Annotated in this window: 52 protein-coding genes (1 of these 52 only partly in view); 31 read left to right on the top strand and 21 right to left on the bottom strand. The window is 59.0% G+C overall.

The genetic code is table 11. The features are described from left to right. Window positions 1–388, top strand: partial view of a tRNA uracil 4-sulfurtransferase ThiI gene (gene thiI / locus HBN79_RS01685; RefSeq protein WP_169916163.1) — the 3' end only. Its footprint begins 1,067 nt before the window's first position; the window shows 388 of its 1,455 coding nt (coding positions 1,068–1,455); its start codon lies off the left edge, out of view; it ends in the stop codon at window positions 386–388. A gap of 140 nt (window positions 389–528) precedes the next feature. Next, window positions 529–2,349 (top strand): translational GTPase TypA, encoded by a 1,821-nt coding sequence (gene typA / locus HBN79_RS01680; protein WP_016783126.1) that lies wholly within the window; start codon window positions 529–531, stop codon window positions 2,347–2,349. A 228-nt stretch (window positions 2,350–2,577) separates the two neighbouring features. Here the strand turns inward: typA and HBN79_RS01675 are convergent, their stop codons facing one another. After that, window positions 2,578–3,015: a YkgJ family cysteine cluster protein gene (locus tag HBN79_RS01675; RefSeq protein ID WP_095001087.1), complete on the bottom strand. Its 438-nt coding sequence runs from the start codon at window positions 3,013–3,015 to the stop codon at window positions 2,578–2,580. Window positions 3,016–3,280: 265 nt separating this feature from the next. Here HBN79_RS01675 and HBN79_RS01670 point away from each other — a divergent pair, with 265 nt between their 5' ends. From HBN79_RS01670 to HBN79_RS01655, 4 genes are all read left to right on the top strand, one after another. Continuing rightward, a complete protein-coding gene (locus tag HBN79_RS01670) occupies window positions 3,281–5,728 on the top strand; it encodes a glycogen/starch/alpha-glucan phosphorylase (protein ID WP_095000797.1) in 2,448 nt (815 codons plus the stop codon). A 223-nt stretch (window positions 5,729–5,951) separates the two neighbouring features. After that, on the top strand, window positions 5,952–6,962 hold the full coding sequence (locus HBN79_RS01665; protein ID WP_016783129.1) for a class 1 fructose-bisphosphatase: 1,011 nt from the start codon (window positions 5,952–5,954) through the stop codon (window positions 6,960–6,962). Window positions 6,963–7,166: 204 nt separating this feature from the next. Further along, window positions 7,167–7,421, top strand: coding sequence for an outer membrane protein assembly factor BamE (gene bamE / locus HBN79_RS01660; protein ID WP_016783130.1), 255 nt, complete (start codon window positions 7,167–7,169; stop codon window positions 7,419–7,421). 21 nt (window positions 7,422–7,442) lie between these two features. Next, window positions 7,443–8,012: a lipocalin family protein gene (locus HBN79_RS01655; protein WP_095000798.1), complete on the top strand. Its 570-nt coding sequence runs from the start codon at window positions 7,443–7,445 to the stop codon at window positions 8,010–8,012. Window positions 8,013–8,058: 46 nt separating this feature from the next. Here the strand turns inward: HBN79_RS01655 and HBN79_RS01650 are convergent, their stop codons facing one another. Beyond that, window positions 8,059–9,447, bottom strand: a complete 1,389-nt coding sequence (locus HBN79_RS01650) for a CYTH domain-containing protein (RefSeq protein WP_095000799.1) — start codon at window positions 9,445–9,447, stop codon at window positions 8,059–8,061. Window positions 9,448–9,605: 158 nt separating this feature from the next. Here HBN79_RS01650 and argE point away from each other — a divergent pair, with 158 nt between their 5' ends. Together argE and argA are read left to right on the top strand one after the other, a co-directional pair. After that, window positions 9,606–10,748 carry an acetylornithine deacetylase gene (gene argE, locus HBN79_RS01645; RefSeq protein ID WP_095000800.1) on the top strand — a complete coding sequence of 381 codons (1,143 nt, stop codon included), beginning with the start codon at window positions 9,606–9,608 and terminating at the stop codon, window positions 10,746–10,748. Window positions 10,749–10,881: 133 nt separating this feature from the next. Continuing rightward, window positions 10,882–12,180 carry an amino-acid N-acetyltransferase gene (argA, locus tag HBN79_RS01640; protein WP_095017751.1) on the top strand — a complete coding sequence of 433 codons (1,299 nt, stop codon included), beginning with the start codon at window positions 10,882–10,884 and terminating at the stop codon, window positions 12,178–12,180. Window positions 12,181–12,398: 218 nt separating this feature from the next. Here the strand turns inward: argA and HBN79_RS01635 are convergent, their stop codons facing one another. The 4 genes from HBN79_RS01635 to HBN79_RS01620 all read right to left on the bottom strand — a co-directional run bounded on the left by HBN79_RS01635 (window position 12,399) and on the right by HBN79_RS01620 (window position 17,508). Then, on the bottom strand, window positions 12,399–12,662 hold the full coding sequence (locus tag HBN79_RS01635; RefSeq protein WP_169916162.1) for a DUF3077 domain-containing protein: 264 nt from the start codon (window positions 12,660–12,662) through the stop codon (window positions 12,399–12,401). A 359-nt stretch (window positions 12,663–13,021) separates the two neighbouring features. Next, window positions 13,022–14,605 (bottom strand): glutamate--cysteine ligase, encoded by a 1,584-nt coding sequence (gene gshA, locus HBN79_RS01630; RefSeq protein ID WP_095000803.1) that lies wholly within the window; start codon window positions 14,603–14,605, stop codon window positions 13,022–13,024. Between the two features lie 198 nt (window positions 14,606–14,803). Further along, the gene (locus tag HBN79_RS01625; RefSeq protein WP_095023771.1) at window positions 14,804–15,187 is read right to left on the bottom strand and encodes a PaaI family thioesterase; all 384 of its coding nucleotides are present in this window, start codon (window positions 15,185–15,187) and stop codon (window positions 14,804–14,806) included. Then, entirely contained in the window at window positions 15,187–17,508 is a 2,322-nt protein-coding gene (locus HBN79_RS01620; RefSeq protein WP_169916161.1) for a Tex family protein, read from the bottom strand. Before HBN79_RS01620 ends, HBN79_RS01625 begins: the two co-directional genes overlap by 1 nt. Before the next feature lie 359 nt (window positions 17,509–17,867). Between HBN79_RS01620 and ompR the strand changes: the two genes are divergently transcribed. Together ompR and HBN79_RS01610 are read left to right on the top strand one after the other, a co-directional pair. Further along, window positions 17,868–18,608: a two-component system response regulator OmpR gene (ompR, locus tag HBN79_RS01615; RefSeq protein WP_095000806.1), complete on the top strand. Its 741-nt coding sequence runs from the start codon at window positions 17,868–17,870 to the stop codon at window positions 18,606–18,608. Between the two features lie 114 nt (window positions 18,609–18,722). Beyond that, window positions 18,723–20,036: an ATP-binding protein gene (locus HBN79_RS01610; protein ID WP_016783139.1), complete on the top strand. Its 1,314-nt coding sequence runs from the start codon at window positions 18,723–18,725 to the stop codon at window positions 20,034–20,036. Window positions 20,037–20,105: 69 nt separating this feature from the next. Here HBN79_RS01610 and rimK read toward each other — a convergent pair whose 3' ends face one another. Together rimK and HBN79_RS01600 are read right to left on the bottom strand one after the other, a co-directional pair. After that, entirely contained in the window at window positions 20,106–21,011 is a 906-nt protein-coding gene (gene rimK, locus HBN79_RS01605) for a 30S ribosomal protein S6--L-glutamate ligase (RefSeq protein WP_016783140.1), read from the bottom strand. Beyond that, complete coding sequence (locus HBN79_RS01600; protein WP_169916200.1) at window positions 21,008–21,457, bottom strand: ATP-dependent zinc protease; 450 nt, start codon at window positions 21,455–21,457, stop codon at window positions 21,008–21,010. The genes rimK and HBN79_RS01600 overlap by 4 nt, the downstream gene beginning before the upstream one ends. A 268-nt stretch (window positions 21,458–21,725) precedes the next feature. Here HBN79_RS01600 and HBN79_RS01595 point away from each other — a divergent pair, with 268 nt between their 5' ends. From HBN79_RS01595 to HBN79_RS01585, 3 genes are all read left to right on the top strand, one after another. After that, a complete protein-coding gene (locus HBN79_RS01595) occupies window positions 21,726–22,133 on the top strand; it encodes a S4 domain-containing protein (RefSeq protein ID WP_169916160.1) in 408 nt (135 codons plus the stop codon). A gap of 145 nt (window positions 22,134–22,278) precedes the next feature. Then, window positions 22,279–23,181 carry an Hsp33 family molecular chaperone HslO gene (gene hslO / locus HBN79_RS01590; protein ID WP_095000809.1) on the top strand — a complete coding sequence of 301 codons (903 nt, stop codon included), beginning with the start codon at window positions 22,279–22,281 and terminating at the stop codon, window positions 23,179–23,181. Between the two features lie 179 nt (window positions 23,182–23,360). Next, window positions 23,361–24,902, top strand: coding sequence for a phosphoenolpyruvate carboxykinase (locus tag HBN79_RS01585; RefSeq protein ID WP_095017745.1), 1,542 nt, complete (start codon window positions 23,361–23,363; stop codon window positions 24,900–24,902). A 176-nt stretch (window positions 24,903–25,078) separates the two neighbouring features. On the opposite strand, the gene HBN79_RS01580 is transcribed toward HBN79_RS01585, so the two are convergent. Further along, on the bottom strand, window positions 25,079–25,429 hold the full coding sequence (locus HBN79_RS01580; RefSeq protein ID WP_095000811.1) for a DUF1493 family protein: 351 nt from the start codon (window positions 25,427–25,429) through the stop codon (window positions 25,079–25,081). A gap of 153 nt (window positions 25,430–25,582) precedes the next feature. On the opposite strand from HBN79_RS01580, the gene HBN79_RS01575 reads away from it, so the two are divergent. The 3 genes from HBN79_RS01575 (at window position 25,583) to HBN79_RS01565 (ending at window position 28,222) form a co-directional block, all read left to right on the top strand. Next, entirely contained in the window at window positions 25,583–25,852 is a 270-nt protein-coding gene (locus HBN79_RS01575; RefSeq protein ID WP_169916159.1) for a type II toxin-antitoxin system Phd/YefM family antitoxin, read from the top strand. Beyond that, a complete protein-coding gene (locus HBN79_RS01570; RefSeq protein ID WP_095000812.1) occupies window positions 25,821–26,159 on the top strand; it encodes a type II toxin-antitoxin system RelE/ParE family toxin in 339 nt (112 codons plus the stop codon). Before HBN79_RS01575 ends, HBN79_RS01570 begins: the two co-directional genes overlap by 32 nt. A gap of 125 nt (window positions 26,160–26,284) precedes the next feature. Continuing rightward, window positions 26,285–28,222 (top strand): ATP-dependent DNA helicase RecQ, encoded by a 1,938-nt coding sequence (locus HBN79_RS01565; RefSeq protein ID WP_095026354.1) that lies wholly within the window; start codon window positions 26,285–26,287, stop codon window positions 28,220–28,222. Between the two features lie 119 nt (window positions 28,223–28,341). On the opposite strand, the gene HBN79_RS01560 is transcribed toward HBN79_RS01565, so the two are convergent. After that, a complete protein-coding gene (locus HBN79_RS01560) occupies window positions 28,342–29,706 on the bottom strand; it encodes a formimidoylglutamate deiminase (protein ID WP_169916158.1) in 1,365 nt (454 codons plus the stop codon). A 145-nt stretch (window positions 29,707–29,851) separates the two neighbouring features. Here HBN79_RS01560 and hutC point away from each other — a divergent pair, with 145 nt between their 5' ends. The 14 genes from hutC (at window position 29,852) to HBN79_RS01490 (ending at window position 47,380) form a co-directional block, all read left to right on the top strand. Continuing rightward, on the top strand, window positions 29,852–30,562 hold the full coding sequence (hutC, locus tag HBN79_RS01555) for a histidine utilization repressor (protein WP_153326946.1): 711 nt from the start codon (window positions 29,852–29,854) through the stop codon (window positions 30,560–30,562). Next, entirely contained in the window at window positions 30,559–31,137 is a 579-nt protein-coding gene (locus HBN79_RS01550) for a HutD family protein (RefSeq protein ID WP_095000816.1), read from the top strand. Before hutC ends, HBN79_RS01550 begins: the two co-directional genes overlap by 4 nt. Before the next feature lie 354 nt (window positions 31,138–31,491). Further along, window positions 31,492–33,189, top strand: coding sequence for a urocanate hydratase (gene hutU, locus HBN79_RS01545; protein WP_095000817.1), 1,698 nt, complete (start codon window positions 31,492–31,494; stop codon window positions 33,187–33,189). A 157-nt stretch (window positions 33,190–33,346) separates the two neighbouring features. Beyond that, the gene (hutH, locus tag HBN79_RS01540) at window positions 33,347–34,879 is read left to right on the top strand and encodes a histidine ammonia-lyase (RefSeq protein WP_095000818.1); all 1,533 of its coding nucleotides are present in this window, start codon (window positions 33,347–33,349) and stop codon (window positions 34,877–34,879) included. A 74-nt stretch (window positions 34,880–34,953) separates the two neighbouring features. After that, on the top strand, window positions 34,954–36,366 hold the full coding sequence (locus HBN79_RS01535) for an amino acid permease (protein ID WP_169916157.1): 1,413 nt from the start codon (window positions 34,954–34,956) through the stop codon (window positions 36,364–36,366). A gap of 27 nt (window positions 36,367–36,393) precedes the next feature. Beyond that, window positions 36,394–37,599 (top strand): imidazolonepropionase, encoded by a 1,206-nt coding sequence (gene hutI, locus HBN79_RS01530; protein ID WP_095017737.1) that lies wholly within the window; start codon window positions 36,394–36,396, stop codon window positions 37,597–37,599. Between the two features lie 10 nt (window positions 37,600–37,609). Beyond that, a complete protein-coding gene (hutG, locus tag HBN79_RS01525; RefSeq protein WP_095023777.1) occupies window positions 37,610–38,404 on the top strand; it encodes an N-formylglutamate deformylase in 795 nt (264 codons plus the stop codon). Window positions 38,405–38,624: 220 nt separating this feature from the next. Then, complete coding sequence (gene pip, locus HBN79_RS01520) at window positions 38,625–39,596, top strand: prolyl aminopeptidase (protein WP_169916156.1); 972 nt, start codon at window positions 38,625–38,627, stop codon at window positions 39,594–39,596. Continuing rightward, window positions 39,593–40,030, top strand: coding sequence for a D-aminoacyl-tRNA deacylase (gene dtd, locus HBN79_RS01515; RefSeq protein WP_095000823.1), 438 nt, complete (start codon window positions 39,593–39,595; stop codon window positions 40,028–40,030). The genes pip and dtd overlap by 4 nt, the downstream gene beginning before the upstream one ends. A 231-nt stretch (window positions 40,031–40,261) precedes the next feature. Continuing rightward, the gene (locus HBN79_RS01510) at window positions 40,262–41,992 is read left to right on the top strand and encodes a glucan biosynthesis protein G (protein ID WP_095001089.1); all 1,731 of its coding nucleotides are present in this window, start codon (window positions 40,262–40,264) and stop codon (window positions 41,990–41,992) included. Further along, window positions 41,985–44,537 (top strand): glucans biosynthesis glucosyltransferase MdoH, encoded by a 2,553-nt coding sequence (gene mdoH, locus HBN79_RS01505; protein ID WP_095017735.1) that lies wholly within the window; start codon window positions 41,985–41,987, stop codon window positions 44,535–44,537. Before HBN79_RS01510 ends, mdoH begins: the two co-directional genes overlap by 8 nt. Before the next feature lie 284 nt (window positions 44,538–44,821). Beyond that, complete coding sequence (locus tag HBN79_RS01500) at window positions 44,822–45,619, top strand: transporter substrate-binding domain-containing protein (protein WP_016783160.1); 798 nt, start codon at window positions 44,822–44,824, stop codon at window positions 45,617–45,619. Window positions 45,620–45,690: 71 nt separating this feature from the next. Beyond that, the gene (locus HBN79_RS01495) at window positions 45,691–46,653 is read left to right on the top strand and encodes an amino acid ABC transporter permease (protein ID WP_095000825.1); all 963 of its coding nucleotides are present in this window, start codon (window positions 45,691–45,693) and stop codon (window positions 46,651–46,653) included. After that, a complete protein-coding gene (locus tag HBN79_RS01490; RefSeq protein ID WP_095000826.1) occupies window positions 46,646–47,380 on the top strand; it encodes an amino acid ABC transporter ATP-binding protein in 735 nt (244 codons plus the stop codon). The genes HBN79_RS01495 and HBN79_RS01490 overlap by 8 nt, the downstream gene beginning before the upstream one ends. A 37-nt stretch (window positions 47,381–47,417) precedes the next feature. Here the strand turns inward: HBN79_RS01490 and HBN79_RS01485 are convergent, their stop codons facing one another. From HBN79_RS01485 to ubiE, 11 genes are all read right to left on the bottom strand, one after another. Beyond that, on the bottom strand, window positions 47,418–48,986 hold the full coding sequence (locus HBN79_RS01485; protein WP_095000827.1) for a methyl-accepting chemotaxis protein: 1,569 nt from the start codon (window positions 48,984–48,986) through the stop codon (window positions 47,418–47,420). 96 nt (window positions 48,987–49,082) lie between these two features. Then, on the bottom strand, window positions 49,083–50,999 hold the full coding sequence (locus tag HBN79_RS01480; RefSeq protein WP_095000828.1) for a methyl-accepting chemotaxis protein: 1,917 nt from the start codon (window positions 50,997–50,999) through the stop codon (window positions 49,083–49,085). 179 nt (window positions 51,000–51,178) lie between these two features. After that, complete coding sequence (locus HBN79_RS01475; RefSeq protein WP_095000829.1) at window positions 51,179–51,889, bottom strand: 16S rRNA (uracil(1498)-N(3))-methyltransferase; 711 nt, start codon at window positions 51,887–51,889, stop codon at window positions 51,179–51,181. Further along, complete coding sequence (gene tatC, locus HBN79_RS01470) at window positions 51,886–52,683, bottom strand: twin-arginine translocase subunit TatC (RefSeq protein WP_095000830.1); 798 nt, start codon at window positions 52,681–52,683, stop codon at window positions 51,886–51,888. The genes HBN79_RS01475 and tatC overlap by 4 nt, the downstream gene beginning before the upstream one ends. Before the next feature lie 4 nt (window positions 52,684–52,687). Beyond that, window positions 52,688–53,104, bottom strand: coding sequence for a Sec-independent protein translocase protein TatB (gene tatB / locus HBN79_RS01465; protein WP_095000831.1), 417 nt, complete (start codon window positions 53,102–53,104; stop codon window positions 52,688–52,690). A gap of 10 nt (window positions 53,105–53,114) precedes the next feature. Further along, the gene (locus HBN79_RS01460; protein ID WP_019825245.1) at window positions 53,115–53,393 is read right to left on the bottom strand and encodes a twin-arginine translocase TatA/TatE family subunit; all 279 of its coding nucleotides are present in this window, start codon (window positions 53,391–53,393) and stop codon (window positions 53,115–53,117) included. Window positions 53,394–53,417: 24 nt separating this feature from the next. Then, entirely contained in the window at window positions 53,418–53,750 is a 333-nt protein-coding gene (locus tag HBN79_RS01455; protein ID WP_095000832.1) for a phosphoribosyl-ATP diphosphatase, read from the bottom strand. After that, complete coding sequence (gene hisI / locus HBN79_RS01450) at window positions 53,743–54,144, bottom strand: phosphoribosyl-AMP cyclohydrolase (RefSeq protein ID WP_095000833.1); 402 nt, start codon at window positions 54,142–54,144, stop codon at window positions 53,743–53,745. Before hisI ends, HBN79_RS01455 begins: the two co-directional genes overlap by 8 nt. Before the next feature lie 79 nt (window positions 54,145–54,223). Then, window positions 54,224–55,828: a ubiquinone biosynthesis regulatory protein kinase UbiB gene (ubiB, locus tag HBN79_RS01445; RefSeq protein WP_095000834.1), complete on the bottom strand. Its 1,605-nt coding sequence runs from the start codon at window positions 55,826–55,828 to the stop codon at window positions 54,224–54,226. Beyond that, window positions 55,825–56,448, bottom strand: a complete 624-nt coding sequence (locus tag HBN79_RS01440; protein WP_095000835.1) for an SCP2 domain-containing protein — start codon at window positions 56,446–56,448, stop codon at window positions 55,825–55,827. Before HBN79_RS01440 ends, ubiB begins: the two co-directional genes overlap by 4 nt. Further along, window positions 56,448–57,218: a bifunctional demethylmenaquinone methyltransferase/2-methoxy-6-polyprenyl-1,4-benzoquinol methylase UbiE gene (gene ubiE, locus HBN79_RS01435; protein ID WP_095000836.1), complete on the bottom strand. Its 771-nt coding sequence runs from the start codon at window positions 57,216–57,218 to the stop codon at window positions 56,448–56,450. Before ubiE ends, HBN79_RS01440 begins: the two co-directional genes overlap by 1 nt. A 106-nt stretch (window positions 57,219–57,324) precedes the next feature. On the opposite strand from ubiE, the gene HBN79_RS01430 reads away from it, so the two are divergent. Then, the gene (locus tag HBN79_RS01430; protein WP_095000837.1) at window positions 57,325–57,600 is read left to right on the top strand and encodes a polyhydroxyalkanoic acid system family protein; all 276 of its coding nucleotides are present in this window, start codon (window positions 57,325–57,327) and stop codon (window positions 57,598–57,600) included. Window positions 57,601–57,671: the final 71 nt, after the last annotated feature.

Below are 57,671 nucleotides of genomic sequence, written 5' to 3'. Positions count from 1 at the left end.
CGCCAAGCGCAACCGCGTGGAGTATGAAGAACAACAGTTTGATATGGCCGTGCTTGAGCGTGCGCTCGCGCGGGCCAAACTGGTGCCGATTGATCGGGTAATCGATGAATTGGGCCAGGACTTGCAAGTCGAAGAAGTCAGCGAAGTGCTGGCGGGCCAGATCGTAATCGACATCCGTCACCCGGATGCTCAGGAAGATCAACCGCTGGAACTGGCTGGCATCGAAGTACAAGCGTTGCCGTTCTATGCTTTGAACAGCCGCTTCAAGGAACTGGATGACACCCGTCAGTACCTGTTGTATTGCGACAAAGGCGTGATGAGTCGCCTGCATGCTCACCATTTGCTCAGTGAGGGACATGCCAATGTGCGCGTTTATCGACCGAGCTAAGAGCCCGGGGCTGTATGCCTGTGGCCTGCGTCACCGGCCCCCCGACGCCGCCGTCAAGCTGTAACGGCTTGCACGGACTCTACTGTTAATCGCTGCCTGGACTCAGTCAGCACACCGAATCCTCTGATCGAGATACACAAGTGATCGAAAATCTACGTAACATCGCCATCATTGCTCACGTTGACCACGGTAAAACCACCCTGGTAGACAAACTCTTGCGTCAATCCGGCACCCTGGAGCGCAACGAGCTTAACGACGAACGCGTAATGGACTCCAACGACCAGGAGAAAGAGCGCGGTATTACCATTCTGGCGAAAAACACCGCCATCAACTGGAACGGCTACCACATCAACATCGTGGATACCCCGGGCCACGCCGACTTCGGCGGCGAAGTTGAACGCGTAATGTCGATGGTTGACTCCGTTCTGCTGCTGGTTGACGCTCAAGACGGCCCTATGCCGCAAACCCGTTTCGTGACCAAGAAGGCTTTCGAAGCCGGCCTGCGTCCAATCGTGGTCATCAACAAGGTTGACCGTCCGGGCGCACGTCCGGACTGGGTTCTGGACCAGATCTTCGATCTGTTCGACAACCTGGGTGCTACCGAAGAACAGCTGGACTTCAAAGTGGTTTACGCCTCTGCCCTGAACGGTATTGCTGGTCTTGACCACACCGACATGGCTGAAGACATGACCCCGCTGTACCAGTCGATTGTCGACAACGTACCAGCACCAGCCGTAGACCGTGACGGTCCGTTCCAGATGCAAATCTCGGCACTGGACTACAACAGCTTCCTGGGCATTATCGGTGTTGGCCGTATCGCTCGTGGTCGCGTCAAGCCGAACACCCCGGTTGTTGCCATCGACGCTGACGGCAAGCGCCGCAACGGTCGTATCCTGAAGCTGATGGGTCACCACGGTCTGCACCGTGTAGACGTTGAAGAAGCTTCGGCAGGCGACATCGTTTGCATCAGCGGTATGGATTCGCTGTTCATCTCCGACACCCTGTGTGATCCGATGAACGTTGAAGCGATGAAGCCGTTGACCGTTGACGAGCCAACCGTTTCCATGACCTTCCAGGTAAACGACTCGCCTTTCTGCGGTAAAGAAGGCAAGTTCGTGACTTCCCGTAACATCAAGGAACGTCTGGACAAAGAGCTGCTGTACAACGTTGCTCTGCGCGTTGAAGAAGGCGACTCGGCTGACAAATTCAAAGTATCGGGCCGTGGCGAGCTGCACTTGTCCGTACTGATCGAAACCATGCGTCGTGAAGGCTTCGAAATGGGCGTTGGTCGTCCAGAAGTGATCATCCGCCTGGTTGACGGCGTCAAGCACGAACCGTTCGAAAACGTCACCATCGACCTGCCTGAAGAATCTCAGGGCAAGGTGATGGAAGAGATGGGTCTGCGTAAGGGCGACCTGACCAACATGGTGCCGGATGGCAAAGGCCGTGTGCGTCTGGAATACAACATCCCTGCTCGTGGTCTGATCGGTTTCCGTAACCAGTTCCTGACCCTGACCAACGGTGCTGGCATCCTGACCTCGATCTTCGACCGTTACGACGTGATGAAGTCGGGCCACATGTCCGGCCGTCAGAACGGCGTTCTGGTATCGGTTGAAACTGGCAAGGCGCTGACCTACTCCCTGGAAACCCTGCAGGCGCGTGGCAAGCTGTTCGTTGAGCACGGTCAAGAGATCTACAACGGTCAGATCGTTGGTCTGAACAGCCGTGACACCGACATGGGCGTTAACCCTACCAAGGGCAAGAAGCTCGACAACATGCGTGCTTCGGGTAAAGACGAAACCATCGCTCTGGTTCCACCTGTTCGCTTCACTCTGGAACAGGCTCTGGAATTCATCCAGGACGACGAGCTGTGCGAAGTGACTCCTAAGTCCATCCGTCTTCGTAAGAAGATCCTGGACGAAGGCGAGCGTACCCGCGCTGCTAAAAAGGCCAAAAACTAAGTTACTTAGTTAGCGGTTACAAAAACGCCCCCGACCTTGCGGTCGGGGGCGTTTTTTTATGGTCGGGATTTGACTCGTTCATCGCTGCCCGTGCTGCGGCGAGCGCGGTCTGTCAGGTCATTTGCGTACAGGCCATCGCGGGCAAGCCCGGCTCCCACAGGGGGCTGTGGTAATTGTGGGAGCGGGCTTGCCCGCGAAACGATCTGTCAGTCGATTCTGCGCTGCAGGTTAAAAATCCATCAGCTTGACGCTGCTGTTCTTGCGCTCAACGGCCTTGGGCACATACGCGCAGTAACCTGGGCGCGGGCCAATCCGCGGATGGTTGCGGCAGGTATCCGGGCGAATCTCATAAATCGTGCACATGCGCGATTTGCGGTCCAGGTACAGGCAGTCGTTATTGCTCATGCGCTGCAGGGTGAAAATCCCGGACTTCTGGTTGAAGCGCTCAACGATCCCTTCCTTTTGCAGGCGCTTGGCGATGTTCTTCGGCGGGTCGCCCATCTCGAACTCGTCAACGATGCCGATGCGGATCAGGTCTTTGATTTTGACCTCGACCGGCAAGGTGCAGCAGCTGGAAATGCAGGAGCCGCACATGGGCGCGGAGTATTTGGCCCAGGTATCGAGACGGTCGATTTCCGCGGCGGCGATCAGGTTGGACTTCATCAGACTTGTATTCCAGCGTGCATCAGGGCGCGCGATCATACCGGGGTTGCTGAAGGAGTGAACAACCATTTGCCGGTTTTTCGATCAGAGCCATGTTTTAAAGCGTTCAACTGCGAATGTGCCTCGTTTTGGGGCGGCATTCACTTTGTCAGCTTTTTTTAAATAATCGCCGAAAAAAGCCCGAATCAAAGCACTTTGTTTCTGTTGAAGCGTCTAGGCTGACACCACTCGCTCTTCAAATCGCCCCATCTCGATTGAGGTTGTATCGATGCCCCAGGAACCGCTTGTTCGTGACGCACAGGTGGCGGCTTTCCGTGCCGCTGTAGTAGCCAAGCTGACTTACGCGGTGGGTAAGGACCCGGAACACGCGTTTGACCATGACTGGTTTGAGGCCATAGCCCTGGCCGCCCGCGACCATATGGTCGAGCACTGGATGGACAGCACCCGGCAGATTTATCGCAAGGACCAGAAACGGGTGTACTACCTGTCGCTGGAGTTTCTGATCGGTCGCCTGCTGTACGACAGCCTGAGCAACCTGGGGTTGCTGGAGGTGGCGCGTGAGGCACTGGGCGAGCTTGGCGTGGATCTGGAGCGCATCCGTGTCCTGGAGCCGGACGCGGCCCTTGGTAATGGTGGCCTGGGTCGGCTGGCGGCGTGCTTTATGGAAAGCATGTCGACCCTGGGCATTGCCGCCCACGGCTATGGCATCCGCTATGAGCACGGGCTGTTTCGCCAGAGCATTGTCGATGGCTGGCAGCAGGAACAAACCGAGAACTGGCTGGATTTCGGCAACCCGTGGGAGTTCGAGCGTGCTGAAGTGCTGTACTCGGTGGGTTTTGGCGGTTCGGTTGAAACCAAACAGGATGAACAAGGCCAGCTGCGGCAGATCTGGTGGCCGGGCGAGACGGTGCGGGCTATTGCCTATGACACGCCTGTTGTGGGCTGGCGCGGGGCCAGCGTCAACACCCTGCGTCTGTGGCGGGCGAGGGCCCTGCACGATCTGAACCTGGGCCGCTTCAACGCAGGCGATCATTTGGGGGCGGTGGCCGAAGTGGTACGGGCCGAGAGCATCTCCCGCGTGCTGTACCCGGCTGACAGCAACGAGGCTGGCCAGGAGCTGCGTCTGCGCCAGGAATTCTTCTTTGTCTCGGCCTCGTTGCAAGACCTGCTGCGCCGCCATCTGCACGTCCATGAGACGCTGCTGAACCTGGCCGAGCATGTGTCGATCCAGCTCAACGACACCCACCCCTCGATCGCCGTGGCCGAGCTGATGCGTATCCTGGTTGATGAGCACGGCATTGAATGGCATGCGGCGTGGCAGGTCACCGTCGACACCTTGTCCTATACCAACCACACGTTGCTTCCGGAAGCGCTGGAAACCTGGCCTGTGGGCTTGATGGAGCGGCTGTTGCCGCGCCATATGCAGATCATCTACCTGATTAACGCACACCATATCGATGCGCTGCGGGCCAAGGGCATTCATGATTTTGACGTGTTGCGTGCCGTTTCGCTGATCGAGGAAGACCACGGCCGCCGGGTACGCATGGGCAACCTGGCATTTCTCGGTTCCCACAGCGTCAATGGCGTTTCCGGGCTGCATACGCAATTGATGCGCAGCACCGTGTTCGCCGAGTTGCACAAGCTCTACCCGGAGCGCATCAACAACAAAACCAACGGCGTGACCTTCCGCCGCTGGCTGTTCCAGGCCAACCCGCCATTGACCGCCATGCTGGTGGATGTGCTGGGCCCGGATGTGCTTGATGAAACCGAACACAAACTGATCAGGCTGGAGCCTTTTGCCGAGCGCTCCGATTTTCGCAAACGCTTCGCCGAACAGCGCCTGCAAAGCAAATGCACCCTGGCGGCGCTGATTTATGAGCGCCTGGGGGTCGTGGTCAACCCTGAAGCCCTGTTCGATGTGCAGGTCAAACGGATTCACGAGTACAAGCGCCAACTGCTCAACCTGATGCACACCGTAGCGCTGTATCAGGCCATTCGGGCCGAGCCGGGCAACCAATGGGTGCCACGGGTGAAGATTTTTGCCGGCAAGTCGGCGGCCAGTTATGAACAGGCCAAACTCATCATCAAACTGGCCAATGACATCGCCCGTACCGTCAACAACGATCCCACCGTACGCGGTCTGCTCAAGGTGGTGTTTATCCCCAACTACAACGTCAGCCTGGCCGAAAGCATCATTCCGGCGGCTGACTTGTCCGAACAGATCTCCACGGCAGGCTACGAAGCGTCGGGCACCAGCAACATGAAGTTCGGCCTTAACGGCGCGCTGACCATTGGCACAATGGATGGCGCCAACGTCGAAATGTGCGAGCGGGTGGGTGCCGACAATATGTTTATCTTTGGTCTGAGCTCGCAGCAGGTCGAAGCGCGAAAACGCAATGGCGAGTTCCATGCAGCACCGGATGTCGCGGCCTCACACAGGCTCAATGACGTGTTGCAGGCGATTCGTGGCGGGGTGTTCTCCCACGACGACCCTGCGCGCTACACCGGCCTGGTGGATTCGCTGATCGAATATGACCGGTTCCTGGTGTGTGCCGACTTCGATGCCTACTGGGATGCCCAGATGCGCGTGGAGCACCTGTGGCACGACAGGGAAGAGTGGTGGCGCAAATCCGTGTTGAACACGGCACGCATGGGCTGGTTCTCATCGGACCGGACCATTCGCGAATACGCGACCGAGATCTGGAAAGCGTTGTAGGAAGTTTCACGCGCTGTGGGAGCGGGCTTGCTCGCGATGCAGGCGACGCGGTTGAGCTGAAAACCGCGTGGCCTGCATCGCGAGCAAGCCCGCTCCCACAGGGTCTCTGGTGGCTGTTTTGGAACCCGTTCGGCCAGTTCTGAGTCTGATTAGAAGATTTGCACGGCAACACGCGCTAAACTGCGCGGGTTTTTCGCCCCCTCCCCCTTGTTCGGAGCCTTACATGTCCCGCGTTACCCTGAGTCGCTATTTGATCGAGCAGACCCGCAGCAACAACACGCCTGCTGATTTGCGTTTCCTCATCGAAGTGGTGGCGCGTGCTTGCAAAGAGATCAGCCACGCCGTATCCAAAGGCGCCCTGGGTGGTGTTCTGGGCAGCATGGGCACCGAAAACGTGCAAGGTGAAGTGCAGAAGAAGCTCGATGTGATCTCCAACGAGATCCTGCTTGAAGCCAACGAATGGGGCGGTCACCTGGCCGGCATGGCGTCCGAAGAAATGGACAATGCCTACCAGATCCCGGGCAAATACCCGAAAGGCGCGTACCTGCTGGTATTCGACCCGCTGGACGGCTCGTCGAACATCGACATCAACGCACCAGTTGGCACTATCTTCTCGGTACTGCGTTGCCCGAACGAATACCTGACCCAGAACGAACCTTTGAATGAAAAGGCCTTCCTGCAGCCAGGCACTCAGCAAGTCGCTGCCGGTTACGCCATCTACGGCCCGCAGACCATGCTGGTTCTGACCCTGGGCGACGGCGTCAAAGGCTTTACCCTGGACCGCGAAATGGGCAGCTTCGTACTGACCCACGAAGACATCACCATTCCTGACGCTACCCAGGAATTTGCCATCAACATGTCCAACCAGCGTCACTGGGAAGCCCCGGTACAGCGCTACGTTGACGAACTGCTGGCAGGTGAAGAAGGTCCGTTGAAAAAGAATTTCAACATGCGCTGGATTGCCGCCATGGTTGCCGACGTGCACCGTATCCTGACCCGCGGTGGTCTGTTCATGTACCCGCGCGACAGCCGTGAGCCGTCTAAGCCGGGCAAATTGCGTTTGATGTACGAAGCCAACCCGATGTCGTTCCTGGTGGAACAGGCTGGCGGCGCATCGACTGATGGCCATCAGCGCATTCTCGACATCCAGCCAGAAGGCCTGCACCAGCGCGTAGCCGTGTACCTGGGTTCGAAAGAAGAAGTCGCACGCATCACCGCTTACCACAAAGCGTAAGCCCCTGTGGGAGCGGGCTTGCTCGCGATAGCATCGACCCGGTATGTCAGGCATACCGGGTTGCCTGTATCGCAAGCAAGCCCGTTCCCACTGTTGTTATCCCTCCTGAAATAAATCCCTGCGTCCTGCGGGAACCAGCCTGCGCTTTTCTCTTCTAAGCTTGGATCAAGCGGCACTGCCGACTTTCTTTCTCAGGAGCTTTCCATGAAGTTGCGTTCTCTGGCGTTGTTGTCGTTCTGTGTCTTGCTGGCCGCGTGCAGCAAAATCAATCAGCAAAACTACTCGAAACTGTCGACCGGCATGACCAAGGCCGAAGTCGAGCAGTTGCTGGGCACCCCGACCGATTGCTCCGGCGCGCTGGGCATGTCGAGCTGCACCTGGGGCGATCAGAAGAGCTTTATCAGCGTGCAGTACGCAGGCGACAAAGTGCTGATTTTCTCTGGCCAGGGTTTGAAGTAAGACCGATCAGGAGCGTTTACGATGAAACGTCTTTTAGTCAGTCTCGGGGCTGCGCTGTTATTGGGCGGGTGTGCAAGTTCCAGCAGCGATTCGCTGGCGCCCAACACCGTCTCCAGTGTCGACCTCAAGCGCTATCAGGGCACCTGGTATGAATTGGCGCGATTACCGATGTTCTTTCAGCGCAATTGCGCGCAGTCCGAAGCCCATTACAGCTTGAAGCCGGATGGCGACGTGGCGGTGTTGAACCGTTGCCGCACCGCAGAGGGCAAGTGGGAGGAGGCCAGGGGCACGGCAACGCCGCAAGTGGAGGGCAAGACCGACAAGCTGTGGGTCGAGTTCGATAATTGGGTATCGACCCTTTTGCCGGGTGTGACCAAGGGCGATTACTGGGTGTTGTACCTGGGCGACAACTACAGCACGGCGCTGGTAGGCAATCCCGACCGTAAATACTTGTGGTTGCTGTCGCGTAAACCGCAGGTTGATCAGCAAACCCGTGACGAGTTGCTCAGCAAGGCTCAGCAGCAAGGCTATGACACCACACGCTTGATCTGGCGCACGCCGGATGCGGACATGCCCAAGGGCACGAAGTAAGGCAGGAATGTCCCTCAGCAGGCGCTGAGGGACACAGGCCGGGCGCTTAAGCGCGCAGCAGGGTCTTCCAGGCGCGGTTCTGGTACACGGCGATGGCTTGCTGCTTGCGGGCGTTGAGCAGTTCGTCGTTGCTCTCGGCGTCTTCAGAAATCGGCAGGTTGGCCAGTTCCTGCAGCTTGTTCATCTCGCCGTACAGACGGTCCAGTTCCGGGATTTCCAGCACGTTACGCGCCAGACGCAGCCAGGCCTGAATACGCTCGATGCGCGGCAGTTGCTCGGCCAGGTCTTCGGGTTGCTGCTGGTAGCGGTTCAGACGCAAGGCAATCGCTTCGTCCGACAACAACCGTGGCAACCAGCTTTGCAGCTGCGCAGCGCCCTGGCGGTTGCCCCGGGTGGTGCCACGGTCCACAGTCCAGCTGCGCTCCATCAACCAGCGCGAAGTGTTCAGGGAGAACTGGCCCCAGCGCGGGTCTTCCAGTTCCTCGAGGAACTGCTCCGGTGCGGCTTTGCGCACATCTTCGTCGTCCTGACCGATCTGCACCAGCGGGCGCCAGTCTTCCAGCAGGGCGTCCAGCGCAGCGCGCAAGGCGCTGGTGGACTGACGTGGTGCGGCTTGACCCAGGCTGCTGACCAGTGCACGCAGGTCGATCAATTGCTGAACCCAGTCTTGCAGCAAACGCCAGTGGCCATTGAAGCGATACTGCTCGGCCAGGCGCTGGCTATTGCCCAGCAAGTGCCAGGCCAGGGCGGCGAAGGCATCGTCCAGGGGTGTTTCTGGCGTCAGCACCGGGGCTGGCAGGGTGACGGCGTAGCTGTTGGCGTCGAACAGGCGATAGCCGCGCTCGGCCTTGCTGATATCACACGGCATCAGGGCTAGCTTCTCGGCCAGTTCGGCGGCCAGTTCCAGCAGGGCAGACGGCTCGCCTTCGCGCAGTTCGAGCTCCAGCTCGCAGATTTCTTCCTTCTGCTTGCCGGCAATCACATGGCCCAGGTCCAGAGCGGCTTCGATGACCACTTTGGCTTTGCCACGGCCCCAGGAAATTTCAGCACGTTCGCGTACGAAATCCGTGGTGAAAATGGGCTTGAGAGTTTTTTTGTCCAGCTCGGCCAGCTCTTGTGGCCAGCATTCGCCGTCGAGCTTCTTGATGTCGAGCTTGGCTTTGGGCAGGTTCCAGTCGTACTCGTTGCGTACGGACAGGCCAGCAACGCTTTCGCCGCGGGTCTTGAGGGTCTGGATCACGTCTTCGCCATCACGGCGCAGGCGCAGGGCAACCTTGGCCTTGGCCAGGTCGCGCTCAGGTGTATCGAAGTACTGGTTCAACAACTCACGGCTTTCCCAGCCACTTTTGTTGCGCTTTTTCAGCAAAGGGTGCTCGCGCAAGGCGGCGAGGGTTTCGCGGCTGACGCGCAGTTTGATTTCGGTTTCTTTTTGCATGGCCGGAAAATCCAGGAACGGTTGCGCAGCCGGGAAAAAGTGTGGCTGCCAAGGCCGTGCAGTGTACAGGACTCGCCGCCCCGGCGGGCCGCGAGGGTTTATTCTGCGGCGCAGATAGCTCTATGATGGGCCTCGCCCCGCCTACAGGAAGTCAGCGCATGCCCTTACCTTCCATGAAAGAGCAGTTCGCTGCCTTGATCGCCGTACCGTCGGTCAGTTGCACCCAGCCGACACTGGATCAGTCCAACCGCGGGGTGATCGATTTGCTGGCCAGCTGGCTTGGCGATTTGGGTTTCAACTGCGATATCCAGCAGGTCAGCCCCGGCAAATTCAATTTGCTCGCCAGTTTTGGCAGTGGCCCCGGCGGGCTGGTGCTGGCCGGGCACAGCGACACCGTGCCCTACGATGAAGCGCTGTGGCAGACCGATCCGCTCAAGCTGACAGAGGTGGATAACCGCTGGGTTGGCCTTGGCAGTTGCGATATGAAGGGCTTTTTTGCGCTGGTGATCGAAGCAGTGCGGCCTTTGCTCGATCAGCCCTTCAAGCAGCCACTGCTGATTCTGGCCACCTGTGACGAAGAAACTTCGATGGCCGGGGCCAGGGCGCTGGTCGAAGCTGGTCGCCCGCTGGGCCGTGCTGCGGTGATTGGTGAACCGACCGGGCTCAAGCCGATCCGCATGCACAAGGGCGTGATGATGGAGCGCATCGAGATCCTCGGGCAGAGCGGTCACTCATCCGACCCAAGCCTGGGCCACAGCGCGCTGGAGGCCATGCACGACGCGATCAGCGAACTTAAGGGGTTGCGTCAGCAGTGGCTCAATGAGTACCGCAATCCGCAGTTCAGCGTGCCGCAACCGACCCTTAACTTTGGCTGTATCCATGGCGGCGACAACCCCAACCGGATTTGCGGGCAGTGTTCCCTGGAATTCGACCTGCGCCCGCTGCCGGGCATGGACCCGAATGCGCTGCGGGCCATTATCCGCAGCAAGCTGCAACCCCTGGCCGAGCGTCACCAGGTGAAGATCGATTTCGCGCCCATTGCCGCCGGAGTGCCGCCCTTCGAGCAGGATGCCGATGCCGAGTTGGTGCGCGTGGCTGAGCGCCTCACCGGGCATCGTGCGCAAGCAGTAGCGTTTGGCACCGAAGCGCCTTATCTTCAGCAGCTTGGTTGCGAAACGCTGGTATTGGGCCCGGGTGACATCGCCTGTGCGCATCAACCAGGGGAATACCTGGAAATGTCACGTTTGCAGCCGACAGTACGTCTACTGACTCAATTGATCGAACACTATTGTCTGAAATAGTGAAGATACCCATACGATTTATCCACAAGGAGAGCCGCGTGTTGCCAACAATGTTTCGACGATAGCCATCAGCCCGTTGTGCGTTTGCTGTTCTAGCCCTTTTTAGGCGATTTATTTTCTACAGGCTCTGGTTATGCACGATTACGTTAACTGGCTGCGTCACGCGTCTCCCTACATCAATGCCCACCGCGATTGCACCTTTGTTGTCATGCTCCCTGGCGACGGTGTGGCACACCCCAACTTTGGCAATATCGTCCACGACCTGGTGCTGTTGCACAGCCTGGGTGTGCGTCTGGTGCTGGTCCACGGTTCGCGCCCGCAGATCGACAGCCGCCTTGAGGCGCGAGGCCTGGTGCCGTATTACCACAAGGGCATGCGTGTCACCGATGCATCAACGCTCGAATGCGTGATCGATGCTGTCGGGCAACTGCGCATTGCGATTGAAGCGCGCTTGTCGATGGACATGGCGTCTTCGCCGATGCAGGGTTCGCGTCTGCGCGTAGCCAGCGGCAACCTGGTCACTGCGCGGCCGATCGGCGTGCTCGACGGTGTGGATTTTCACCATACCGGCGAAGTGCGCCGGGTGGACCGCAAGGGCATCAACCGCCTGCTCGATGAGCGTTCGATTGTGCTGCTGTCGCCCTTGGGTTACTCGCCCACCGGTGAGATTTTCAATTTGGCCTGTGAAGACGTCGCCACCCGTGCCGCCATCGACCTGGCGGCGGACAAACTGCTGCTGTTTGGTGCTGAATCGGGTTTGCTCGATGCCGAAGGGCGGTTGGTGCGTGAGTTGCGTCCCCAACAGGTGCCGGCGCATATGAAACGTCTGGGCAGTGACTACCAGGCCGAATTGCTGGAAGCCGCCGCCGAGGCCTGCAGTGGCGGCGTGGCTCGTAGCCATATCGTCAGTTATGCCGAAGACGGTGCGCTGTTGACCGAGCTGTTCACCCGTAACGGTGGCGGTACGCTGGTGGCGCAAGAACAATTTGAAGTTACGCGGGAGGCGGCGATTGAAGACGTCGGCGGCCTGCTTGAATTGATCAGCCCGCTGGAAGAGCAGGGCATTCTGGTGCGTCGTTCGCGTGAAGTGCTGGAGCGTGAGATCGAACAGTTCAGTGTGGTGGAGCGCGAAGGCATGATCATCGCCTGTGCGGCGCTGTACCAGATTGCCGATTCGGATGCGGGGGAGCTGGCGTGTCTGGCGGTGAACCCGGAGTACCGTCATGGCCGTCGTGGCGATGAGTTGCTCGAACGTATTGAAAACCGCGCCCGTGCCCAGGGGCTGAAAACCTTGTTCGTGTTAACCACGCGCACTGCTCACTGGTTCCGTGAGCGCGGGTTTGAGCCTAGCGGTGTAGAGCGCCTGCCGGCGGCGCGGGCGTCGCTGTACAACTACCAGCGTAACTCGAAGATCTTTGAGAAAGCGCTGTAAGGCGCCAGCTGTTCAGGCTCTGGGCTGGAGAAGATTCGTAGCAGCTGACGAGTGGAACGAGGCTGCGTTCGGCGGCGAAGCCGTCGTAAAGTCAAACACCGTGGTGTGCCAGTTAAACTTGGAACTCTGGTTTTACGGTCGCTGCGCAACCGAACGCAGCCTCGTTCCACTCGTCAGCTGCTACGGATAACTGCAACTGCGGTGCTCAACAAGCCCCGTCAAAACTCCCGCAAACACACATCATCTATTACCACCTTGCCCATGTCGCACAAGTAATGTGAAGCCCAGGCATGGCGCTCGCAGTTCTTGTCCAGCGCGGCATCCAGCGCCAGTTTTTTTGCGCAATAAAGCAACGCCGACACCTGCTCCAGCGCCTGGCGCAGCGGTATGTCGGGGTTGACGCGGAACAGCTCGTGGTTGTCTTGGCCGCAGGGGCCGAAGGTGACAGTGCCGAGAGTTTTGATTGGGGGATGATCAGCCATTTAGCGCGCTCCTAAAGTAATTAAGAGCTGTCACTTTCGTTTCCAGGCGAAGGTGGCAGCTGTACGCAGGCTGGAAACCGGGACAATAGGAACCCGGCAGGTCCGAAGACCTCCCGCGTACAGCCGCCATAGCACATAAAAACAGGGATTGATGGCATTAAGGCGAATATTGTTACCCGGGTTTCCAGGCCCGGTCACTGTTTTTTCAGTGACGGTGCACAGTACGCTTTGCTGTAAAACCCGTAAGCCGTCCCTTGCCTCAGTGGGCGTAGGAACTGACCGCCCGCGCTCGCACGAACACCACCGGTCTGTCCCCTCTCCCTCCGGGAGAGGGCTAGGGTGAGGGGCTTTTGATCTGCCTAGTTACTGATCGCCAAAATACTCGCCTGGTACGAAGCCACAAACAGGTCGAAGTCGCCTTCTTCCGTTTGTTCGGTCTCGGCCTGCTCGAGCAGTGACTTGCGCGCTTTCTCTTCAAACGCAGCCTGATCTTCAGCACTCAACGGTTCACTGCGGAAGAACTCGGCATGGGCCAGGCTCTGGCGCATCGAGAACTGAGCGAAGCTCTCCTTGTGCTCGGCCATGCTGGCCAGCACTTTGGCAGACGGCGTCAGCGACACGTCCTTGATCTTCGCCAGCTGTTCGTCGACTGCCTTGCTGTGGTTATCGCCACCCTGGCTCTGGTCGAGCAAGGCGGCCAGCGGCGCGATTTTTTCCAGCAGCTCGGTAGCCCATTCCTTCATGTCAACGGCTGCGCCATCACGCTGCAATTGCAGGCCCGGACGGCGACCTTCCTTGACTACGCTGAGGAAGTTGGAAGAGCAGCTGCCACAGCCTGCGCTGTCGAACTGCGGGCTGTCTTGCAGCGCGCAATACAGCAGGAAGGCGTCCAGAAAACGCGCTTCAGGCAAATCGATGCCCACCGGCAGAAACGGGTTGATATCCAGCAGGCGCACTTCAACGTACTGCACGCCACGGGACACCAGGGCCTGGATCGGCCGCTCGCCGGTGTAGGTCACGCGCTTGGGGCGAATGTTGGAGTAGTACTCGTTTTCGATCTGCAGGATGTTGGTGTTCAACTGCACCCACTCGCCATCCTTGTGCGTACCGATTTCTACATACGGCGGATAAGGTGTGGCCACTGCCTTGCGCAGGCTGTCGGTGTAGCTGTCGAGGTTGTTGTAGCACGGCGTCAGGCCTGCCTGGGCGTTGCTCTGATAGCCCAGGTCGCTCATGCGCAGGCTGGTGGCATAGGGCAGGTAGAGCGTGTCGGCATCCAGTTGCTCCAACTGGTGCGAACGACCGCGCAAAAAGCCCGCATCCAGCGCAGGCGAAGCACCGAAGAGGTACATCAGCAGCCAGCTGTAGCGACGGAAGTTACGAATCAGGGCGATATAGGCGTCGGACTGATAATCGCGCTCGGTGCCGACAAAACCCTCTGCCTGCATCAGCACTGGCCACAGGGCCTCTGGCAGGGAGAAGTTGTAGTGGATGCCGGCAATGCACTGCATGGTCTTGCCGTAGCGCAGGGCCAGGCCCTTGCGGTAAACGTACTTGAGCTGTCCGATATTGGACGTGCCGTAGTAGGCAATCGGGATGTCTTCTTCGGCCGGCAACGGGCACGGCATCGAAGGGCTCCACAGGAACTCGTTACCGAGCTTGCTGTAGGCAAAGCGGTGGATCTTGTCGAGGCTGGCCAGCGTCTGCGCCGGATCAGGCAGGGCCGGGGTGATGAACTCCAGCAGCGACTCGGAATAGTCGGTGGTGATTTGATCGTTGGTCAGGGCCGAGCCCAGTTCTTCCGGGTGCGGGGTTTGCGCCAGGCGAGCATCGGCCGTGACGCGCAGGCATTCGCGCTCGATGCCGTGCAGGCACTGCTCCAGAAGAGAGAGGTTGGCGCGCTCGCTGAGCAGAGCCAGGCGGCGGTTGAGAAGTTGGCTCAAGTTGGATTCCTTCACGCGTCAGTCGCCCCAATATGGGGGTGGTCAGGACGGTCTACAAGGGTGAAGTTGAAACTGGCGTGGTCGCCTGGTTTTGTTGGCATCGCTCAGTTCCGTCCCTGATTCGGCGCCGCGGCGCTCCAAGCGCATTTCGGCACTGCATTGGCAGTGCCGAAATTAACTCAAATCAGCCGTTGGCCGCTACAGGACAGCGAACGTGCCTTGTGCTTTTGCGACCAGCTTGTCGCCCTGCATAACATCCGCTTCGACGACCAGCGTGCGTCGCCCGGGGTGGATGACCTTGGCGATACATAGCACTTCGCCTTCAGCCACCGCGCGAATGTAGTTGATTTTGCACTCAATGGTCGCGCTCTGCTGATCGAAGCCATGGGTGCTGGAACAGGCCAGGCCCATGCTGATGTCCACCAGGCTGAACAACACACCACCGTGCAACTTGCCGGCGCGGTTGCGCAATTGCGGCTCCAGGCTCAGCGCAACATGCGCCACACCGTCTTCCAGCGATTGCACGCGGCAGCCGAGCAACTGGCTGAAGGCGCTTTGGGTCAGGCCGTCCGGGATGGCCATCAGCGTTTCTTCAACTGTTTGGCGTTGGCGAACAACGAGGCCATGGCGTTATTGGACGGTGCGGCGGCAACGTTCTCCTTGCGCGGTGCCGAGCTTTGCTGGCGCGGGGCCGAGCCCGGACGTGCGCCGCGAGCACCGTCGATTTTCTCGCCCGGGGTGTCGCTCATGCGCATCGACAGGCCTACGCGTTTGCGCGGGATGTCGACTTCCATGACCTTGACCTTGACCACATCACCGGCTTTAACGGCTTCGCGCGGGTCCTTGATGAATTTCTCGGACAAGGCCGAGATATGCACCAGACCGTCCTGGTGCACGCCGATATCGACGAAAGCCCCGAAGTTGGTCACGTTGGTCACCACGCCTTCCAGGATCATTCCCAGTTGCAGGTCTTTGAGGTCTTCGACACCTTCCTGAAACTCGGCGGTCTTGAACTCCGGGCGCGGGTCGCGGCCTGGTTTCTCCAGCTCCTGGAGAATATCGGTCACCGTCGGCAGGCCGAAGGTCTCGTCGGTGAATTTCTTCGGATCAAGACGCTTTAGGAACCCGGCGTCGCCGATCAGCGAGCGGATGTCCCGCTCGGTGTCCGTAGCGATGCGTTTGACCAGCGGGTAGGCTTCGGGGTGAACCGCTGAGCTGTCCAGCGGATTGTCGCCATTCATCACGCGCAAGAAACCTGCCGCCTGCTCGAAGGTTTTTTCGCCCAGACGGCTGACTTTTTTCAGCGCTGCACGGGTTTTGAATGCGCCGTTTTCGTCGCGGTGAGCCACGATATTTTGCGCCAGTGTGGCATTGAGGCCCGAAATTCGCGCGAGCAGTGCTACCGAAGCCGTGTTCACGTCCACGCCCACGGCGTTCACGCAGTCTTCAACCACAGCGTCCAGGCCGCGTGCCAGCTTGAGCTGGGACACGTCGTGCTGGTACTGGCCGACACCGATGGATTTAGGGTCGATTTTCACCAGTTCGGCCAGCGGGTCTTGCAGGCGGCGGGCGATCGATACGGCGCCACGGATCGAAACGTCCAGATCCGGGAATTCCTTGGCTGCCAGTTCCGATGCCGAGTACACCGAAGCACCGGCCTCGGACACCATCACTTTGGTGACTTTCAGGGCCGGGTATTTTTTCATCAGATCGATCACCAGCTTGTCGCTTTCGCGGCTGGCAGTGCCGTTGCCAATGGCAATCAGATCGACCGAATGCTTGGCACACAGGGCGGCCATGACCGAAATGGTCTGGTCCCACTTGTTGTGCGGCACGTGCGGGTACACGGTGGCGTACTCCAGCAGTTTGCCGGTGGCATCGACCACGGCAATCTTGCAACCGGTGCGCAGGCCCGGGTCCAGGCCCAGGGTGGCGCGCGGGCCAGCCGGCGCGGCCAGCAGCAGGTCGTGCAGGTTGTGGGCGAATACATTGATGGCTTCGGTTTCAGCGGCGTCGCGCAATTCACCCAGCAGGTCGGTTTCGAGGTGGGTGTAGAGCTTGACCTTCCAGGTCCAGCGCACCACTTCGCTCAACCATTTATCAGCCGGGCGGTTTTGATTTTCCAGACCGAAGCGCTGGGCAATCATCATTTCGCCGGGGTGCATCGTGCCGGGCAATTCTTCACCGACTTTGAGCGACGAGCTCAGAATGCCTTCGTTGCGACCGCGGAAAATCGCCAGTGCGCGGTGCGATGGCATGCTTTTGAGCGGTTCATCGTGCTCGAAGTAATCGCGGAACTTGGCGCCTTCCTCTTCCTTGCCGGCAATTACGCGGGCGCTGAGGATGGCTTCCTGTTTGAGGAAGCTGCGCAGCTTGTCCAGCAGGCTGGCGTCTTCGGCGAAGCGCTCCATGAGGATGTACTTGGCGCCATCAAGGGCTGCCTTGACGTCAGCCACACCTTTTTCAGTGTCGACAAAACGGGCAGCTTCGGCATCTGGCGTGAGTGTCGGGTCGTTGAACAGGCCGTCTGCCAGCTCGCCGAGGCCAGCTTCCAGGGCGATCTGGCCCTTGGTGCGGCGCTTTTGCTTGTACGGCAGGTACAAGTCTTCAAGGCGGGTCTTGGTGTCGGCGAGTTTGATGTCGCGGGCCAGTTCGGGGGTCAACTTGCCTTGTTCTTCGATGCTGGCGAGGATGCTGACGCGCCGCTCGTCGAGTTCGCGCAGGTAGCGCAGGCGCTCTTCGAGGTGACGCAACTGGGTGTCATCCAGGCTGCCGGTCACTTCCTTACGATACCGAGAGATGAAGGGTACGGTGGAGCCCTCATCCAGAAGAGCGACGGCCGCTTCGACCTGCTGCGGGCGCACGCCGAGTTCTTCGGCGATGCGGCTGTTGATGCTGTCCATAAAACCACCTGACAAAATGTGATGCAGGCTCGCAGGCCCGGGCTTGAAGGCTTGCGAGGCTGGTTGAGCAGCCCGGAAGGGGCCGCTGCCTGGGCCAAAAGGGCAGCCTGTTGACCCGTGAAGTCAGCTGATTACGCCAGATGTTGAAAAAATAAATACTGGCACAACCATTGAAAGTTCGAGATTGCCCGACACAAAAGGCCGCGCATTATAACCAGCGTTCCCGGATTCAGGGGATTGCGCGCGGTGGTCTCATTACCTGGTCTAATGTTTAAGGAAGAAAAATCTGCTAACAATGCACACAATGCGTATCGCAGCGGCTGAGCCATAATGCGCGCCGAGATCACAGGAGCATCCTAATGAGCAGCACTGCACAAACGTCTGAAGGCGAAAAAATCCTTATCGTTGATGATGATCCTGGGCTGAGCAACTTGCTGGTACGTTTCTTTTCCAGCAAGGGTTATCGCGCCACTTCCGTGACCAATGCAGCGGACATGGATCGACGGCTGGCCCGCGAAATGTACCACCTTGTGGTGCTGGATCTGATGCTGCCCGGCGAAGACGGCCTGTCAGCCTGTCGCCGTTTGCGTGCAGCGGGCAATCGCGTGCCGATCATCATGCTGACAGCCAAAGGTGATGAACTTAGCCGTATCAAGGGCCTGGAACTGGGTGCCGACGATTATCTGGCCAAGCCTTTCAACCCCGATGAGCTGATGGCCCGTGTGCGTGCGGTATTGCGTCGTCAGGCGCCGCCGGTGCCGGGTGCGCCGGGCAGCGAAGACGAAAGCGTGACATTCGGTGATTACGAGTTGTCCCTGGCAACCCGCGAACTCAAACGTGGCGACGAAGTTCACATGCTCACCACGGGTGAGTTTGCGGTACTTAAAGCCCTGGTCATGCATGCCCGCGAGCCGTTGACCCGCGACAAGCTGATGAACCTGGCCCGTGGTCGTGAGTGGGATGCGCTGGAGCGTTCAATCGATGTCCAGATTTCCCGTTTGCGCCGCATGATCGAGCCGGATCCGTCCAAGCCCCGCTATATCCAGACCGTCTGGGGCGTGGGTTATGTGTTCGTGCCGGATGGCAACGCAACCAAATGACAGATCATTTGTAGGAGCGAGTCGCACTGGTGCTCTCTGGTACCGTGTGGCTCGCGATTTATCTTTTTTTCGGGCCTCGGGGCTCGCTCCTGCAAAGTATAAAAGCGGCTGTCTATGAAAACCCCTGTCTGGTTCCCCCAAAGTTTCTTCTCGCGCACACTCTGGCTTGTCCTGATTGTTGTGCTGTTTTCCAAGGCCCTGACGCTGGTTTATCTGCTTATGAACGAGGACGTGCTGGTTGACCGCCAGTACAGCCACGGCGTGGCGCTGACCCTGCGTGCCTATTGGGCCGCCGATGAGGAAAACCGCAACAAGATCATCGATGCCGTTGATTTGGTTCGCGTCGTGGGCGGAGGTGTACCCGAGGGTGAACAGCACTGGCCTTACAGCGAGATTTATCAGCGTCAGATGCAGGCCGAGCTTGGCCCCGATACAGAGGTGCGCCTGCGTATGCACACATCCCCTGCGCTGTGGGTGCGTGCCCCGAGCCTGGGGGATGGCTGGTTGAAAGTACCTTTATATCCGCATCCTCTGCGTGGGCAAAAAATCTGGAATGTACTGGGCTGGTTTTTAGCCATCGGCTTGTTGTCCACTGCTTCGGCGTGGATTTTCGTCAGCCAGCTTAATCAGCCCCTCAAGCGTCTGGTGTATGCAGCTCGCCAGTTGGGGCAGGGGCGCAGCGTGCGCTTGCCTGTCGGCGACACGCCCAGCGAAATGACGGAGGTGTATAGCGCCTTCAATCAGATGGCTGAAGACGTCGAACAGGCGGGCCGCGAGCGAGAACTGATGCTTGCAGGCGTGTCCCATGACCTGCGCACCCCGCTGACCCGCTTGCGTCTGTCTCTGGAGCTGATGGGCAACCACAACGACCTGACCGACGACATGGTGCGTGATATTGAGGACATGGACGCGATTCTCGACCAGTTCCTGGCCTTTATCCGTGACGGCCGTGACGAGCCGGTTGAAGAGGTTGATCTGTGTGAATTGATCCGTGAAGTGGTGGCACCCTATAACCAGAACGGAGAGCAGGTGCGCCTGCGTCTGCAGCCGATTCAGCCGTTTGCGCTACGTCGGGTATCGATGAAGCGTTTGCTCAACAACCTGATCGGCAATGCCTTGCACCATGCTGGCGAAGACGTGGAGGTTGCGGCTTACGTATCGGGTGATGTCAGCGCGCCGTATGTGGTGCTGAGCGTGATGGACCGGGGGGCAGGGATTGATCCTGCGGAGCTGGAAGATATCTTCAACCCGTTTATCCGCGGTGACCGTGCCCGTGGCGGTAAAGGTACGGGGCTGGGGCTGGCGATCGTCAAGCGGATTGCCTCCATGCATGGTGGCAATGTCGAGCTGCGTAACCGCAGCGGCGGAGGGCTTGAAGCCCGTGTACGTTTGCCGCTGGGGCTTATGTTGCCAAGAGGGGCGGTATAGCTTTGACCCTGTGGGAGCGGGCTTGCCCGCTCCCACAACAAGTCTGCTCACCCAAGGGTTGATGCGCTGTCAGCCTTTGCCCTTGGTCCGGGTCATATGCGGGCTGCTGTTTTTTTCCAGGTGCTGGATGATAATCCCGGCCACATCCTTGCCGGTGGTGGTTTCAATGCCTTCCAGGCCTGGCGATGAGTTGACCTCCAGCACCAGCGGGCCGTGGTTGGAGCGCAGGATATCGACACCCGCCACACTCAGCCCCATGACCTTGGCCGCACGAATGGCGGTCATGCGCTCTTCGGGGGTGATCTTGATCAGGCTGGCGCTGCCGCCCCGGTGAAGGTTGGAGCGGAACTCTCCAGGTTTGGCCTGGCGTTTCATGGCCGCGATCACCTTGTCACCGACCACGAAGCAGCGAATATCGGCACCCCCGGCCTCCTTGATGTATTCCTGCACCATGATGTTTTGCTTGAGGCCCATAAAGGCCTCAATCACCGACTCGGCGGCGGTAGCGGTTTCACACAGCACCACGCCGATGCCCTGGGTGCCTTCCAGCACCTTGATGACCAGCGGGGCGCCGTTGACCATTTCGATGAGGTCGGGAATGTCATCCGGCGAGTGGGCAAAACCGGTTACCGGCAAACCCAGGCCACGCCGGGACAACAGCTGCAACGAACGTAATTTGTCCCGCGAGCGAGCAATTGCCACCGATTCGTTGAGCGGAAACACGCCCATCATTTCAAACTGGCGCAGCACTGCGCAGCCATAGAACGTGACTGACGCGCCAATGCGCGGGATCACCGCATCAAAGCCTTCCAGCGGCTTGCCGCGATAGTGAATCTGCGGCTTATGACTGGCTATGTTCATATAGGCGCGCAGGGTATCGATCACTACCATCTCATGGCCTCGTTCGGTACCGGCTTCAACCAGACGACGAGTGGAATACAGACGCGGGTTACGCGACAGCACAGCGATCTTCATGCAACACCTGTGGCAGAGGTAGTAGTGACCGGGAATTCCGGCTTGTCTTGTACATATTTTAGTGCAGGGTTGACGACCAATTGGCCGTCGATCAACGCTTTTGAGCCCAGCAACAAGCGATAACGCATCGATTTGCGGCAGGCGAGGGTGAACTCGACCGGCCAGACCCTATCACCCAGCGCCAGGCCGGTGCGGATCACATAGCGAACCTGGGTGTGGCCATTGGAGCTTTTAATGGTTTTAATTGCCACCAAAGGCGCTTCACAGTGACGGTGACGCAGTTGTACCAGGGTGCCCAGGTGGGCATTGAAACGTACCCACTCGACACCGTCGCGCACAAAAGGCTCGATTTCGGTAGCGTGCAGGCTGGAAGTACTGGCACCGGTGTCGATTTTCGCGCGCAGGCCGGCGACTCCCAAATCGGGAAGCGCCACCCACTCGCGCAGACCGACAACGGTCAAGTGATCAAAAGTCTTCAATATAAGTAACCAGCGATTAACGTATTCAGGCCGCAGGAGGAACCCTGCAGGTAAAGCAATCGGCGATGCCGATTTGGCAATGTACAAAGAGCATTCACGCAGAATATTCAGCAAATGGCGACAGTTATCTGCGTGTCCGCTACTCGGCAGGCAGGCATTCTATCGGGACGAATGCTTCAGTTGTTCATTGCAAGTAGTAGTACAGTTCTGACTATTCAAGTGAAGAGGAATTCCAGTGGCGCAAAAGCAGGAAGAGGACGACAAGGTTCGCCTGGATAAGTGGCTCTGGGCGGCGCGTTTTTACAAGACCCGGGCACTGGCCAAGGCCGCGATTGAAAGCGGCAAGGTGCATTGCCGGGGTGAGCGCTGCAAGCCGAGCAAAGAACCTCGCCTGGGCGATGAACTGCAAATTCGTGTTGGCCTTGAAGAGCGCACTGTCGAAGTCAAAGCGCTGTCTGTGGTCCGCCGTGGCGCCCCTGAAGCCCAATTGCTGTACGCCGAAACCGAACAAAGCATCGCCAAGCGCGAAAACGCGGCTGCCATGCGCAAATCCGGGGCCATGGGCATCGCGACTGATGGCAAACCGACCAAGAAGCAGCGGCGCCAACTGCATCAGTTTCATGACGCCAGTGGGGGCGAGTGAGCTGGCCAGGGCCCGCAAGCCGTACGTCGAGTCCGTGGCTGCATGGCTTGTAATCATTCAGGTATGGCGCCATATAGGGTCATCAGACCTGCACGATATTTAATGGCGCTTACACATTTTGTCACCAATTCAGAACTCTATTCTTATGTCCGACTTACACAAAACCGATGCCACACAACGCTTTATGTTCGATACCAGCGACGCCCGCGGCGAACTGGCCTCGTTGGAGCACAGCTACGCTGACGTGTTGGCCAAGCACGCTTATCCACAGCCGGTCCAGCAATTGCTGGGCGAGCTGATGGCTGCGGCTGCGTTGCTGGTGGGTAACCAGAAAATCGATGGCTTGCTGAGCCTGCAGGCCCGTTCCGAAGGCCCGGTGCCGCTGCTGATGATCGAATGCACCAGCGACCGGGAAATACGCGGCCTGGCCCGTTTTGACGCCGACCAGATTGCTGCCGATGCCACGCTGGCTGACCTGCTGCCCAACGGCGTACTGGCCATTACCATCGATCCGGTGGTCGGCAAGCGCTACCAGGGCATCGTGGACCTGAACGGCGAAACCCTGGCTGACTGCTTCACCAATTACTTCGTGATGTCCGAGCAAGTGCCGACCCGCTTCTGGCTGGTTGCTGATGGCCAGCGTGCGCGGGGCATGTTCCTGCAGCAGTTGCCTGCCGATGTGGTCAAGGATGAAGACGAGCGCGTCGACAGCTGGGACCGCCTGCTGATGCTGGGCGATACGCTCAAATCAGAAGAGCTGCTGGGGCTGGATAACGAGACCATCCTGCACCGTTTGTATCACGAAGAAACCGTGCGCCTGTTTGATAATCAGGCCATTGAATTCAAGTGCAGTTGCTCCCGTGAGCGTTCGGGCAATGCCCTGACCAGCCTGGGTCATGCCGATGCGCTCAATCTGGTGACCGAGCATGGCGGTCATATCGAAATCGATTGCCAGTTCTGCAACGAGCGTTACCTGTTTGATGCAGCAGATGTCGATCAATTGTTCGCTGGCGCAGGTGTTGAATCCCCTTCAGGCACTCATCACTAAAACGTTTCAGCTCAGGTAAAACACCTGTCAAAGCCCGTTCTTGCGCGGTTCTGACAGGTGGGGCCTACTCTTTTTGGGGTTTTCTGGCATAATCCGGCCCACTTTTTTCGCGGTAGTAGTGCAAACTTTTCTACTACAAAACGTTTGGCGCACTCGGCCAATGGCCGACGGGGAACCTCATGACGCAAGCTAATAACGCCGTGTACACCGATCTGAGCATCGACGATCTGGTCAAAGAAGCCCTGAACCGTGGTGAAGGCGTGCTTGCCGACAATGGCGCACTGGTTGTCGAAACTGGCCACCGTACAGGCCGTTCGCCGGCTGACCGCTTCATTGTTGAAGAACCGTCCACTCAGGCTGCCATTGCCTGGGGCCCGATCAACCGCAAGTTCCCGGCCGACAAGTTCGATGCCCTGTGGGACCGCGTCGAGGCGTTCAACAACGCGCAAGAGCATTTCGTTTCCCACGTGCATGTAGGTGCTTCCGAAGACCACTACCTGGCCGTGAAAATGACCACCCAGACTGCCTGGCAGAACCTGTTCGGTCGTTGCCTGTTCATCAACCCGGCCAAGTACAACCCTGCCGGTCGTGATGAGTGGCAAGTGCTTAACGTGGCCAACTTCGAGTGCGTGCCTGAGCGTGATGGCACCAACTCTGACGGTTGCGTGATCATCAACTTCGCCCAGAAAAAAGTGCTGATCGCCGGCATGCGTTACGCCGGTGAAATGAAAAAAGCCATGTTCTCGGTACAGAACTTCCTGCTGCCTGCTGCTGACGTGCTGCCTATGCACTGTGCTGCAAACATTGGCGAAGAAGGCGACGTGACCCTGTTCTTCGGTCTGTCCGGTACCGGTAAAACCACCCTGTCCGCCGATGAAAGCCGTTACCTGATCGGTGACGACGAACACGGTTGGGGCGAAGGCGTGGTGTTCAACATCGAAGGCGGTTGCTATGCCAAGTGCATCGACCTGTCGGAGAAGAACGAGCCGGTTATCTGGAAAGCCATCAAGCACGGCGCTGTTCTGGAAAACGTTGTGCTCGACGCTGCCGGTCACCCTGACTATGCCGATGTCAGCCTGACCCAGAACAGCCGCGCCGCTTACCCGCTGGAGCACGTTGCCAAGCGTTCCGAGAAGAACCTGGGCGGCGAACCAAACGCTGTGATCTTCCTGACGTGCGACCTGACTGGCGTACTGCCACCTGTGTCGATCCTCAGCGAAGAGCAAGCGGCCTACCACTTCCTGTCTGGCTACACCGCACTGGTGGGCTCGACTGAAATGGGTTCGGGCAGCGGCATCAAGTCGACTTTTTCCACCTGCTTTGGCGCACCGTTCTTCCCGCGTCCGGCCGGTGAATACGCAGAGCTGCTGATCAAGCGCATCCGTGGCTTCGGCTCCAAGGTGTACCTGGTGAACACCGGCTGGACCGGCGGTGGCTACGGCGTTGGCAAGCGCTTCAACATCCCGACCACCCGTGCGGTGATTGCTGCGATCCAGAGCGGTGCTCTGATCGGCGCTGAAACCGAGCATCTGGACATCATCAACCTGGACGTGCCTAAAGCCGTACCTGGCGTTGAGACTGTTCTGCTCAACCCGCGCAACACCTGGGCTGACAAAACTGCCTACGACGAAGCTGCCAAAGCATTGGCTGGCCTGTTCGTAGAGAACTTCAAGAAGTTCGACGTCAGCGACGCGATCAAGGCAGCCGGCCCGAAGGCGTAAGTATTCGGTCAGTGTGTTGATCCACAAAAAAGCCGCCTGAAAAGGCGGCTTTTTTGTGCCTGAATTTTTCTGTGGGTATACATCCTGTGGGAGCGGGCTTGCTCGCGATGGCATCGCGGCGGTGAATCAGACAAAACCGCAGCGTCTGCATCGCGAGCAAGCCTGCTCCCACATGCCTAGGCCTCCAGGCCTTGGGTATCCCACTGTCCGCTGCAGATCGCCGCGTAGAGCATACCGATGGTCAGCGGTACTTTGCTTTCCCGACCCTTGGCCTTGCGCTTGAGGTGCGGGTCATTACCGGCGGGCTGGAAATAGCGATAGGCATCGTAGTCCGCCAGTTCCAGGCCAAAACGTTCTTCCAGGGCTTCTATCAAATGCTGGGCATCCGCGCCATTGCAGCCCAAATCAGCATTGATCGCGGTCTTGAGGCTGATGGTCTTGTGCTCCGGCAAACCGATTTCTTCATGTAGCAACTGCATCAGCTCACGCAGGGTTGGGGTATCCGGGAGGTCTGGGGCGAGGTTCATTATTCATTGTCCCGATTTTCAGTGTGAGCGTTTGTTGGAGTGTCTTTTATGGCGCTGTTAAAAGTGCTATTTTTAGTGCTTGATTGTGTTGGCTCAGCAGCTTACAGATTTAGCAGATGAGTCTTTCCGTATACATAGGCATGAGGCCATATCATGACATTCGCCATGCTCGCTAAAGTCGCTGCGTCAGTAACAGATCTGAAAAAAGACCCCATGGGTACTTATCGTGAAAGCGGTGGTGACCCAATGGTCATTCTCAATCGTAACGAACCTGCGTTTTATATTCTTTCCCCTGAGCGCTACGAGCTGTTGCTGGAGATGATCGACGACGCTGAATTGGCCAGGTTGGTCAAAGAGCGGCGTGGCAATCCTACAATCAAGGTCGAAATTGATGAGCTCATCGCAACTGCCGAGAAAAACTGAGTCGCAGGCAGATGCAATCAAGACTTATACCCTTGAGTTCGAAATTGAAGCAAAAAAGGAGCTGGAAAAGCTGGATAAGGTGCTCCAGATCCAGCTACTAAAGAAGCTCAAGTGCCGTTTGTTGTCCCCAAAGGTTCCGGCCGCCGGGCTCAGGAATGTGCCGAACTGTTACAAAATCAAGCTGCGTGCCAGCGGGGTGAGGCTGGTGTATGAAGTGATTGATAACCGTCTGATAGTTCTGGTGCTTGGCGTCGGTCGTCGTGATGACCATGCTGTCTATATCGCCGCGAAGAAGCGTCTGCACTAGTGATATCGGGTAATTTCAAAACACACCTGTATCATCCTCTCTCAATTTGCCCCCGACCTTTTCTCGATCGTCTGCAAACTTGGCGTTAAAGTTTTGCGCGTGTGGCGGTCAATGGAGTGACAGTGATGTACAACACCCTGGAACAGGTTTTCGGTTATCCACAATTTCGTGCCGGGCAAGAGGCGGTGGTCAGTGCTGTTTTGGCCGGGCGTTCGGCGGCAGCGATTTTCCCCACGGGCTCGGGCAAGTCGTTGTGTTATCAACTGCCGGCGCTGCTGTTGCCCCACCTGACGCTGGTGGTTTCGCCGCTGTTGGCTCTTATGCAGGACCAACTGGCTTTTTTGCAGCGCCACGGCATTGCCGCCGCCAGTATTGATTCCGCGCAAAGTCGTGAGGACGCCAGTGCCGTGATGGCCCGGGCCAAAGCGGGCGAATTGAAGATCCTGATGATTTCGGTCGAGCGCCTGAAAAACGAGCGCTTCCGTAACTTTTTGCAGCAAGTACCGATTTCACTGCTGGTGGTGGATGAAGCCCACTGTATTTCTGAATGGGGGCATAACTTTCGCCCTGATTATCTGAAACTTCCAGACTACCAGCGCCAGTTCAATATCCCCCAAGCCTTGCTGCTTACAGCGACCGCCACGCCCAATGTGATCGCGGACATGCAGGCCAAGTTCGCGATTGCCGAGACGGATGTGATCACCACCGGCTTCTATCGCGCCAACCTCAACCTGTGGGTTGAGCCGGTCAGCGGCGCGGCAAAGCGCCAGCGCCTGGTGCAGTGGATGAACGGGCGCATCGGCCAGCCGAGCATCGTCTATGTCACATTGCAACGGACCGCCGAGCAGATTGCCGAGCACCTCAGCCAGCACGGTATCAGTGCCAATGCTTATCACGCCGGTTTGCCCCATGAGCAGCGCGAGGGCATTCAGCGCCAGTTCATGGGCGGGCAGCTGAACTGCATCGTCGCCACCATCGCCTTCGGGATGGGTATCGATAAAAGCGATATCCGCAATGTGGTGCATTTCGACCTGCCCAAATCGATTGAAAACTATAGCCAGGAAATCGGTCGCGCCGGGCGTGATGGCCAGCCCTCCGACTGTCTGGTGCTGGCCAACCGCGACAGCCTTAACGTGCTGGAAAACTTTGTGTATGGCGACACGCCCGAGCTTGCGGGTATTCGCTGTGTACTTGAGGAGTTGCGTGGGGCAATACCTGAAGGGCAGTGGGAATTTATGCTGCTGCCGTTGTCCGATCAGAGCAATATTCGTCAGCTACCACTTAAAACCTTGCTGGTGCAGCTGGAGTTGCGCGGCTTGATAGCACCGCGCTATGCCTACTTTGCCGAGTATCGTTTCAAATTCCTGATCGAGCCCGAGGTATTACTGGCCAAATTCGAAGGTGAACGTCAGCAATTTGTCTCGGCCATCATTCAGACCTCCACCCGCGCCAGAACCTGGGCCACGGTAAATTTCGACACCCTGTACGGGCAGCATCAGGCCGATCGCAATCGGGTGGTCAAGGCGCTGGATTATTTTCAGGAGAAGGGTTGGATCGAGCTTGAAAGCAAGCAGATGACCGAGGTCTACAGCCTGCTGGTGAGCGATTTTGATGCCGAGGCATTAAGCCAGGAACTGCATGCTTACTTCTGTGCCCACGAGAGCGGCGAGATCAAGCGGATTCACGCAATGCTGGCGCTGTTTGCCAGTGATACCTGTCTGAGCTACCGACTGGCCCGGTATTTTGGCGATGACCAGGCACCACGGCAGTGCGGGCATTGCTCGGTATGCGCAGGGCAGGTGGCGCGTTTACCGGAGCCGCCCGCGCTGGCGCCGCTTGTGGATAAAAACGTTGAAGCACTGTGTGGCGCTTTTATCCACAGGCATCAGGAATACGCAGGAAGTAATCCCCCGGCAGAACGCCTGACCCGGTTTTTATGCGGGATCAGTGTGCCGATGTTCACCAAGATGAAAGCGCGGGCCATTCCGGGGTTTGCAGCGTTGGAAAATTATCCCTATGCCGAGGTTCGCGATTGGGCTGCGAAGCATCTGAACGGTCTGTAATCCAACTACCTGTGGGTGTTGTGGGAGCGGGCTTGCTCGCGATTGGGTCGCCGTGGTTTGACAGATAGACCGCGTCGTAGCCATCGCGAGCAAGCCCGCTCCCACAAGGTGTTATGCACCTACCCCAACAACTCGCGTAGCACACGGGTGAAGTCGCGGCAGCTGGCCTCTTCATCGGCATGATGCCCGTCGCGAACTACCCATTGGCCGTTAACCATCACGTTGCGTATCTGGCGGTCGCCGCCGGCAAACAACCAGCGGTTTAAAATGGCGTCGTCCTGTGCGGTGGCCAGGTACGGGTCGTTGCCGTCAAGCACCAGCCAGTCGGCGCGTTGACCAACGGCCAAGCCAGCGACTGGTTGCCCCATCGCTTGTGCACCACCCGCCAGGGCGGCGTCGTACAGCGTACGCCCGACCATCGGCTGATCACTGCGATACATCCGGTTGCGGCGTTGGTCGCGCAAACGTTGGCCGTACTCCAGCCAGCGCAGTTCCTCGACCACGCTCAGTGACACATGGCTGTCCGAACCGATGCCCATGCGCCCGCCTTGAGCGAGGTAATCCACCGCCGGGAAAATACCGTCACCCAGATTGGCTTCAGTGGTCAGGCATAACCCGGCTACGGCCTTGCTCTGCGCCATCAGTTGAACTTCGTCTGCGTTGGCGTGGGTGGCATGCACCAGGCACCAGCGCGAATCGACTTCGACATTGTCATATAGCCACTGGATCGGTCGCTTGCCGCTCCAGCTCAGGCAGTCGTCGACTTCCTTTTGTTGCTCGGCAATATGGATATGCACCGGGCAGGTTGTGTCGCTGGCGCCCAGCACTGCGTTTATTTGCCCGGGAGTAACGGCGCGTAACGAGTGAAAACACAGCCCCAGGGTCTGCGCTGGCTGTTGCGCCAGTAGCGGCTTGAGCTGTTGCTGCAATTTGAGGTATTGCTCGGTGCTGTTGATAAAGCGCCGCTGACCGTCGTTGGGTGCCTGGCCGCCAAAACCCGAGTGGCTATAAAGTACCGGCAGCAACGTCAGGCCAATGCCGGTGGAGCGTGCAGCTTCGCTAATTCGCAGTGCCAGCTCAGCCGGGTTGGTATAGGGCTGCCCTGACAGATCGTGATGGACATAATGGAATTCCGCCACCGAGGTGTAACCGGCCTTGAGCATCTCGATGTACAACTGACGGGCAATGACGCCGAGTTGTTCAGGGCTGATTTTTCCGACGAGCCGATACATCAAGTCGCGCCACGTCCAGAAGCTGTCATTGGGGTTGCCCGCCACTTCGGCCAAACCGGCCATGGCCCGCTGGAACGCGTGAGAGTGCAGGTTCGGCATGCCCGGCAACAGCGGGCCGCTCAAACGTTCTGCCCCGTGCGCGTCGGCATTGGCTGTAATTTGTGTCAGGCAACCATCGGCACCCACCTCGATTCGGACATTGGCAGACCAGCCAGTCGGTAGCAGGGCGCGCTCGGCAAAGAAGACAGACATCGGTTCGGTACCCCAAAGCTTGTTATTTGTATATACATATACAGACGTTTGCCTGCCCGGTAAACTCCGGCAAGCTACGCCCTTTACTCATGAACAAGGATTGCCTGTGTCGACTCCGCCTGTCGTGTCCCCGCTGGCCGCCCACATGGGCGACAGCCCGGCCCCGCTTTACGCCCGCGTAAAGCAAATGATCACTCAACAGATCCAGAGTGGAAACTGGCCGCCGCATTACCGTGTGCCATCTGAAAGCGAACTGGTGACCCAGTTGGGTTTCAGCCGCATGACCATCAACCGTGCGCTGCGTGAAATGACCGCCGACGGCTTGCTGGTGCGCATGCAGGGTGTCGGTACTTTTGTGGCCGAGCCCAAGACACAGTCCGCGCTGTTTGAAGTCAACAACATCGCTGATGAAATTGCTGCCCGCGGGCACACTCACACCTGCAAGGTCATCAGCCTGGGTGAAGAAATGGCCGGCTCGGAACGCGCCGCCGTGCTCGATATGCGTGAAGGGCAAAAGGTCTTTCATTCCCTGATCGTGCATTACGAAAACGGGATTGCCGTGCAAATCGAGGACCGTTTCGTGAATGCACAGGTGGCGCCGGACTACCTCAAGCAGGATTTCACCCTGCAAACACCGTATGCCTATTTGTCTCAGGTCGCACCGCTGACCGAAGGCGAGCATGTGGTCGAAGCGATTCTGGCTGACCCCAAAGAGTGCAAGTTGCTGCAAATCGAGCCAGGCGAGCCGTGCCTGCTGATTCGCCGCCGCACCTGGTCGGGCCGTCAGCCTGTGACCGCCGCCCGGCTGATCCACCCCGGTTCCCGTCATCGTCTTGAAGGACGCTTCAATAAATGAGCCAGCCCGTTGTTTTACGTGCCGTCGATTATCCACGCATGCCGTGGAAAAACGGCGGCGGCAGCACTGAAGAAATCACCCGTGACGCAGGTGAAGGCCTCGTCGGTTTTGGCTGGCGCCTGTCGATTGCCGATATTGGCGAATCAGGCGGCTTTTCGCGTTTTGAGGGTTATCAGCGGATTATCAGCGTGCTGCAAGGCGCGGGCATGAACTTGCAAGTTGACGGGGCGAGCACGCGGGCACTGTTACCCTTTGATGCATTTGCGTTCAAGGGTGAAAGCACCGTCTCCTGCACCCTGATTGATGGGCCGATCCGTGACTTCAACCTGATCTACGCCCCGCAGCGCTACGCAGCACGTCTGCAATGGCTGGATGCAACCGTCCCGCAACGCCTGTTCAGTTCGGCGCAGACCGTATTGGTGTTCAGTGCGGGCGAGCAGGTGCATGTTGGCCTGGGTAACACCTGCCATGAACACCTGGGCCGCTACGACTGCCTGCAACTAAGCGGCAATCGCGAGTTGCTGGAAATCACGCTAACCGGGCTGTGTTGCGTGATTGAGTTGAGCGCGGTCTGACACAGTCCTGATCAGGTGGGAGCGGGCTTGCTCGCGATGCAGGTGACTCGGTTTATTGGCGGGTCGCAGTGATGCGATCGCGAGCAAGCCCGCTCCCACAGAACACATGCGTTACCAAACGCCCCAAATCAGCGCACAGATCTACTTCAGTAACACCCCTCGCTAATTTCTCCCTCTCCACCAAGAAACTTCTCTTGCGGTTGCGCACCTTTATTTCCGTGGCTTGCAGCTTTTTCATCAGGAAAATTTTCAGATTGGCCGCTAACTTGCATATGCTTGTATGTACAAGTACATAAGTGTGCGTCGATCCTCTTCTCACACCCGACGCATCTGCCCAACGCTGAGGAGTTACCCGTGACTTCAACTACCCCAAAATCGCCTGCCGAGTTCACCCGTCACCGTGATGGTGAGATCCGCGCCGCCCGCGGCACCCAGCTCACTGCCAAAAGCTGGATGACCGAAGCACCCCTGCGGATGCTGATGAACAACCTCGACCCGCAAGTGGCCGAGAACCCGACTGAACTGGTGGTGTATGGCGGTATTGGTCGGGCAGCGCGCAACTGGGAGTGCTACGACAAAATCGTCGAAAGCCTGACCAACCTCAACGATGACGAAACCCTGCTGGTGCAATCGGGCAAGCCGGTCGGCGTGTTCAAAACCCACAGCAACGCGCCACGGGTACTGATCGCCAACTCCAACCTGGTACCGCACTGGGCCACCTGGGAGCACTTCAACGAACTCGACGCCAAGGGCCTGGCCATGTACGGCCAGATGACCGCCGGCAGCTGGATCTACATCGGCAGCCAGGGCATCGTCCAGGGCACCTACGAAACCTTCGTCGAGGCCGGTCGCCAGCACTACAACGGCAGCCTGGTCGGCAAGTGGGTACTGACCGCAGGCCTGGGCGGCATGGGCGGCGCACAACCACTGGCAGCAACTCTGGCCGGTGCCTGCTCGCTGAACATCGAATGCCAGCAAAGCCGTATCGATTTCCGTCTGGCCACCCGTTATGTCGACGAGCAAGCCGCGGACCTGGATGACGCACTGGCGCGTATTGCCAAATACACCGCTGAAGGCAAAGCGATTTCCATTGCCCTGTGCGGCAACGCTGCTGAACTGCTGCCAGAAATGGTTCGCCGTGGTGTGCGCCCGGACATGGTCACCGACCAGACCAGCGCCCACGACCCGCTGAATGGCTACCTGCCAAAAGGCTGGACCTGGGAGCAGTACCGCGACCGCGCCGTGACCGATCCGGCTGCTGTGGTCAAAGCTGCCAAAGCGTCAATGGGTGAGCACGTTGAAGCGATGCTGGCATTCCAGAAAGCTGGCGTGCCGACCTTCGACTACGGCAACAACATCCGTCAGATGGCTAAAGAAGTTGGCGTAGAAAACGCCTTCGACTTCCCGGGTTTTGTCCCTGCTTATATCCGCCCACTGTTCTGCCGTGGTGTAGGGCCGTTCCGCTGGGTCGCGCTGTCGGGAGATGCCGAAGATATCTACAAGACCGATGCCAAGGTCAAGGAGCTGATCGCCGACGACGCTCACCTGCACAACTGGCTGGACATGGCGCGCGAGCGCATCAGCTTCCAGGGGCTGCCGGCACGTATCTGCTGGGTCGGCCTGGGCCAGCGTGCCAAGCTGGGCCTGGCGTTCAACGAAATGGTGCGCAGCGGCGAGCTGAAGGCCCCGATCGTGATTGGCCGCGACCACCTGGACTCCGGCTCGGTATCCAGCCCGAACCGCGAAACCGAAGCCATGCAGGACGGTTCGGATGCCGTGTCCGACTGGCCACTGCTCAATGCCTTGCTCAACACTGCCAGCGGCGCGACCTGGGTGTCGCTGCACCACGGCGGCGGCGTCGGCATGGGCTTCTCCCAGCATTCGGGCATGGTGATCGTGTGTGACGGTACCGACGAAGCGGCTGAGCGCATCGCCCGTGTCCTGCACAACGACCCGGCCACCGGTGTAATGCGTCACGCCGATGCCGGTTACGACATCGCCATCGATTGCGCCAACGAGCAGGGCCTGAACCTGCCGATGATCAACGGCTGACCCACGGGCACGAATCTTGTGGGAGCGGGCTTGCTCGCGATGCAGTCGCCTCGGTGCTTCAGGCCGTACGAGGTGATGCCATCGCGGGCAAGCCCGGCTCCCACAAGGTTACGAACAATTTCTATAATTTCGGTAACACGCGTGAAGGAGTATTAACGTGCTTGAGTTAAACCTGATCCCCGGCCAACTGAGCCTTGCCCAACTGCGTGACATTTATCAGCAGCCGGTTACCCTCAGCCTGGACGCGAGCGCCTCGGCGCAGATCGATGCCAGCGTGGCGTGCGTTGAGCAGATCCTTGCCGAAAACCGCACCACCTACGGTATCAATACAGGTTTTGGCTTGTTGGCTTCGACCAAAATCGCCAGTGAAGACCTGGAAAACCTCCAGCGTTCGCTGGTGCTGTCCCACGCCGCTGGTATCGGCGAACCGATCAGCGATGACCTGGTGCGCCTGATCATGGTGCTCAAGGTCAACAGCCTGAGCCGTGGTTTCTCCGGGATTCGTCGCGTGGTCATCGATGCATTGATCGCCCTGATCAATGCCGAGGTTTACCCGCATATTCCGCTCAAAGGTTCGGTGGGCGCATCGGGCGATCTGGCACCCCTGGCGCATATGTCGCTGGTGCTGCTGGGTGAAGGCAAGGCCCGTTACAAAGGCGAGTGGCTGGATGCCGTCACTGCCTTGAAACAAGCCGGTCTTGAGCCGCTGACCCTGGCTGCCAAGGAAGGCCTGGCCCTGCTTAACGGTACTCAAGTATCGACGGCCTACGCTCTGCGCGGTCTGTTTGAAGGCGAAGACCTGTTTGCCGCTGCGATGGCCTGTGGCGGCCTGACCGTTGAAGCCGTTCTGGGTTCGCGCTCGCCGTTCGACCCACGCATTCATGCTGCCCGCGGCCAACGCGGTCAAATCGACGCGGCGGCGATTTATCGCGATCTGCTGGGCACCAGCAGCGCAGTGTCCGAGTCGCACAAAAACTGCGACAAGGTACAAGACCCGTACTCCTTGCGCTGCCAGCCACAAGTCATGGGCGCCTGCCTGACCCAGTTCCGTCAGGCCGCCGAAGTGCTGGGCATTGAAGCCAACGCGGTGTCGGATAACCCGCTGGTATTTGCCGAACAGGGCGACGTGATCTCCGGCGGTAACTTCCACGCCGAGCCGGTTGCCATGGCTGCAGACAATATGGCGTTGGCCATTGCCGAAATCGGTTCGCTGAGTGAGCGTCGCATCTCGTTGATGATGGACAAGCATATGTCGCAACTGCCGCCGTTCCTGGTGGCCAATGGCGGCGTCAACTCCGGTTTCATGATCGCCCAGGTGACGGCTGCGGCCCTGGCCAGCGAGAACAAGGCGTTGTCCCACCCGCATAGCGTGGACAGCATTCCTACCTCGGCCAACCAGGAAGACCACGTATCGATGGCGCCTTCTGCAGGCAAGCGTCTGTGGGAAATGGCCGAAAACGTTCGCGGTGTTCTGGCCATTGAATGGCTGGCCGCGTGCCAGGGCCTGGATCTGCGTGATGGCCTGAAAACGTCCGCCAAGCTGGAAATCGCTCGCACCACCCTGCGCAGCAAAGTCGCGCATTATGAAAAAGACCGTTTCTTCGCGCCGGACATCGAAATCGCCATGCAACTGCTGGCGTCCCGTTGCCTGAACGCACTGCTGCCTGCACACGTTCTGCCAAGCCTGTAATCCAAAAAAACGCAGAGGGCCTACGGGCTCTCTGCGTCTCTGTTTTCGCCGACAAAAATAATCAAGGACGCGAAATGCAAAACCAGACTCAAGGTTTGAAACGCGGGCTTTCCGCTCGCCACATCCGTTTCATGGCGCTGGGTTCAGCGATCGGGACGGGTCTTTTCTATGGTTCAGCTGCTGCCATCCAGATGGCTGGACCTGCTGTGCTGCTGGCTTACCTGATTGGTGGCGCGGCGGTCTTCATGGTCATGCGCGCACTGGGCGAAATGGCCGTGCACAATCCGGTGTCCGGTTCCTTCGGTCACTACGCCAGCACCTATCTGGGGCCCATGTCGGGCTTTATTCTCGGCTGGACCTATGCCTTCGAGATGATCATCGTGTGTCTGGCCGATGTCACCGCGTTCGGTATTTACATGGGCTTCTGGTTCCCGGAAGTGGCGCGCTGGATCTGGGTGCTGGGTATCGTGCTGCTGATTGGCGGCCTGAACCTGTGCAGCGTTAAAGTCTTCGGTGAAATGGAGTTCTGGCTGTCGCTGCTCAAGGTTGCTGCCATCGTGGCGATGATCCTGGCCGGCTTCGGCATCATGCTGTTTGGTATTGGCACCTCGGGCACCTCGGGCAGCTCCGATGCGGTGGCGACCGGCATCAGCAACCTGTGGTCCTTCGGCGGCTTCATGCCCAATGGCGTGGGCGGTTTGATCGCCTCGTTTGCCGTGGTGATGTTTGCCTTTGGCGGCATTGAAATCATTGGTATTACCGCTGGCGAAGCCAAAGACCCGCAGCGTGTGATCCCTAAAGCGATCAACGCGGTGCCGCTGCGCATTCTGCTGTTCTATGTACTGACTCTGTTTGTACTGATGGCCATTTACCCGTGGACTCAGATCGGCAGCCAGGGCAGCCCGTTTGTGCAGATCTTTGACAGTCTGGGTATCAGCTCGGCGGCCACCATCCTCAATATTGTGGTGATCTCGGCGGCAGTGTCGGCGATCAACAGCGACATCTTCGGTGCAGGCCGCATGATGTACGGGCTGGCCCAGCAAGGGCAGGCGCCCAAGGGCTTTGCCAAAATCTCCAGACACGGCGTGCCGTGGATGACCGTGCTGGTAATGGGCGCCACCTTGCTGGTGGGTGTGGTGCTTAACTACCTGATCCCGGAAAACATCTTTTTGGTAATCGCCTCGATTGCGACCTTTGCCACGGTATGGGTATGGCTGATGATTCTGGTCACCCAGGTGGCCATGCGTCGTTCCATGACCCGTGAACAAGTGGCCGAACTCAAGTTCCCGGTGCCGTTCTGGCCGTATGCGCCGATTGCCGCCATTGTGTTCATGGTGTTTATCTTCGGCGTACTGGGTTACTTCCCTGAGACACAAGCCGCGCTAATGGTAGGTGTGGTCTGGATTCTCATGCTGGTTGTGGCTTATCTGCTGTGGGTAAAACCTGCAGCGGGTCGGGCAATTGAAGTGGCTCCCGAGCTTTCCTGAGTTTTTGATCATTGACGGAGTGACGCGATGAAAACCCTTTGGCAGCACTGCAATGTCGCAACAATGGCCAACGGCACGTACTCGATCATCGAGGATGCCGCCCTCGTCACCCGTGACGGCTACATTGAGTGGCTTGGCCCGCGTCAGCAGTTGCCGACGGGCGAATATGGGCAAACCCACGGCCTTGAAGGCGCGTGGGTAACGCCGGGGCTTATCGATTGCCATACGCACACGGTGTTTGGCGGCAACCGCAGCGGTGAGTTCGAGCAGCGTCTGCAAGGCGTGAGCTATGCCGAAATCGCCGCGGTCGGCGGCGGTATTGCCAGCACTGTGCGTGCGACCCGCGCGGCCAGCGAGGACGAGTTGTTCGACAGTGCCCGTCAGCGTTTGCGGTGTTTGCTGCGCGATGGCGTGACCAGTGTCGAGATCAAGTCCGGTTATGGCCTGAGCCTGGAGAGTGAACGCAAAATTTTGCGGGTGATCCGCCGTCTTGGCGAAGCATTGCCGGTCACGGTGCGCAGCACCTGCCTGGCCGCCCATGCCTTGCCGCCGGAGTTCAAGGATCGCGCCGATGACTATATCGAGCATATCTGCAACGAGATGCTACCCGCGCTGGCGGCCGAAGGGCTGGTGGACGCTGTGGATGCGTTCTGCGAATACCTGGCGTTCTCACCGGCCCAGGTCGAGCGGGTGTTCAAGGTAGCGCAGCAATTGGGCCTGCCGGTCAAATTGCACGCCGAGCAGCTGTCTTCATTGCATGGCTCCAGCTTGGCGGCGCGCTATCAGGCGCTGTCGGCCGATCATCTGGAATTCATGACCGAAGAAGACGCCATTGCCATGGCCGCCTCCGGTACCGTGGCCGTGCTCTTGCCTGGTGCGTTTTACTTCTTGCGTGAAACCCAGTTGCCGCCGATGGAGGCCCTGCGCAAGCACGGGGTAAAAATCGCCATTGCCAGTGACCTCAACCCGGGAACCTCGCCGGGACTGTCGTTGCGCCTGATGCTGAACATGGCCTGCACCCTGTTCCGTATGACCCCCGAAGAAGCCCTGGCCGGGGTCACCCTGCACGCGGCAACGGCATTGGGCATGGGCGAGACCCACGGCTCGCTTGAGCCCGGCAAGGTGGCCGACTTTGTCGCCTGGAACATTGATCGTCCGGCAGACCTGGCTTATTGGCTGGGCGGTGATCTGGACAAACGCGTCGTGCGTAGCGGCGTTGACGTAACGCTTTAGGAGAAAGCTTGTGGACAAGGTTCTGACATTCAAACAAGGCCGCGTGCCGTTGCTGATCAGCATGCCCCATGCTGGTCTGAAACTGACTCCGGCAGTCAAGGCCGGGCTGATCCCTGAGGCGCAAAGCCTGCCGGACACCGACTGGCATATCCCGCAGCTTTACGACTTTGCCAGCGAGCTGGGTGCCAGCACCCTGGCAGCCGAGTATTCGCGGTTTGTGATTGACCTCAATCGCCCGCAGGACGATGCGCCGATGTATGTGGGCGCTACCACAGGTTTGTTCCCGGCCACGCTGTTTGATGGCGTGCCATTGTTTCGTGAAGGGCTGGTGCCTACGAAAGAGGAGCGTGCGACGTACCTGGAGCAGATCTGGAAACCCTATCACCAGACCCTGCAACAGGAACTCAATCGTATGAAAGACGAGTTTGGCTATGCGCTGCTGTTTGATGCGCATTCCATTCGTTCGCAAATCCCTCATCTGTTTGACGGCCGTCTGCCGGACTTCAATCTGGGCACCTTCAATGGTGCCAGTTGCGATCCGACGCTGGCCCGCGATCTTGAAGCCATTTGTGCCGAGCATCCAGCCTACAGTCATGTACTGAACGGACGCTTCAAGGGTGGCCATATCACCCGTCATTACGGCAGTCCGGTGGACAACATCCATGCTGTGCAACTGGAACTGGCCCAGTGCACCTATATGGAAGAGTTCGAGCCGTTCAACTATCGCGAAGACCTTGCGGCACCGACCCGGGTGGTACTCAAGCAATTGTTGGCGCGGATTATTGAATGGGGGCGGGAACGTTAAGTCAAAAGCCCCTCACCCTAGCCCTCTCCCGGAGGGAGAGGGGACAGAGTGCGCGCGGCCTCAAGAACACCGACAATCAGCCCCCCTCGCCCTACGGGAGAGGGTTGGAGGCGCGCCACCGATCCAAACCCCATCCTTTTAGTAAGGGCATGCTCAATACCTCCAATCGGGTTTATGATGCCTGACGGCAATCTCTTTCGACCCCTCCCTGGAGTGCGTAATGCAGACCTTGTTCCCGCAGATCAAACCCTACGCCCGGCATGAACTGGCGGTCGATGGCCCGCATGTGCTCTACGTTGACGAGAGCGGTTCGCCAGACGGCCTGCCGGTGGTGTTTGTCCACGGCGGGCCGGGGTCGGGTTGCGATGCCAACAGCCGCTGCTATTTCGATCCGGGCCTGTATCGCATCATCACCTTTGATCAGCGCGGCTGTGGTCGCTCGACACCGCACGCCAGCCTGGACAGCAACACCACGTGGGATCTTGTCGCCGATATGGAGCGGATTCGCCTGTACCTGGGCATCGACAAGTGGGTGTTGTTCGGCGGTTCGTGGGGCTCGACCCTGTCACTGGCGTACGCGCAAAGCCATCCAGCGCAAGTACATGGCCTGATTTTGCGTGGGATCTTTCTGGCGCGGCCGCAGGAAATCGAATGGTTCTATCAGGCAGGGGCCAGCCGGATTTTCCCCGACTACTGGCAGGACTATATCGCGCCGATCCCTGAGGAAGAGCGTGACGACCTGATGAGTGCCTTTCACAAGCGCCTCACGGGCAACGACCAGATTGCCCAGATGAATGTGGCCAAGGCATGGTCGACCTGGGAAGGCCGCGCCGCCACCCTGCGGCCCAACCCGCAGGTGGTCGAGCGCTTCTGCGACCCGCACCGGGCATTGTCCATTGCCCGTATCGAATGCCATTACTTTATGAACAACGCGTTCCTTGAGCCCAATCAACTGCTGCGGGACATGCACAAGATTGCCCACCTGCCGGCCGTGATCGTGCATGGCCGCTACGACATGATCTGCCCGCTGGATAACGCCTGGGAGCTGCACCAGGCCTGGCCGGGCAGTGAGCTGCAAATCATCCGTGAAGCCGGGCACGTCGCTTCCGAGCCTGGCATTACCGACGCCCTGGTACGCGCCACCGAGCAAATGGCCCGTCGTCTGCTCAACTTGCAGCCTGACGAAGCATGAAGGGGCTGTTGCAGCGCGTCAGTGGCGCGCGGGTAGAGGTGGCGGGGGAGATTGTCGGTTCAATCGATCAGGGCTTGCTGGTGCTGGTTGCCGTCGAGCCCGGGGATACCGAAGCCAGCGCCGCCAAGTTGCTGCATAAGCTGCTCAACTATCGGGTATTCAGCGATGCCGAAGGCAAAATGAACCTGTCACTGGCCGATATCGGCGGCGGCTTGCTTCTGGTTTCGCAATTTACCTTGGCGGCAGACACCAAGAGCGGCCTGCGTCCGAGCTTTTCCACGGCAGCACCACCGGCATTGGCCGAGGCGTTGTTCAATCAGCTGCTTGAAGCGGCAAAACGACTTCACCCCAGCGTCGAATCGGGGCGTTTTGGCGCTGATATGCAGGTGCATTTGATCAATGATGGCCCTGTGACATTTTTGTTACAAACCTAAAACCCTGAAAAACCGTGTTTTCGTCTGAAAACAGGGGGTTTTAGCGAGAAATACTTGCTGACAGTAGATGCGTTGTAACGCGGGCTACTAGATAATCCTGCGCTACACAGAGACTAATCCGACACGTCCGGGGAATCATTTATTCCTTTGACGGTCGGAACAGTGCTCGCCAACCTGGCATTTAGATCGCTGGCCGTTGGTTTCATCATCTGTTTTCGGCGAGGTTTGCTCGTGATTGTTAGTCCATTAAATGCACCAAAAATGTCTGCCAAGCGGTTGCGTAACGCACTGGTGACGGGCTCTGCGCTCTTTTGCTTGTTCGGTGCGGGTCAACTGTGGGCATTCAGTCTGGATGACGTGGCGGCTGAGGCTAAAACCCTCGCCGAGCAGAAGTACCAAGCGCCGCGCAGCAATTTGCCAAAGGAATTCCGCGACATGAAATTCGCGGACTACCAGAAAATCCAGTTCAACCGTGACAAGGCCCAGTGGGCGGGTGACAAAACCCCGTTCAAACTGTCCTTCTATCACCAGGGCATGCATTTCGACACGCCGGTGAAAATCAACGAAGTGACCGCCACCACGGTTGAAGAGATCAAGTACGACCCGAGCCGTTTCGACTTCGGTGACGTCAAGTTCGATCCTAAAGCCACCGAAAACCTCGGTTGGGCGGGTTTCCGCGTGCTGTATCCGATCAACAAGGCGGACAAACAGGACGAGATCATGACCATGCTCGGCGCGAGTTACTTCCGCGTTGTGGGCAAGGGCCAGATCTATGGTCTGTCGGCCCGTGGTATGGCGATCGACACGGCATTGCCGTCGGGCGAAGAGTTCCCGCGCTTCACCGAATTCTGGATCGAAAAACCCAAGCCTAACGACAAGCATCTGGTGATCTTCGCCCTGCTGGACTCGCCACGGGCTACCGGTGCTTACCGCTTTACCCTGCGCCCGGGCGTGGACACGGTAGTGGATGTCAAAGCGCAAATGTTCCTGCGTGACAAGGTCGGCAAGCTGGGCATCGCTCCGCTGACCAGCATGTACCTGTTTGGCGCCAACCAGCCGTCCAAGGTCCTCAACTACCGTCGCGAACTGCACGATTCGTCGGGCCTGGCCATTCACGCCGGTAACGGCGAGTGGATCTGGCGTCCGCTGAACAATCCGAAACACTTGTCGGTAAGCAACTTCGCCGTTGAAAACCCGCGTGGTTTCGGCTTGCTGCAACGTGGCCGGGATTTCAGCCACTACGAAGACCTGGATGACAACTACCATAAGCGTCCAAGTGCGTGGATCGAACCTCAGGGCGACTGGGGCAAAGGCTCGGTTGATCTGGTAGAAATTCCGACTGCTGATGAAACCAACGACAACATTGTTGCTTTCTGGAGCCCGGACACCCTGCCGGAGCCGCTCAAGCCGTTTGATTTCGCTTATCGCCTGCACTGGACCATGGATGAAGCAGCTCTGCACCCGGCCGACAGCGCCTGGGCACAACAGACCCTGCGTTCGACCGGTGACGTCAAGCAATCCAACCTGATCCGCCAACCAGACGGCAGTGTGGCGTATCTGGTGGACTTCGAAGGCCCGTCCCTCAAGGCTCTGCCGGAAAATGCTGCTGTGCGCAGCCAGGTCAGTGTGGGTGACAACGCCGAACTGGTTGAAAACAACGTGCGTTACAACCCTGAAACCAAGGGCTGGCGTTTGACCCTGCGGTTGAAAATCAAAGACCCGAGCAAGGCCACGGAAATGCGTGCAGCGCTGGTCCAGGACGTTGAGCCGGCTGCGGCCGCCAAAGCGGATAAGGCACCTGAGACCAAAGCCGAGAAAGCTGCGGCCAAGGCACAGGACAAGAAAGACCACGCAGCCAAGGACGCCAAGGCGCCTGAAGCGACCCCAGCCACTCCGGAGCCGGTCAAGACTGAAAAAGTGCTGACCGAGACCTGGAGCTACCAGTTGCCAGCCGATGAGTAATGCTCAGCCCCACCCGGCCTCGCTCAGCGAGTACCTGGCGCATTTACCACTGAGCGATGAGCAGCGCGCGGAACTGGCGAACTGCACCTCGTTCGCCGAGTTGCATGCGCGCTTGTCGGCGCAGAGCGACGTGGATGCCGCCGAGGCCGCTCAGGCTTCGGTGGGCACGCGTCTGAACCTGACTTCGGCGGCTGAACTTGAGGAAGCAGAAATGCTCGCCCTCGACGCCAGCGGCCGGGTCATGCTCAAGGCTACGCCGCCGATTCGCCGTACCAAGGTAGTGCCAGAGCCATGGCGCACCAATATCCTGGTGCGTGGCTGGCGGCGCCTGACCGGGCGCAGCAACCCGCCCAAGCCGGAAATCGACGAACGCGTCCTGCCCAAGGCCCGCTGGCGTACGGTGGGTTCGATCCGCCGCTACATCCTGCTGGTGTTGATGCTCGGCCAGACCATCGTTGCGGGCTGGTACATGAAAGGCATCATGCCGTACCAGGGCTGGTCGTTCGTTGACCTTGAAGAAGTATTGCACCAGCCGTTGATGCAAACGGCCCAGCAAGTGCTGCCCTATGCCCTGCAAACCAGCATCCTGATCCTGTTCGGGATTCTGTTCTGTTGGGTGTCGGCGGGTTTCTGGACCGCCCTGATGGGCTTTCTGGAACTGCTGACCGGGCACGACAAATACCGTATTTCCGGCGCCAGCGCCGGTAATGAACCGATCCCGGAACAAGCGCGTACCGCGCTGGTGATGCCGATCTGCAACGAAGACGTCACCCGTGTATTCGCGGGTTTGCGCGCGACTTACGAGTCGGTGGCCGCCACCGGCGACCTGGACCGCTTCGACTTCTTCGTCCTCAGTGACAGCAACGACCCCGATATCTGCGTTGCCGAGCAACAGGCCTGGCTGGATGTATGCCGCGAAACCGAAGGCTTCGGGCGGATCTTCTACCGCCGTCGCCGTCGCCGTGTAAAACGTAAAAGCGGCAACCTTGACGACTTCTGCCGTCGCTGGGGCGGTGATTACAAGTACATGGTGGTGCTCGACGCAGACAGCGTGATGAGCGGTGAGTGCCTGACCAGCCTGGTACGCCTGATGGAAGCTACGCCGGACGCCGGTATCATCCAGACCGCGCCACGAGCCTCGGGCATGGACACGCTGTATGCGCGCATGCAGCAGTTCGCCACCCGTGTGTACGGCCCGCTGTTTACCGCCGGCTTGCACTTCTGGCAGTTGGGTGAATCCCACTACTGGGGTCACAACGCAATTATCCGCATGAAGCCGTTTATCGAGCACTGCGCCCTGGCGCCGCTGCCGGGTAAAGGCGCTTTTGCGGGCGCGATCCTGTCCCACGACTTCGTGGAAGCTGCGTTGATGCGCCGTGCCGGTTGGGGGGTGTGGATTGCCTACGACTTGCCGGGCAGCTATGAAGAATTGCCGCCTAACCTGCTGGATGAACTCAAGCGTGACCGTCGCTGGTGCCACGGTAACCTGATGAACTTCCGCCTGTTTCTGGTCAAGGGTATGCACCCGGTGCACCGTGCGGTGTTTCTGACCGGGGTGATGTCGTACCTGTCGGCACCGTTGTGGTTCTTCTTCCTGCTGTTGTCGACGGCCCTGCTGGCGGTCAACACGCTGATGGAGCCACAGTACTTCCTGGAACCACGGCAGTTGTACCCGTTGTGGCCACAGTGGCACCCGGAAAAAGCCGTGGCGCTGTTTTCCACCACCATCGTCTTGTTGTTCCTGCCCAAGCTGCTGAGCATCATTCTGATCTGGGCCAAGGGTGCCAAAGAGTTCGGTGGCAAGTTCAAAGTAACGCTGTCGATGCTGCTTGAGATGCTCTTCTCGGTGCTGCTGGCACCGGTGCGCATGATCTTCCACACCCGCTTTGTACTGGCCGCGTTTCTGGGCTGGGCGGCGACCTGGAACTCGCCACAGCGTGACGACGACTCCACGCCGTGGAGCGAAGCCGTACGCCGTCATGGCCCGCAAACCCTGCTGGGTGCTGCATGGGCTGCATTGGTGCTGTGGTTGAACCCGAGCTTTTTGTGGTGGCTGGTACCGATTGTCGGTTCACTGATGTTGTCGATCCCGGTTTCCGTGATCTCCAGCCGGGTGAAACTGGGCCTCAAGACCCGTGACGAAAGCCTGTTCCTGATTCCTGAGGAATATGCGCCGCCCCGTGAGTTGTCGGCTACGGCCGAGTACACCCATGAAAATCGCTACCATGCGCTGCATGACGGTTTTGTCCGGGCCGTGGTTGATCCGCAGCAGAACGCATTGGCCTGTGCTTTGGCGACCTCGCGTCACCGGGAAGCCGAGCCGATTGAGTGGTTGCGTACCGAGCGTGTGCGTCATGCACTCAAAGTCGGTCCAGAGGGCGTTACCAACAACGAGCGCATGCAGTTGTTGAGCGACCCGGTTGCCCTTGCACGCCTGCATGCGCTGGTGTGGAGCGAGGGGCACGAAGGCTGGCTGAACGCCTGGCGTGAGTCGGTTGCTGCCGACCCTCACGCACCGCTGTTGCCGTTGCAGCCTGCAGCTTGATCCTTCGTGAGCAACCCGTTTCCGCTTTAAGTGGGAGCGGGCTTGCTCGCGATTGCATCACCTCGTAATACCTGTTGCACCGCGTCGCTTGTATCGCGAGCAAGCCCGCTCCCACAGTGACTGTATCCCCCGGCCATTGGCCTTTTCTGTTTCAAAACTCGTCTCACAACCCTCAGTGAGTTAGCATCCGTTTTCGAATGGGTGAGCGCCCGGCTTTATTGGCTTTTTGCTTCAAGCCAGCCGCAGGCCAACACCTTAATTGAGTAGGTGAGGGGGAGTTGATGATGAAGAAGTTTGTCTCGAAACTGCTGTGCGGTGTCACTGCACTGCTGGCGATCAGCGCAGCCCATGCAGGCGCAATTGATGATGCGGTCAAGCGTGGCACCTTAAAGGTGGGCATGGACCCTACCTACATGCCCTTTGAAATGACCAACAAGCGTGGCCAGATCATTGGCTTCGAAGTTGACCTGCTCAAAGCGATGGCCAAGTCCATGGGTGTCAAGCTGGAGCTGGTGTCTACCGGTTACGACGGCATCATCCCGGCCCTGATGACCAACAAGTTCGACATGATCGGCAGCGGCATGACCCTGACCCAGGAACGCAACTTGCGCCTGAACTTCAGCGAACCCTTCATTGTTGTGGGCCAAACCCTGCTGGTACGCAAGGAACTGGCTGACAAGATCAAGTCCTACAAAGACCTCAACGACCCGCAATACCGCCTGACCTCGAAAATCGGCACCACCGGCGAAATGATCGCCCGCAAGCTGATGTCCAAAGCCCAGTACCACGGCTACGACAACGAGCCTGAAGGTGTGCTGGACGTGGTTAACGGTAAGGCTGATGCCTTTGTATACGACGCGCCTTACAACGTTGTAGCCGTCAACAAGTTCGGTAACGGCAAACTGGTGTTCCTTGACCAGCCATTCACCTACGAGCCACTGGCCTTCGGTCTGAAGAAGGGTGACTACGACAGCATCAACTTCATCAACAACTTCCTGCACCAGATCCACGAAGACGGCACTTACGATCGCATCCATGACAAGTGGTTCAAAGACACCGCCTGGCTCAAGGACATGGAATAAGGCTGATTGAATCATCGCGGGCTTGCCCGCGATGACGGCCTCCCTAGCGATACAAGACGTGGAACCTGAAAGTGATCAAACAAAAAAAAGCCCAGTGGCCCTGGCACGTATTGACCGTGCTGGTGCTCATCGGCCTGGCGGGGGCTTTGTATTACGCCACCTCGCTGATGTCTTACGAATGGCGCTGGAACCGCGTCCCCCAGTATTTCGCTTATCAGGCCGAAGAAGCCCAGCGGGCTGCTGAGCACTCGACCATCATCGAACTGGTACGCAAGGGCGACACTGCCGAAGTGCTGCTGCGCGGTGATGATGGCAATGAACAACGGGTGAGCGTTGCCGGCAATAGCCTGCAACTGGCCGAAGGTGACGAAGTCGACGAAGGCGATGTGATCGGCGTCAACCGCCACTGGGCTGCGGGGCCGCTGCTGTGGGGCCTGTGGACGACCGTCTGGCTGTCGCTGGTGTCTGGCGTACTGGGCTTGATTATCGGGCTGGTTACGGGCCTGTGCCGGCTATCGAACAACCCGACCCTGCGCGACCTCTCGACACTGTACGTCGAACTGGTCCGTGGCACGCCGTTGCTGGTGCAGATTTTTATCTTCTACTTCTTTATCGGCACCGTACTCAACCTGTCCCGCGAATTTGCCGGTATTGCCGCGCTGTCGCTGTTCACCGGTGCGTATGTGGCTGAAATCATCCGCTCGGGCGTGCAGTCCATTGCTCGCGGGCAAAACGAAGCGGCCCGCTCGCTGGGCCTCAACGGCAGCCAGTCGATGCGCTATGTGGTGTTGCCGCAGGCGTTCAAGCGGGTGCTGCCGCCATTGGCCGGGCAATTTATCAGCCTGGTCAAGGACACTTCGCTGGTGTCGGTGATTGCCATTACCGAACTGCTCAAAAGCGGTCGGGAAGTCATCACTACCTCGTTTTCGCCGTTCGAAATCCTGTTCTGCGTAGCGGGCCTGTACCTGTTGATCAACCTGCCGCTGTCGCATTTCGCCAGCCGGCTTGAGCGGAGGCTCGCGCAAAGTGATTGAAGTTCGCGAACTGGTAAAAGTCTTCGACACCCGCGGCCATATCGTGCGCGCCGTGGACAACGTCAGCACCACCGTCGCCCAGGGCGAAGTGCTGGTGGTGATTGGCCCGTCGGGTTCCGGCAAGTCGACTTTCCTGCGCTGCCTCAACGGCCTGGAAGACTTCGACTCGGGCTCCGTCAGCATCGACGGCCTGGATCTGGCCAACCCCAAGACCGACGTGAACGCCTACCGGCGTGAAGTCGGCATGGTGTTCCAGCATTTCAACCTGTTTCCGCATATGACCGTGCTGGAAAACCTGTGCCTGGCGCAGAAGGTTGTGCGCAAGCGCGGCAAGACCGAGCGCGAAGCCAAGGCCCGGGCATTGCTGGACAAGGTCGGGATCGGGCAAAAAGCCAATGAGTACCCGTCACGTCTCTCGGGTGGCCAGCAACAGCGTGTGGCAATTGCCCGTGCGCTGGCGATGGAACCCAAGGTGATGTTGTTTGACGAGCCGACTTCGGCGCTCGACCCGGAGATGGTCGGCGAAGTGCTGGACGTGATGAAGACCCTGGCCCGCGAAGGCATGACCATGGTCTGCGTGACCCACGAAATGGGCTTTGCCCGTGAAGTGGCGAACCGCGTGTTGTTCTTCGACCACGGCAAGTTACTGGAAGATTCCGCCCCGGAAGATTTCTTCACCTCGCCCAAAGACCTGCGCGCCCAGGCGTTTTTGCGTCAGGTGCTTTAAGAGCACGGCCTGCCCGCTCCCACAGGGGCAGAGGTTTCTAAACCTTGAACCGCCCCACCAATGTCTGTAAATGCGTACCCAGGCGCGCCAGTTCAACGCTGGATGCTGCTGTCTCTTCGCTGGCGGCGGCGGTTTGCTCAGACACATCACGCACATTCAATACACTGCGGTTGATTTCCTCCGCCACCGCGCTCTGCTGCTCGGCGGCTGCGGCAATCTGCTGGTTCATGCCCTGAATCGTAGACACCGTGCGGGTAATATTGCCCAGTGATTCGCCTGCTCGACGGGTCAGCTCAACGCTGTTGTCAGTCAGGGCGCGGCTGCTGTCCATGCTGCTGGAAACCTGCTGGGTGCCGCTTTGCAGCCCGGCAATCAGCTCTTCGATCTCCTCCGTGGATTTTTGCGTGCGCTGCGCCAGGCTGCGTACCTCATCGGCCACCACGGCAAAGCCGCGACCGGCTTCACCCGCCCGTGCCGCTTCAATCGCCGCGTTGAGCGCCAGCAGGTTGGTTTGCTGGGCCACGGACTTGATCACGTCAAGCACACTGCCGATCTTGTCGCTTTCGCGCTTGAGATGGCCCATGGCGTCGGTGGAGTGGCCGACTTCGATGGCCAGCTTCTCGATCTGGGCCAGGGCCTGCGCGACCACTGTGTCGCCCTCACGCGCCTGCTGGTCGGCCGCGAGCGCAGCCTCGGAAGCTTCTTCGGCATTACGCGCCACTTCCTGCACGGTTGCCGCCATTTCGTGCATGGCGGTAGCGACCTGATCGGTCTCGACCTTCTGGTTGTTGACCCCGGCGCTGGTTTGCTCGGTGACCGCCGAGAGTTCTTCGGCGGCACTGGCGATTTGCGTTATGCCGTCGCTGATACCGCCAATCAACTCCCGCAGGCCGGCAGTCATGCGCTGTATGGCTTGCTGTAGCTGGCCCAGCTCGTCGCGGCGGTCGGTCGGGTGGTCGTGGGTCAGGTCGCCTGCTGCAATGCGCTCAACGGTTTTGAGGGTGCGTTGCAGCGGTATGACTATCTGGCGGGTAATAACCCAGGCAGCAATGATGCCCAGTACCAATGCCAGCAGTGTGCAGCCGATCAGCAGGTTGGTAGCCTGGCGGCTTTCGTTGTTGCGTTTGGTGGCCTGCAGGGTCGAGAGCTTCTGGCTTTGCTCGATCAGGACATTGCCCTGCTGGTGCATGCGTTCAACGGCTTGATCACTGGCCTGGGTGCCCTGGATAAGGTCGGCGAAGGCACGTTTGTACTCCGCCACGGCGTTGAGCTGCTGCTCAACCAGGGCCAGGTCGTCGGGAGAGGTCAGCTGTTTGCGCGACAACGCCAGTGCGTTGTCCAGTTCGCTCAGTTGGTTGGTAACGCCGGCAAGTGCGCTTTCCCCGGGCTGGCGTTCATATTCGAGGCGGGCAATACGCAGGTCTTTGGTCAGGCTGATGATTTTCGAAATGTTGGCCAGCTTGTCGCCCCGGTCGATCACCGAGACCAGGCCGTTCCAGCCCGTGCCGGCAATCAGCAGGGTCAGCACCAGCACCAGGCCGAAGCCCAGGCAGAGTTTGCGGTTGACGCTGATATTGCCCAGCAGTTGGGCCAGCTGACGGTACATGGTGATACTCCTTGGAGGGGTATCAGGTCATCGGCGTCGTGGCCCGGAACTGAAGGACAGTTGCCGTTAGTGTGACGAAAGTCGCACCGCTCCTGGTCAGACCTTGAAACGGGCCACCAGGGTTTGCAGCTGTGTGCCTAGCCGTGCGAGTTCAATGCTGGAGGCGGCGGTCTGCTTGCTGGCGGTGGCAGTTTGCTCTGACACGTCGCGCACATTCACCACACTGCGGTTGATCTCTTCGGCCACCGCGCTTTGTTGCTCGGCCGCGGCCGCAATCTGCTGATTCATACCTTGAATGGTCGATACGGTACGGGTAATGGTGCTCAAAGACTCACCCGCCCGCCGGGTCAACTCGACACTGCTGTCCGTCAGCAACCGGCTGCTGTCCATGCTGCTGGATACTTGTTGCGTACCGTTTTGCAGGCCCGTGATCAGCACTTCAATCTCTTCCGTGGACTTCTGCGTGCGCTGCGCCAGGCTGCGTACCTCGTCGGCCACCACGGCAAAACCACGACCTGCCTCTCCGGCACGGGCGGCTTCAATTGCGGCGTTGAGGGCCAGCAAGTTGGTTTGTTGCGAAACAGCCTTGATGACATCCAGTACGCTACCGATCTTGTCACTTTCGTGCTTCAGATGTGCCATTGCATCAGTGGATAGCTGCACTTCCGCCACCAGGCGGCCAATCTGCTCAACGGCCTGGGCCACCACGGTGTCACCCTCCTGAGCTTGCAGGTCGGCGGTGATCGCGGCTTTGGACGCTTCCTGGGCATTGCGCGCGACTTCATGCACGGTGGCGGCCATTTCATTCATGGCAGTGGCGACCTGATCGGTTTCGATGCGCTGGCTGTTGACCCCTGCGCTGGTTTGCCCGGTAACGGCAGACAGCTGCTCCGCTGCGCTGGCAATTTGGCTAACGCCTTCGCCGATCCCGCAGATCAGTTCGTGCAAGCCCCCGCGCATGACTTCAATGGCCTGCTGCAGCTGGCCGGGTTCGTCACGGCGGGTTGTCGGGCGGCTCTGGCTGAGGTCACCGGCTGCCACGGCCCGGACAATATTGAGCGTGTCGCGCAAGGGCGTAACGATCTGCCAGGTGATGATCCAGGCCGCGATAATGCCCAGCACCAGTGCCAATGATGCGCAGACCAGCAGCGCGGTTTTGGCGTGTCGGGTATCGATATCCCGTTGGTCAAGTTGTGACAGGGACAGTTTGTTGCTCAGGTCGACCAGTGCATCGCCCAGTACTTGCAGTTGTGATAATTGCTTGTCGCTATTCACTTGGGAATCGCGAAAGTCGATAAAGGCAGCGCGGTAGTTCTTCAGCGAAGCGATGGCCTGCTCGAATTGAGGGGCATAGGTAGCGGGCAGTCGCTTACTGAGGCTGGCCAGTTCTGCCAGCGCTTGATCGATGGCTTCCACGGCAGGCACCGCGGCATCGATGTCGCCGGTGTGGGTGTAGCCGCGCACCTCGAAGCGGGCCTGCAACAGCGACCGGTTGACCTGGTTGACGCTGTTGAACTCGGCCAGGTTTTCACTCTGGAGCACGTCCTTTTCGATCCCGGCAATCTGGCTGAGGGCGGCGACGGATGTTGCACCGAGCTTGGCCCTGCTGACTTCGCGTGCCCGGGTCGCCTCATCGATAGTGGCGAAGATGCTCTTGTACTGCTCGACGGCCCTGATTTCGTCCTTGCTCATGCTCAGGTCATTGGCCTGGACCATCAGCTTGTTGGCGGCGACCAGCTGGTTACCGATCTTGTTGAGCAGGTCATTGACCTCGCCCGGGCCGTTTTCACCGTTGTTCTTGTCGTAGGTGACGCGGGCAATGCGCAAATCCTTGATCAGGGCGATGACCTGGGAAATATTGGCCAGCTTGTCGCCCCGCTCAATCACGCTGGTCAGCCCCTTCCAGCCGGTGATGGTGATGAGCAGGGTCAGCAGCAACACAAGGCCGAAGCCCAGGCCGAGCTTACGATTGACACTGATATTGCCTAGTGTGGCAGTCAACCAATGGTTCATGGACGAGTTCCTTTTTTTGATCGATTGGCATCGATAACAGCCGTCCATGGCTTCTTGAGTGATATTGAAGTGCTACTGCATCGGCTCGAGCGAGCAAATCTTAAGGAGGAAAAGAGGCTACACAAATGTCAGGGGCTGCTGCGGGCCTGGAATGCGCCCGCAGCGCCCTGCAGAGCGGTCTAGAACAGGCGGGCGAGCAGCGCCGTGACGGCGGTTTCGACCCGCAGGATGCGTGCGCCCAGTTGCACTGGCTGCAAGCCCGCCTTGGCCAGCAAGTCGATCTCGTAGGGGATCCAGCCCCCCTCAGGGCCGATGGCCAGGGTTACGGCCTCATCCAGCCCGCGCGGGCAGGCCGGGTAATCCCCCGGGTGGCCCACCAGGCCCAGGGTGCCTTCCACCAGCGCCGGCAGGCGGTCTTCGACAAACGGCTTGAAGCGTTTTTCGATGATGACCTCGGGCAACACGCTGTCACGGGACTGCTCCAGCCCCAGGATCAACTGTTCGCGGATGGCTTCGGGCTCCAGAAACGGTGTCTGCCAGAAGCTTTTTTCAACCCGGTAGCTGTTGACCAGAATGATCTTGGGCACACCCATCGAGGCTACGGTTTGCAGCACCCGGCGCAGCATTTTCGGGCGCGGCAGCGCCAGCAGCAGGGTCAGTGGCAGTTTGGCGGGTGGCGGCAGGTCCAGGCTGTGGATAACCAGCTCAGCCTCTTTGGCCTCCAGACGCACCAGTTCGGCGCTGCCCATCAGCCCGCCAATGCGCCCCACGCGCAGGCTGTCGCCCACTGCAGCACGGTGAACTTCCTGCATATGCGTCAGGCGCCGGTCACGCAGGATCACGCGGTCGGCGGCAATGAAATCAGCCTCTTCGAGGAGCAGCAGGTTCACGCTTGTGGTGCTGGCGGTTGGGCGTCGTTATCGGCCGGTTGCTCGTCTGCGTCATCGCCACGCTTGTTTTTGCTGACCAGGCTGCCAAACAGGATGCCGATTTCAAACAGCATCCACATCGGGATCGCCAGCAAGGTTTGCGAGAAAATGTCGGGCGGGGTCAGGATCATGCCGACCACGAAGCAGCCGATAATCACGTAGGGGCGGATCTTGCGCAGGTATTGCACATCGACGATGCCGATCCACACCAGCAGCACTACGGCTACGGGGATTTCAAAGGCCACGCCAAAAGCAAAGAACAGGGTCATGACGAAATCAAGGTAGCTGCTGATATCGGTCATCATCGCAACCCCTTCCGGGGTGGCAGCGGCGAAGAACTTGAACACCAGCGGGAATACCAGGAAGTAGGCAAAGGCCATGCCGGCGTAAAACAGGAAAATGCTCGACACCAGCAGGGGCACGGCGATGCGTTTTTCATGCTTGTACAGGCCCGGTGCAATAAACCCCCAGATCTGATGCAGGATCACCGGAATGGCGATAAACAGCGAGACCATCATGGTCAGCTTGAGGGGGGTCAGGAACGGCGAGGCCACGTCGGTGGCGATCATCGTTGCACCCACCGGCAGGTATTCACGCAGCGGCGTGGAGACCAGGGTGTAGATCTGCTGGGTAAAGGCAAACAGCCCGGCAAAAATGATGAAAATCGCCGCGATGCAGCGCAACAGGCGGGTACGCAACTCGGTCAGGTGCGAAACCAGCGGCATTGGCTGGTCGTGTTCAGGCTTATCGCTCATGCGCTTAAGGGGCTCGCGGTGGCAGGGTGGGGTCGTGTGGCGCTGCCGGTTGCGGCGCAGGGGCGGACGCGGTTTTGCTCAGGGTCACGGGCGCAGCGCTCGCAGACTCTGGGTGTGCGACGGGAGCGGTACTGACAGGTGGCTCGGTGGGCGTTAACGGCTTCACAGCGTCCTGCAGCGGAGCCAGAATTTTCTTGGCTTCCTCTTCCATCGACAGGATATGTTCGTTGTGCAGCTGCCGACGTATTTCGTCCGCGCCGATTTCCCGTTCAACTTCCTGTTTGATCGCATTAAAGCTGCGTTTCAGGCGCCCGATCCACAGGCCCGCCGTGCGTGCAGCACCCGGCAAGCGCTCGGGGCCGAGCACCAGCAGGGCCACCAGGCCGACGAGCAGCAGTTCACTGAAGCTGATACCGAACATTAGTTTTGGCTCACACGTCTTTGCGGGTCGGCTCTTCGACTTTTTGCGCCTGCACGTCGATGGTGTGCGGCTCGTTCAGGGTCGAAGTGGTGTGCGGCTGCGGCGCGGCGGTTGGCTGCGCAGGTGGAACCACGGGCTCGGCAGGCTTTTCGTCGTCGTTCATGGCCTTGCGAAAGCCCTTGATCGATTCGCCGACATCCGTGCCCAGGTTTTTCAGTTTTTTGGTGCCGAAGACAAGGACTACGACTACCAGAATGACGATCCAGTGTTTCCAGTCAAAAATGCCCATGATCTGTTCCTTTGCAAATAAGGGTTAGGTGGACGGCCGCGAGGCTTTTTCCACATGGCCGGAGGTGCCGATACGACGTTCCAGTTCATCCAGTACGGCCTGAGGATGCTGCCCCAGCTGGGCCAGCATGATCATGCTATGGAACCACAGATCGGCTGTTTCGTAGATGACATCGCTGCAATCACCGCTGATGGCAGCGTCCTTGGCGGCGATGATGGTCTCGATCGACTCTTCGCCGACCTTTTCCAGAATCTTGTTCAGGCCCTTGTGGTACAGACTGGCCACATAGGAGCTGTCCGGGGTTGCGCCTTTGCGCGCTTCGAGCACTTGGGCTACGCGGCTCAGAGTGTCAGTCATGGGAGTGCCCTGCTTGGTAAATGGCGTGCGGATCTTTAAGTACCGGGTCGACGATCTTCCACTCGGCGTTTTCGTACACGCGGTAGAAGCAGCTCTGACGGCCGGTATGGCAGGCGATATCACCGATTTGTTCGACCATCAGGATGATCACGTCGGCGTCGCAGTCCAGGCGCATTTCATGCAGCTTTTGCACATGGCCGGACTCTTCGCCCTTGCGCCACAGCTTGCCACGGGAACGTGACCAGTAGATGGCACGGTTCTCGGTTGCCGTCAGGCTCAGTGCCTCGCGGTTCATCCAGGCCATCATCAGTACGCGCCCGGTTTTGTGGTCCTGGGCAATCGCCGGCACCAGGCCGTCGTTGTCCCATTTGATCTCGTCCAGCCAGTCTTTCATGTTCGACTCCGACAACCTGCCTCAGCCCTGTGGCTGAGGCCTGGTGAATTAACAGTTTGCCAGCCTCGACCGGGGCTGGCTATCGGCGCACGATCAGATACAAGCCCACGGCCAGCATTATGCCGGCAGGCCAATAGCCTGCAGTGTGTAGCGGGCCAATACTGGCCAGTAATGCGCCAGCGGCCAGATGCCCGGCGCCGATCAGGCGCAGGAACCAGCTGTCACGGGGTTCGCGCACGACCAATTGTTTGTTATGGGCATGGGGCTGCGACATGCGTTCGAGCAAGTCGCGGGTCATGCCGGCCAGATGCGGGATCTGCTCGACCTGGCTGTGCAGGTTGCGCAGCAGGGTCTTGGGGCTGACGCGCTCACGCATCCAGCGCTCAAGGAACGGCTGGGCGGTACTCCACAAATCCAGGTCGGGGTACAGCTGGCGGCCCAGGCCTTCGATATTGAGCAGGGTTTTTTGCAGCAGCACCAACTGTGGCTGGACTTCCATATTGAAGCGTCGCGCAGTTTGGAACAGGCGCATAAGCACCTGGCCAAAGGAAATCTCCTTCAGCGGCTTTTCGAAGATCGGCTCACAGACGGTGCGGATCGCCGCTTCAAACTCGTTGAGTTTGGTGTGCGCCGGTACCCAGCCTGAATCGATGTGCAACTGCGCCACGCGCCGGTAATCGCGCTTGAAAAAGGCGAACAGGTTGCGCGCCAGATAGTCCTGGTCCTCGGGGGTCAGGCTGCCGACAATGCCGCAGTCGATGGCGATGTATTGCGGGGCCCACGGGTTCACGGTGCTGACAAAAATGTTGCCGGGGTGCATGTCGGCGTGAAAGAAGCTGTCGCGGAACACCTGGGTGAAGAAAATCTCCACGCCACGCTCGGCCAGCATTTTCATGTCGGTGCGCTGATCGGCCAGGGCCGCAAGGTCGGTGACCTGGATCCCGTAGATGCGCTCCATCACCAACACTTTCGGGCGGCACCAGTCCCAGTAGACTTGCGGCACATACATCAGCGGCGAGCCTTCGAAGTTGCGCTTGAGCTGGCTGGCATTGGCTGCTTCACGCAACAGATCGAGTTCGTCGTAAATGGTTTTTTCGTAGTCACTGACCACATCCACCGGATGCAGCAGGCGGGCGTCTGCGCTCAAACGCTCGGCAGTGCGGGCGAGGATAAACAGCCAGGCCAGGTCGGAGCCGATGATCGGCTTGAGGCCCGGGCGTACAACCTTGACCACCACTTCTTCGCCGGTCTTGAGTTTGGCCGAGTGAACCTGGGCCACCGAGGCCGAGGCCAGTGGTTCGATATCAAAACGGCTGAACACTTCACTGATCCGGGCGCCGAGCTGTTCTTCGATCAGCTTGACTGCCAACTGCGGGTCAAACGGCGGTACGCGGTCTTGCAGCAGCATCAGCTCATCGGCGATATCGGCGGGCAGCAGGTCGCGGCGGGTCGAAAGGATCTGGCCGAACTTGATGAAAATCGGCCCCAGATCCTGCAATGCCAGACGCAGGGCGGCACCGCGGCTCAGCTCCAGTTTTTTGCGCGGGAACCAGCGCCACGGCAGTGCATAGCGCAGGGACAACATCCACCACGGCAAGGGCAGGGCGAACAGCAGGTCATCGAGCCGGTAGCGAATGACGACGCGCTGGATGCGGAACAAACGGCGTATGGCAAGCAGCTTCATGCGTTATCGCTGGAATTGAGGGATCGGCAAAGGCGCTCAAAGCGCGCTTCAAGGCGATCCAGGTCGAGTTTGAGTTGGTCCAGCTCGTCAAAGCGCGCTTGCGCCTCACGTTCTCCGACCAAAGTGCGGGCTTCTTCGCTCAGGTATTCGGCCAGGTTCTGGTTGATGCTGGCGAAACCTTGTTGATACCAGTTGGCGCGGCTGCGTACATGGCCACCGATCAATGCCGTTGCCACAGGCCCGATCCAGTTCGAAAGTTCATACTCCCAATCCAGTTCCAGGTCTTGCAGCACCGCCGCCAATTCCATCAACACAGCGCTGTCGCCTTCGAGTTCGACTTCAGGGCTGTGCAGGATGGCGCTCTTGTCCTTGCTCAGAGCAAGGCGCAACAGGCTGGAGGCAGGCGCGCGCAGGGTGCAGTCAGGCTCGGCTGCCCATTGGCTCGCCAGCATCAGGCCTTCTTCGCTGGGCAGAATAAACAGGTGCAGCGAGGGGCTGGCGCAATCGACGGCAATCAACTTGCCGGTCAAGGGGCGCAAACGCGCCAGGGCCGTGCTGTCCAGCCGCAATACGCGGTTGACGCCGTGTTCGACGCTGGCGAGAAGGCCGCGCAGCAACATCAGGGCTTGATGCCGCGATGCAGGGCGACGATACCTGAGGTCATGTTGTGATAGGTCACGCGGTCAAAACCGGCCTCGACCATCATCGACTTCAGGGTTTCCTGGTCCGGGTGCATGCGGATCGATTCTGCCAGGTAGCGATAGCTTTCCGGGTCGTTGAGGATCAGCTTGCCCACCATCGGCATGAAAGCGAACGAGTAGGTGTCGTAGACCTTGGACATCAGCGCGTTGGTCGGCTTGGAGAACTCCAGTACCAACAGGCGGCCGCCCGGCTTCAGCACGCGCAGCATGGAGCGCAGGGCGTCTTCCTTGTGGGTCACGTTGCGCAGGCCGAAAGCGATGGTCACGCAATCGAAATAGTTGTCCGGGAACGGCAGCTTTTCAGCGTCGGCCTGAACGAACTCGATATTGCCGGCTACGCCCTTGTCCAGCAGGCGGTCACGGCCGACTTTGAGCATGGACGCGTTGATATCAGCCAGCACGACCTGGCCGGTAGGGCCAACCAGATGGGAGAACTTGCGGGCCAGATCGCCGGTACCGCCAGCGATGTCCAGCACCTTGTTGCCCGGGCGTACACCGGACAGCTCGATGGTAAAACGCTTCCACAGACGGTGCATGCCGCCTGACAGAACGTCGTTCATCAGGTCATATTTGCCGGCTACAGAGTGGAAAACCTCGGCGACTTTCTCGGCCTTCTGGCTTTCCGGTACGTTTTTGAAGCCGAAGTGAGTGGTGGGTTCGGCATCGCTGCCTTTGCGCTGATCAGTCATATCGCTGTCACCAAAAGAGAATGCTGGCCATTCTAATCCCGGTGGCCGGCTTTGTCTTGGCGAGGGTGAATGTATAGTGGCGGCTTTATTTATCAGGAGCCACGCCATGGCGCGTATCAGCGTTGAACGTACCCACAGTCTGGGCCTTGAGGCCGCACGTGAGAAAGCCCGTCCTTTGGTCGAGAAACTGGCCAGCCAGTATGGCCTGACCCCTACCTGGGCGGGCGACACGGTAAAACTGAAGCGCTCGGGAGTGAATGGCACCCTGCTAATCAGCGACAACAACGTCAAGGTCGATGTGGAACTGGGCCTGTTGATGTCGGCGATGAGCGGCATGATCCAGTCGGAAATCGAACGCTCGCTGGATAAGGCGCTGGCGTAGTCGTGTTGCCGGTCTAATAGCGGCCGCGCCCTTGATACAAGGCGGTTTAACGTCTAAACCTGATGCAGGTG

Source organism: Pseudomonas sp. WS 5051 (assembly GCF_012985715.1).
In the GTDB taxonomy this organism is placed as follows: domain Bacteria; phylum Pseudomonadota; class Gammaproteobacteria; order Pseudomonadales; family Pseudomonadaceae; genus Aquipseudomonas; species Aquipseudomonas bubulae.
This window is presented reverse-complemented; position numbering and strand designations above follow the sequence as displayed.

Bases quoted from the DNA above. Each gene is read 5' to 3' on its own strand.
- HBN79_RS01670 (WP_095000797.1), top strand. From the start codon at position 3,281: ATGCCCCAGGAACCGCTTGTTCGTGACGCACAGGTGGCGGCTTTCCGT.
- HBN79_RS01665 (WP_016783129.1), top strand. From the start codon at position 5,952: ATGTCCCGCGTTACCCTGAGTCGCTATTTGATCGAGCAGACCCGCAGC.
- bamE (WP_016783130.1), top strand. From the start codon at position 7,167: ATGAAGTTGCGTTCTCTGGCGTTGTTGTCGTTCTGTGTCTTGCTGGCC.
- HBN79_RS01655 (WP_095000798.1), top strand. From the start codon at position 7,443: ATGAAACGTCTTTTAGTCAGTCTCGGGGCTGCGCTGTTATTGGGCGGG.
- HBN79_RS01650 (WP_095000799.1), bottom strand. From the start codon at position 9,447: ATGCAAAAAGAAACCGAAATCAAACTGCGCGTCAGCCGCGAAACCCTC.
- argE (WP_095000800.1), top strand. From the start codon at position 9,606: ATGCCCTTACCTTCCATGAAAGAGCAGTTCGCTGCCTTGATCGCCGTA.
- argA (WP_095017751.1), top strand. From the start codon at position 10,882: ATGCACGATTACGTTAACTGGCTGCGTCACGCGTCTCCCTACATCAAT.
- HBN79_RS01635 (WP_169916162.1), bottom strand. From the start codon at position 12,662: ATGGCTGATCATCCCCCAATCAAAACTCTCGGCACTGTCACCTTCGGC.
- HBN79_RS01625 (WP_095023771.1), bottom strand. From the start codon at position 15,187: ATGGCCATCCCGGACGGCCTGACCCAAAGCGCCTTCAGCCAGTTGCTC.
- HBN79_RS01620 (WP_169916161.1), bottom strand. From the start codon at position 17,508: ATGGACAGCATCAACAGCCGCATCGCCGAAGAACTCGGCGTGCGCCCG.
- ompR (WP_095000806.1), top strand. From the start codon at position 17,868: ATGAGCAGCACTGCACAAACGTCTGAAGGCGAAAAAATCCTTATCGTT.
- HBN79_RS01610 (WP_016783139.1), top strand. From the start codon at position 18,723: ATGAAAACCCCTGTCTGGTTCCCCCAAAGTTTCTTCTCGCGCACACTC.
- rimK (WP_016783140.1), bottom strand. From the start codon at position 21,011: ATGAAGATCGCTGTGCTGTCGCGTAACCCGCGTCTGTATTCCACTCGT.
- hslO (WP_095000809.1), top strand. From the start codon at position 22,279: ATGTCCGACTTACACAAAACCGATGCCACACAACGCTTTATGTTCGAT.
- HBN79_RS01585 (WP_095017745.1), top strand. From the start codon at position 23,361: ATGACGCAAGCTAATAACGCCGTGTACACCGATCTGAGCATCGACGAT.
- HBN79_RS01580 (WP_095000811.1), bottom strand. From the start codon at position 25,429: ATGAACCTCGCCCCAGACCTCCCGGATACCCCAACCCTGCGTGAGCTG.
- HBN79_RS01575 (WP_169916159.1), top strand. From the start codon at position 25,583: ATGACATTCGCCATGCTCGCTAAAGTCGCTGCGTCAGTAACAGATCTG.
- HBN79_RS01570 (WP_095000812.1), top strand. From the start codon at position 25,821: ATGAGCTCATCGCAACTGCCGAGAAAAACTGAGTCGCAGGCAGATGCA.
- HBN79_RS01565 (WP_095026354.1), top strand. From the start codon at position 26,285: ATGTACAACACCCTGGAACAGGTTTTCGGTTATCCACAATTTCGTGCC.
- HBN79_RS01560 (WP_169916158.1), bottom strand. From the start codon at position 29,706: ATGTCTGTCTTCTTTGCCGAGCGCGCCCTGCTACCGACTGGCTGGTCT.
- hutC (WP_153326946.1), top strand. From the start codon at position 29,852: ATGGGCGACAGCCCGGCCCCGCTTTACGCCCGCGTAAAGCAAATGATC.
- HBN79_RS01550 (WP_095000816.1), top strand. From the start codon at position 30,559: ATGAGCCAGCCCGTTGTTTTACGTGCCGTCGATTATCCACGCATGCCG.
- HBN79_RS01535 (WP_169916157.1), top strand. From the start codon at position 34,954: ATGCAAAACCAGACTCAAGGTTTGAAACGCGGGCTTTCCGCTCGCCAC.
- hutI (WP_095017737.1), top strand. From the start codon at position 36,394: ATGAAAACCCTTTGGCAGCACTGCAATGTCGCAACAATGGCCAACGGC.
- pip (WP_169916156.1), top strand. From the start codon at position 38,625: ATGCAGACCTTGTTCCCGCAGATCAAACCCTACGCCCGGCATGAACTG.
- dtd (WP_095000823.1), top strand. From the start codon at position 39,593: ATGAAGGGGCTGTTGCAGCGCGTCAGTGGCGCGCGGGTAGAGGTGGCG.
- mdoH (WP_095017735.1), top strand. From the start codon at position 41,985: ATGAGTAATGCTCAGCCCCACCCGGCCTCGCTCAGCGAGTACCTGGCG.
- HBN79_RS01500 (WP_016783160.1), top strand. From the start codon at position 44,822: ATGAAGAAGTTTGTCTCGAAACTGCTGTGCGGTGTCACTGCACTGCTG.
- HBN79_RS01485 (WP_095000827.1), bottom strand. From the start codon at position 48,986: ATGTACCGTCAGCTGGCCCAACTGCTGGGCAATATCAGCGTCAACCGC.
- HBN79_RS01480 (WP_095000828.1), bottom strand. From the start codon at position 50,999: ATGAACCATTGGTTGACTGCCACACTAGGCAATATCAGTGTCAATCGT.
- tatC (WP_095000830.1), bottom strand. From the start codon at position 52,683: ATGAGCGATAAGCCTGAACACGACCAGCCAATGCCGCTGGTTTCGCAC.
- tatB (WP_095000831.1), bottom strand. From the start codon at position 53,104: ATGTTCGGTATCAGCTTCAGTGAACTGCTGCTCGTCGGCCTGGTGGCC.
- HBN79_RS01460 (WP_019825245.1), bottom strand. From the start codon at position 53,393: ATGGGCATTTTTGACTGGAAACACTGGATCGTCATTCTGGTAGTCGTA.
- HBN79_RS01455 (WP_095000832.1), bottom strand. From the start codon at position 53,750: ATGACTGACACTCTGAGCCGCGTAGCCCAAGTGCTCGAAGCGCGCAAA.
- hisI (WP_095000833.1), bottom strand. From the start codon at position 54,144: ATGAAAGACTGGCTGGACGAGATCAAATGGGACAACGACGGCCTGGTG.
- ubiB (WP_095000834.1), bottom strand. From the start codon at position 55,828: ATGAAGCTGCTTGCCATACGCCGTTTGTTCCGCATCCAGCGCGTCGTC.
- HBN79_RS01440 (WP_095000835.1), bottom strand. From the start codon at position 56,448: ATGTTGCTGCGCGGCCTTCTCGCCAGCGTCGAACACGGCGTCAACCGC.
- ubiE (WP_095000836.1), bottom strand. From the start codon at position 57,218: ATGACTGATCAGCGCAAAGGCAGCGATGCCGAACCCACCACTCACTTC.
- HBN79_RS01430 (WP_095000837.1), top strand. From the start codon at position 57,325: ATGGCGCGTATCAGCGTTGAACGTACCCACAGTCTGGGCCTTGAGGCC.